The organism is Microbacterium lacusdiani, assembly GCF_054779895.1.
The window spans coordinates 1-56,392 of sequence record NZ_BAAGXJ010000001.1; the positions used below are offsets into that span (position 1 = coordinate 1).

General features: G+C 72.5%; 49 protein-coding genes, 1 tRNA gene and 1 pseudogene (1 of these 51 cut by a window edge). 37 read left to right on the top strand and 14 right to left on the bottom strand.

Features of this window, described 5'->3' with window-relative positions; all coding sequences use genetic code 11:
* Nucleotides 1-40 precede the first annotated feature (40 nt).
* From ACYVGN_RS00005 to hrpA, 5 genes are all read right to left on the bottom strand, one after another.
* Nucleotides 41-877 (bottom strand): hypothetical protein, encoded by an 837-nt coding sequence (locus tag ACYVGN_RS00005; protein WP_460787970.1) that lies wholly within the window; start codon nt 875-877, stop codon nt 41-43.
* Between the two features lie 431 nt (nt 878-1,308).
* Nucleotides 1,309-2,079 carry an amino acid ABC transporter ATP-binding protein gene (locus ACYVGN_RS00010; RefSeq protein WP_134746565.1) on the bottom strand — a complete coding sequence of 257 codons (771 nt, stop codon included), beginning with the start codon at nt 2,077-2,079 and terminating at the stop codon, nt 1,309-1,311.
* On the bottom strand, nt 2,076-2,981 hold the full coding sequence (locus ACYVGN_RS00015; RefSeq protein ID WP_460787971.1) for an amino acid ABC transporter permease: 906 nt from the start codon (nt 2,979-2,981) through the stop codon (nt 2,076-2,078). Before ACYVGN_RS00015 ends, ACYVGN_RS00010 begins: the two co-directional genes overlap by 4 nt.
* On the bottom strand, nt 2,978-3,883 hold the full coding sequence (locus tag ACYVGN_RS00020) for an ABC transporter substrate-binding protein (RefSeq protein ID WP_460787973.1): 906 nt from the start codon (nt 3,881-3,883) through the stop codon (nt 2,978-2,980). The genes ACYVGN_RS00015 and ACYVGN_RS00020 overlap by 4 nt, the downstream gene beginning before the upstream one ends.
* Before the next feature lie 112 nt (nt 3,884-3,995).
* Complete coding sequence (gene hrpA / locus ACYVGN_RS00025) at nt 3,996-7,970, bottom strand: ATP-dependent RNA helicase HrpA (RefSeq protein WP_460787975.1); 3,975 nt, start codon at nt 7,968-7,970, stop codon at nt 3,996-3,998.
* Between the two features lie 124 nt (nt 7,971-8,094).
* Here hrpA and ACYVGN_RS00030 point away from each other — a divergent pair, with 124 nt between their 5' ends.
* From ACYVGN_RS00030 to ACYVGN_RS00040, 3 genes are all read left to right on the top strand, one after another.
* Nucleotides 8,095-8,436, top strand: a complete 342-nt coding sequence (locus tag ACYVGN_RS00030; RefSeq protein WP_460788308.1) for a DUF817 family protein — start codon at nt 8,095-8,097, stop codon at nt 8,434-8,436.
* 72 nt (nt 8,437-8,508) lie between these two features.
* On the top strand, nt 8,509-9,783 hold the full coding sequence (locus ACYVGN_RS00035; protein WP_460787976.1) for a glycosyltransferase: 1,275 nt from the start codon (nt 8,509-8,511) through the stop codon (nt 9,781-9,783).
* A 54-nt stretch (nt 9,784-9,837) separates the two neighbouring features.
* Nucleotides 9,838-10,674 (top strand): aldo/keto reductase, encoded by an 837-nt coding sequence (locus ACYVGN_RS00040; RefSeq protein WP_460787978.1) that lies wholly within the window; start codon nt 9,838-9,840, stop codon nt 10,672-10,674.
* Between the two features lie 54 nt (nt 10,675-10,728).
* On the opposite strand, the gene ACYVGN_RS00045 is transcribed toward ACYVGN_RS00040, so the two are convergent.
* On the bottom strand, nt 10,729-12,240 hold the full coding sequence (locus ACYVGN_RS00045) for a dolichyl-phosphate-mannose--protein mannosyltransferase (RefSeq protein WP_460787979.1): 1,512 nt from the start codon (nt 12,238-12,240) through the stop codon (nt 10,729-10,731).
* A gap of 198 nt (nt 12,241-12,438) precedes the next feature.
* Here ACYVGN_RS00045 and ACYVGN_RS00050 point away from each other — a divergent pair, with 198 nt between their 5' ends.
* Nucleotides 12,439-13,722: an HNH endonuclease signature motif containing protein gene (locus ACYVGN_RS00050; protein ID WP_460787980.1), complete on the top strand. Its 1,284-nt coding sequence runs from the start codon at nt 12,439-12,441 to the stop codon at nt 13,720-13,722.
* Between the two features lie 27 nt (nt 13,723-13,749).
* Here the strand turns inward: ACYVGN_RS00050 and ACYVGN_RS00055 are convergent, their stop codons facing one another.
* Nucleotides 13,750-14,298, bottom strand: coding sequence for an NADPH-dependent FMN reductase (locus ACYVGN_RS00055; protein WP_460787982.1), 549 nt, complete (start codon nt 14,296-14,298; stop codon nt 13,750-13,752).
* A gap of 84 nt (nt 14,299-14,382) precedes the next feature.
* Between ACYVGN_RS00055 and rsmI the strand changes: the two genes are divergently transcribed.
* Nucleotides 14,383-15,201, top strand: a complete 819-nt coding sequence (gene rsmI, locus ACYVGN_RS00060; protein ID WP_055990051.1) for a 16S rRNA (cytidine(1402)-2'-O)-methyltransferase — start codon at nt 14,383-14,385, stop codon at nt 15,199-15,201.
* A 13-nt stretch (nt 15,202-15,214) separates the two neighbouring features.
* Here rsmI and ACYVGN_RS00065 read toward each other — a convergent pair whose 3' ends face one another.
* Nucleotides 15,215-15,922, bottom strand: coding sequence for a FadR/GntR family transcriptional regulator (locus ACYVGN_RS00065; protein ID WP_055990045.1), 708 nt, complete (start codon nt 15,920-15,922; stop codon nt 15,215-15,217).
* A 137-nt stretch (nt 15,923-16,059) separates the two neighbouring features.
* Between ACYVGN_RS00065 and ACYVGN_RS00070 the strand changes: the two genes are divergently transcribed.
* The 20 genes from ACYVGN_RS00070 to ACYVGN_RS00165 all read left to right on the top strand — a co-directional run bounded on the left by ACYVGN_RS00070 (nt 16,060) and on the right by ACYVGN_RS00165 (nt 37,197).
* The gene (locus ACYVGN_RS00070) at nt 16,060-17,442 is read left to right on the top strand and encodes a GntP family permease (protein WP_055990041.1); all 1,383 of its coding nucleotides are present in this window, start codon (nt 16,060-16,062) and stop codon (nt 17,440-17,442) included.
* Nucleotides 17,443-17,458: 16 nt separating this feature from the next.
* The gene (locus ACYVGN_RS00075) at nt 17,459-18,229 is read left to right on the top strand and encodes an SDR family oxidoreductase (protein ID WP_460787984.1); all 771 of its coding nucleotides are present in this window, start codon (nt 17,459-17,461) and stop codon (nt 18,227-18,229) included.
* Nucleotides 18,230-18,243: 14 nt separating this feature from the next.
* On the top strand, nt 18,244-19,263 hold the full coding sequence (locus ACYVGN_RS00080) for a zinc-binding dehydrogenase (protein ID WP_460787986.1): 1,020 nt from the start codon (nt 18,244-18,246) through the stop codon (nt 19,261-19,263).
* A 14-nt stretch (nt 19,264-19,277) separates the two neighbouring features.
* Nucleotides 19,278-20,855: a gluconokinase gene (locus ACYVGN_RS00085; protein ID WP_460787987.1), complete on the top strand. Its 1,578-nt coding sequence runs from the start codon at nt 19,278-19,280 to the stop codon at nt 20,853-20,855.
* Nucleotides 20,852-22,429, top strand: coding sequence for a methionine--tRNA ligase (gene metG, locus ACYVGN_RS00090; RefSeq protein WP_460787989.1), 1,578 nt, complete (start codon nt 20,852-20,854; stop codon nt 22,427-22,429). Before ACYVGN_RS00085 ends, metG begins: the two co-directional genes overlap by 4 nt.
* Nucleotides 22,430-22,445: 16 nt before the next feature.
* Nucleotides 22,446-23,342 (top strand): TatD family hydrolase, encoded by an 897-nt coding sequence (locus ACYVGN_RS00095; RefSeq protein ID WP_460787990.1) that lies wholly within the window; start codon nt 22,446-22,448, stop codon nt 23,340-23,342.
* Between the two features lie 18 nt (nt 23,343-23,360).
* On the top strand, nt 23,361-24,236 hold the full coding sequence (gene rsmA / locus ACYVGN_RS00100) for a 16S rRNA (adenine(1518)-N(6)/adenine(1519)-N(6))-dimethyltransferase RsmA (protein WP_460787992.1): 876 nt from the start codon (nt 23,361-23,363) through the stop codon (nt 24,234-24,236).
* Between the two features lie 9 nt (nt 24,237-24,245).
* Nucleotides 24,246-25,319, top strand: coding sequence for an aldo/keto reductase (locus ACYVGN_RS00105; protein ID WP_460787993.1), 1,074 nt, complete (start codon nt 24,246-24,248; stop codon nt 25,317-25,319).
* Nucleotides 25,316-26,248: a 4-(cytidine 5'-diphospho)-2-C-methyl-D-erythritol kinase gene (locus tag ACYVGN_RS00110; protein ID WP_460787995.1), complete on the top strand. Its 933-nt coding sequence runs from the start codon at nt 25,316-25,318 to the stop codon at nt 26,246-26,248. Before ACYVGN_RS00105 ends, ACYVGN_RS00110 begins: the two co-directional genes overlap by 4 nt.
* Before the next feature lie 40 nt (nt 26,249-26,288).
* Nucleotides 26,289-26,603 (top strand): DUF427 domain-containing protein, encoded by a 315-nt coding sequence (locus ACYVGN_RS00115; RefSeq protein WP_134745614.1) that lies wholly within the window; start codon nt 26,289-26,291, stop codon nt 26,601-26,603.
* 91 nt (nt 26,604-26,694) lie between these two features.
* Complete coding sequence (locus ACYVGN_RS00120) at nt 26,695-27,534, top strand: ATP-binding cassette domain-containing protein (protein WP_460787996.1); 840 nt, start codon at nt 26,695-26,697, stop codon at nt 27,532-27,534.
* Nucleotides 27,531-28,202: an ABC transporter permease gene (locus ACYVGN_RS00125; protein WP_460787998.1), complete on the top strand. Its 672-nt coding sequence runs from the start codon at nt 27,531-27,533 to the stop codon at nt 28,200-28,202. The genes ACYVGN_RS00120 and ACYVGN_RS00125 overlap by 4 nt, the downstream gene beginning before the upstream one ends.
* The gene (locus tag ACYVGN_RS00130) at nt 28,199-28,912 is read left to right on the top strand and encodes an ABC transporter permease (RefSeq protein WP_460787999.1); all 714 of its coding nucleotides are present in this window, start codon (nt 28,199-28,201) and stop codon (nt 28,910-28,912) included. The genes ACYVGN_RS00125 and ACYVGN_RS00130 overlap by 4 nt, the downstream gene beginning before the upstream one ends.
* 64 nt (nt 28,913-28,976) lie before the next feature.
* Nucleotides 28,977-29,906 carry an ABC transporter substrate-binding protein gene (locus ACYVGN_RS00135; protein WP_460788000.1) on the top strand — a complete coding sequence of 310 codons (930 nt, stop codon included), beginning with the start codon at nt 28,977-28,979 and terminating at the stop codon, nt 29,904-29,906.
* Nucleotides 29,907-29,909: 3 nt separating this feature from the next.
* Nucleotides 29,910-30,899: a DUF2332 family protein gene (locus tag ACYVGN_RS00140; RefSeq protein WP_460788002.1), complete on the top strand. Its 990-nt coding sequence runs from the start codon at nt 29,910-29,912 to the stop codon at nt 30,897-30,899.
* Nucleotides 30,900-31,070: 171 nt separating this feature from the next.
* Nucleotides 31,071-32,096 (top strand): LacI family DNA-binding transcriptional regulator, encoded by a 1,026-nt coding sequence (locus tag ACYVGN_RS00145; protein WP_460788310.1) that lies wholly within the window; start codon nt 31,071-31,073, stop codon nt 32,094-32,096.
* Between the two features lie 148 nt (nt 32,097-32,244).
* Entirely contained in the window at nt 32,245-33,783 is a 1,539-nt protein-coding gene (mmsA, locus tag ACYVGN_RS00150; protein ID WP_055990621.1) for a multiple monosaccharide ABC transporter ATP-binding protein, read from the top strand.
* Entirely contained in the window at nt 33,780-35,138 is a 1,359-nt protein-coding gene (gene mmsB / locus ACYVGN_RS00155; protein ID WP_134745619.1) for a multiple monosaccharide ABC transporter permease, read from the top strand. The genes mmsA and mmsB overlap by 4 nt, the downstream gene beginning before the upstream one ends.
* Before the next feature lie 44 nt (nt 35,139-35,182).
* Nucleotides 35,183-36,298 (top strand): substrate-binding domain-containing protein, encoded by a 1,116-nt coding sequence (locus ACYVGN_RS00160; protein WP_055989994.1) that lies wholly within the window; start codon nt 35,183-35,185, stop codon nt 36,296-36,298.
* 83 nt (nt 36,299-36,381) lie between these two features.
* Nucleotides 36,382-37,197 (top strand): DNA/RNA non-specific endonuclease, encoded by an 816-nt coding sequence (locus ACYVGN_RS00165; protein WP_460788003.1) that lies wholly within the window; start codon nt 36,382-36,384, stop codon nt 37,195-37,197.
* Here ACYVGN_RS00165 and ACYVGN_RS00170 read toward each other — a convergent pair.
* Nucleotides 37,175-38,647 (bottom strand): sugar transferase, encoded by a 1,473-nt coding sequence (locus tag ACYVGN_RS00170; RefSeq protein WP_460788005.1) that lies wholly within the window; start codon nt 38,645-38,647, stop codon nt 37,175-37,177. The genes ACYVGN_RS00165 and ACYVGN_RS00170 overlap by 23 nt on opposite strands.
* A gap of 150 nt (nt 38,648-38,797) precedes the next feature.
* Here ACYVGN_RS00170 and ACYVGN_RS00175 point away from each other — a divergent pair, with 150 nt between their 5' ends.
* Nucleotides 38,798-40,594 carry an ABC-F family ATP-binding cassette domain-containing protein gene (locus tag ACYVGN_RS00175; protein WP_460788007.1) on the top strand — a complete coding sequence of 599 codons (1,797 nt, stop codon included), beginning with the start codon at nt 38,798-38,800 and terminating at the stop codon, nt 40,592-40,594.
* A 124-nt stretch (nt 40,595-40,718) separates the two neighbouring features.
* On the opposite strand, the gene ACYVGN_RS00180 is transcribed toward ACYVGN_RS00175, so the two are convergent.
* Nucleotides 40,719-41,228: a MarR family winged helix-turn-helix transcriptional regulator gene (locus tag ACYVGN_RS00180; protein WP_055989981.1), complete on the bottom strand. Its 510-nt coding sequence runs from the start codon at nt 41,226-41,228 to the stop codon at nt 40,719-40,721.
* Nucleotides 41,229-41,285: 57 nt separating this feature from the next.
* Between ACYVGN_RS00180 and ACYVGN_RS00185 the strand changes: the two genes are divergently transcribed.
* The 6 genes from ACYVGN_RS00185 (at nt 41,286) to ACYVGN_RS00210 (ending at nt 46,822) form a co-directional block, all read left to right on the top strand.
* Nucleotides 41,286-41,357 (top strand) — tRNA-Gln (locus tag ACYVGN_RS00185).
* Between the two features lies 1 nt (nt 41,358).
* Nucleotides 41,359-42,837, top strand: coding sequence for a bifunctional UDP-N-acetylglucosamine diphosphorylase/glucosamine-1-phosphate N-acetyltransferase GlmU (gene glmU, locus ACYVGN_RS00190; protein WP_134745623.1), 1,479 nt, complete (start codon nt 41,359-41,361; stop codon nt 42,835-42,837).
* Nucleotides 42,809-43,846: a ribose-phosphate diphosphokinase gene (locus ACYVGN_RS00195; RefSeq protein ID WP_460788009.1), complete on the top strand. Its 1,038-nt coding sequence runs from the start codon at nt 42,809-42,811 to the stop codon at nt 43,844-43,846. Before glmU ends, ACYVGN_RS00195 begins: the two co-directional genes overlap by 29 nt.
* Before the next feature lie 121 nt (nt 43,847-43,967).
* On the top strand, nt 43,968-44,423 hold the full coding sequence (locus tag ACYVGN_RS00200) for an FMN-binding protein (protein ID WP_460788010.1): 456 nt from the start codon (nt 43,968-43,970) through the stop codon (nt 44,421-44,423).
* A gap of 15 nt (nt 44,424-44,438) precedes the next feature.
* A complete protein-coding gene (locus ACYVGN_RS00205) occupies nt 44,439-45,278 on the top strand; it encodes an FAD:protein FMN transferase (protein WP_460788011.1) in 840 nt (279 codons plus the stop codon).
* A complete protein-coding gene (locus ACYVGN_RS00210; RefSeq protein WP_460788013.1) occupies nt 45,275-46,822 on the top strand; it encodes an FAD-dependent oxidoreductase in 1,548 nt (515 codons plus the stop codon). The genes ACYVGN_RS00205 and ACYVGN_RS00210 overlap by 4 nt, the downstream gene beginning before the upstream one ends.
* Nucleotides 46,823-46,826: 4 nt before the next feature.
* On the opposite strand, the gene ACYVGN_RS00215 is transcribed toward ACYVGN_RS00210, so the two are convergent.
* Both ACYVGN_RS00215 and ACYVGN_RS00220 read right to left on the bottom strand, forming a co-directional pair.
* A complete protein-coding gene (locus tag ACYVGN_RS00215; protein ID WP_460788014.1) occupies nt 46,827-48,299 on the bottom strand; it encodes a sensor histidine kinase in 1,473 nt (490 codons plus the stop codon).
* Nucleotides 48,296-49,030: a response regulator transcription factor gene (locus tag ACYVGN_RS00220; protein WP_460788016.1), complete on the bottom strand. Its 735-nt coding sequence runs from the start codon at nt 49,028-49,030 to the stop codon at nt 48,296-48,298. The genes ACYVGN_RS00215 and ACYVGN_RS00220 overlap by 4 nt, the downstream gene beginning before the upstream one ends.
* A 238-nt stretch (nt 49,031-49,268) precedes the next feature.
* On the opposite strand from ACYVGN_RS00220, the pseudogene ACYVGN_RS00225 reads away from it, so the two are divergent.
* Nucleotides 49,269-49,589, top strand: a pseudogene (locus ACYVGN_RS00225) (FAD-binding protein); the annotation flags it as partial.
* Between the two features lie 86 nt (nt 49,590-49,675).
* Entirely contained in the window at nt 49,676-49,915 is a 240-nt protein-coding gene (locus ACYVGN_RS00230) for a BBE domain-containing protein (RefSeq protein ID WP_460788312.1), read from the top strand.
* Between the two features lie 65 nt (nt 49,916-49,980).
* Here ACYVGN_RS00230 and gndA read toward each other — a convergent pair whose 3' ends face one another.
* Nucleotides 49,981-51,444 carry an NADP-dependent phosphogluconate dehydrogenase gene (gndA, locus tag ACYVGN_RS00235; RefSeq protein WP_460788017.1) on the bottom strand — a complete coding sequence of 488 codons (1,464 nt, stop codon included), beginning with the start codon at nt 51,442-51,444 and terminating at the stop codon, nt 49,981-49,983.
* Nucleotides 51,445-51,938: 494 nt separating this feature from the next.
* Here gndA and ACYVGN_RS00240 point away from each other — a divergent pair, with 494 nt between their 5' ends.
* Together ACYVGN_RS00240 and pth are read left to right on the top strand one after the other, a co-directional pair.
* The gene (locus ACYVGN_RS00240; RefSeq protein ID WP_460788019.1) at nt 51,939-52,565 is read left to right on the top strand and encodes a 50S ribosomal protein L25/general stress protein Ctc; all 627 of its coding nucleotides are present in this window, start codon (nt 51,939-51,941) and stop codon (nt 52,563-52,565) included.
* A gap of 112 nt (nt 52,566-52,677) precedes the next feature.
* Entirely contained in the window at nt 52,678-53,262 is a 585-nt protein-coding gene (gene pth / locus ACYVGN_RS00245; RefSeq protein WP_460788021.1) for an aminoacyl-tRNA hydrolase, read from the top strand.
* A 7-nt stretch (nt 53,263-53,269) separates the two neighbouring features.
* Here pth and ACYVGN_RS00250 read toward each other — a convergent pair whose 3' ends face one another.
* The gene (locus ACYVGN_RS00250) at nt 53,270-53,779 is read right to left on the bottom strand and encodes a hypothetical protein (protein ID WP_460788023.1); all 510 of its coding nucleotides are present in this window, start codon (nt 53,777-53,779) and stop codon (nt 53,270-53,272) included.
* A gap of 60 nt (nt 53,780-53,839) precedes the next feature.
* Here ACYVGN_RS00250 and mfd point away from each other — a divergent pair, with 60 nt between their 5' ends.
* A protein-coding gene (mfd, locus tag ACYVGN_RS00255) for a transcription-repair coupling factor (protein ID WP_460788024.1) crosses the window boundary here: on the top strand, nt 53,840-56,392 show its 5' portion. It continues 1,071 nt past the right edge of the window; the window shows 2,553 of its 3,624 coding nt (coding positions 1-2,553); it begins with the start codon at nt 53,840-53,842; its stop codon lies off the right edge, out of view.

Genomic DNA, 56,392 nt, shown 5'->3' on the forward strand with positions numbered 1-56,392 from the left:
CCACACCGCGATCGGGAAGCTCCCGCCCATCAGCCGGATCTCAAACAACCTGGCTGGGCAGTACACCTAGGCCGGCGTGCGCGTGACGTTCACCGGCTCGCCCGCCCAGTTCTTCGGCCTCGACGCGGCGAGCGGCTGGCACGAGGTGGCCACGCGCCTGAAGGTGCCGGCGGGAGCCACCAACGTGCGCATCGAGCCGATGGTCGACTACATGAAGGGCGCCATGCGCCTCGACGACGTCGACATCGAGATCAACGGCGCGTTCACCGACCTCGCCGGGCAACAACGCCGTGTCGATCACGACCGACACCACGACGAGCCGTCTCGCGCTCACGCAGGACATCACGCTGCCCGCGGGCGGCGGCACGTACGTGGTCGACTTCGCGTCCAAGATCGACGCGATCAGCGGCGGCGGCAAGGCCGGCTTCCGGATCGACGTGCTCGACGGATCCAAGGGGACGTTCTTCTTCGGGACGAACGTGCCCACCAACAGCTGGGAGCGCACGCGCGGCGCGTTCGTCGTGCCGGCCGACTCCACGAAGATCCGCGTGCATGTCTTCAATGACCAGGTCAAGGCGACCGCGCTGTACGACGACGTGATCGTGCACGCCTCGTCCGCCGCCATGGAGCTCATGACGTCCAAGACCGCGTCGGGGGACATCGCGCTGAGCTGGCTGAAGCCCGCGGCGTGTTCTTCGAGTCGGTCAAGCACCCGAACGTCGTCGGGCCCGACAAGGCGAGCAACTGGGTCGCCGTGATCCGCGGCGCCGAGCTCGCCCAGCACCTCGCCCTGCGCGGCGAGGGCACGTACGGCTTCCGCGACGCGCGCATGGGCCGGATCATCGACCAGCTGCGCCAGCACCTCGACGCCGCGCACACCGACGGCGGGTGGTTCCAGGAGGGCCTGGACTACCTCGACTACACCAACATGATCTCGGTGCCGGGCATCACGGGGAGCTTCGACGCCGGCATCGACGCGCTGCGCTCGGCGTGGGCCGCGCCCGGCACGGCGGGCATGCTGCTGCACACCGCGTCGTTCCGCGAGCCGAACCACAAGCTCCAGTGGGGCGTGGGCGGCGACGCGGGCACGGTGTCGTGGCGTCGACGGCGCCGGCAACGTGGGGGTCCAGACGGCGACCCGCGAGGCCGTCGTCGACATGGCCGACCGCGGCGACGTCGACACGATCGTCGCGATCCGCGACACGTTCGGCGACTCGGCGTCGCACGAATGGAAGTGGCAGCTGGCGCCACAGGCGGGCGTCACGCTACAGATGGCGGGCCGCGCGCGGCGGCCCGCCATCGCTCGCGTCAGCGGGACATCCGGGCCAGGAACGTCCGGGTGCGCTCGTGCTGCGGGGCGTCGATCACCTGCGCAGGCGGGCCCTGCTCGACCACGACGCCGTCGGCCATGAAGACCACGCGGTCGCAGACCTCGCGCGCGAAGCCGATCTCGTGCGTGACGACGATCATCGTCATGCCCTCGTCGGCCAGGCGGCGCATGACGCCCAGCACCTCGCCGACCAGCTCCGGGTCGAGCGCGCTCGTCGGCTCGTCGAACAGCATGACCTTGGGCTTCATGGCCAGGGCGCGGGCGATCGCCACGCGCTGCTGCTGCCCGCCGGAAAGCTGCGACGGGTACGCGTCGGCGCGGTGCGCGAGGCCCACGCTGTCGAGCAGCTCCATGGCCTCCGCGCGCACCTCGGCGCGGGGGCGCCGCCGCACGCGCAGCGGGGCCTCGATCACGTTCTCCAGCACGGTCATGTGCCCGAACAGGTTGAACCGCTGGAACACCATGCCGATGTCCTGGCGCCGCTCGGCGACCTCGCGGGCGCGCAGCTCGTACAGGCGGCCGCGGTGCTCGCGGTAGCCGACCAGGACGCCGTCGACGCGGATCTCGCCGCGGTCGACCTCCTCGAGGTGGTTGATGCAGCGCAGCAGCGTGGACTTGCCCGAGCCGGACGGGCCCAGGATGCCCACGACCTCGCCCGCGCGCACCTCGAGGCTGACGCCCTTGAGCACCTCGTTGTGGCCGTACGACTTCTCGACGTCCTGGATGGTCACCAGCGCGTCCGACGTCATGCCGCCACCTCCTTGCGCTCGCCGCGGAGCGGGAGCAGCCGGGCGAGCAGGCCCGACGGCGCCCGGTCCTTGTCGAAGCGGCGCTCGATGACCGCCTGGATCACGCTCGCCACGCTCGTCAGGATGAGGTACCACGCGCTCGCGACGAGGAACATCTCCATCTGCGTGAAGTCCCCGGTGCCCATCTGGCGCGAGCGGAACAGCAGGTCGCCGGCGCCGATGATCGAGACCAGCGACGTCTCCTTCAGCAGCGTGACCAGCTCGTTGCCCGTCGGCGGCAGGATCGACCGCATGGCCTGCGGCAGCACGATGCGGCGCATGGTCTGGCCGGGCGTCATGCCGAGCGCGCCGGCGGCCTCCGCCTGGCCCTTGTCGACCGACAGGATGCCGCCGCGGACGATCTCGGCCATGTACGCGGCCTCGTTGAGCGCGAGCGCCAGGATCGCCGCGGTGAAGGGCTGGATTATCGCGTTCGTCTCGACCGTCGTGAAGCCGAGATCGATGCGCGGCAGGAAGAGCGACAGGTTGAACCAGATCAGCACCTGCACGAGCAGCGGCGTGCCGCGGAACAGCCACACGAACCCGAACGCGAAGGCGGCCAGCAGGCGGTTGCTCGACAGGCGCATGATCGCGATGCCGACGCCGAGCGCGGCGCCGAGCACCATGCTGACGATCGTCAGCACCACGGTCATGCCGAGGCCCTCGAGCACCGCCTGCGCGCCGAAGCGCGAGAACACGACATCCCAGCGCACCGCGCTGTGCGCGGCGATGTCGGCGACCAGCTTGACCGCGAGCGCCACCAGGATGGCGACCACGACCCACTGGCCCCAGTGCCGCACCGGGACGACGCGCGCCCCGGCGGCCGCGCGGGCGTCGGAGCTCAGGGGGCCGGCGGAGGTCACTCGTCCGCGCCGTTGACGGTGATCTCGTCGAGGCCCGACGACTCGAGCTCGTACGACGCGAGGATCTCGCCGTAGGTGCCGTCGTCGACCAGCGACTGCAGGCCGGCCTGGAACGCCGCCACCAGCTCGTCGTCGCCCTTCTTGAAGACGTAGCCCAGCGGCGACGGGTCGATCGACTCCGTGTTGGCGACCTCGAACGCCTGTCCGCCGCCGATCTGCGCGGCGTTGTAGCGACCGGTCGCCTCCTGCGTCAGCATCGCGACCGTGCGGCCCTGCTGCACCTGCAGCAGCGCGTCCGAGTCGGTCGGCTGGGTGAGGATCTCGATCGGCTCGTCGCACTCGGCGCTCTGCGCCTCGAGGATGCCCTGCTGCGTCGAGTCGACCAGCACCGAGACCGGGTGGCCGCACAGATCGGCGAGCGTGCCGATGCCCTCCGGGTTGCCGGCCGCCACGATGATCGCCTGGTCCGCCATGAAGTAGTCGACGAAGTCGTAGTTCGCCTGGCGCTCGACCGTGTCGGTCATGCCGGCGACGACGAGGTCGAAGCGCTCGGCGTCGAGCGACGGGAGCAGCGTGTCGAACGCGACGTTCTCGAGCGTGTACTCGATGCCCAGGCGAGCCGTGACGGCGTCGAGCAGGTCGATGTCGAGGCCGATGATCGTCGATCCGTCCGTGTCCATGTACTCGTACGGGGCGTAGCCGGCCTCGGTCCCGACCACGACGGAGCCCGACTCCTGCACGTCGGCGGGCAGCATCGCGTGCAGCTCCTCGTCTGCGCTGACCGCGGTCTCGGGCGCCTCCGACTCGGTCGAGGCGCCGCCGGCGCAGCCCGCGAGCAGCAGGCCCGAGAGGGCGAGAGCGGCGGCCGCGGCGATCGGACGTGCGGGGAGAGTCGAGGACATCATGCTCCTATCGATGCCGCGCGGGTGTGCGGGCGGCGGTGCGAGTGCGAGGGGATGCTCCATTCTAAATCGGCGGCGTTTCGCCCCCGTTTCGGCCCGGCGGCGTCGGATCTCAGCCGCGCAGGGCCTTCTGGATGCGCTGCACCGAGACCTGCTCGGCGGTGCCGAGGCGCTGTGCGAACAGGCCCACGCGCAGCTCCTCGAGCATCCAGCGCACGCGCACGAGGCGCTCGGGCGTCTCGGCGGGAAGCGGGATCGTGCCGCCGGCCTCGGCGAAGGCGGCCGTCGCGCGCTCGAGCTCCGTCATCCAGGCGCGGTCGCGCCCCGGGTTGTCGGGCAGCGCCTCGAGGCGCAGTCGCGCGCCCTCGAGGTAGCGGGGCAGGTGCTGCAGGCGCGCGAGCCCGGTCGCCGAGACGAAGCCCGGGTGGATGAGGCCCGCGAGCTGACCGCGGATGTCCCCGAGCGGACCGAGGAGGGCCATCGAGTTCGACTTCTTGAGACCGCGCTCCACCTCGCGCGCGGCGGTCAGGATGCGGGCGACGAGCGACACGCACGCGAACACGTCGTCCACGGATCCGCGCGTGGCCTCGGCGCGGAGCGCGTCGAACGCCGCGCGGGTGCGGGGGAGCGCGCCTGCGCGGTCTATCACGGCGTCGGCGACGGCGGCGCGGCAGTCCTCGATCAGCGCCTTGGCGGACGGGTACGGCGAGGCGGCCAGCGCGAGCTTCTCGTTCGCGGTGAGGTGCTCCTGCACGTACGAAGTCGGGGAGGGCACCTGCAGCAGCAGGAGCCGCCGCACGCCGCGCCGCGTCTCGGAAGCGGCGCGCTCGGGCGTGGCCTCGACGCGCATCGCCACGGAGGAGCCCTCGTCGACCAGCGCCGGATAGCCGCGCACGACGCCGCCGGCCACCTTGGTGTCGACCACCTCGGGCAGATCGCCGATCGCCCAGTCGGTGAGGCCCTTGCGCTCCAGCACGGGGGCCGATGCGGTCGCGGCGACGGCTGCGGGGTCGGCCTTGCGCGCGTCGGCCTGCTGGGAGGCCCGGTCGAGCGACCGCGCGACGCTCTGCCGCGCGCGCCCCGCGAGCCGCTCCTGGAGCGCCCGCAGGTCCCGATCCGACCCGAGGGCACGCCCGCGCTCGTCCACGGCGCGGAACGACATGGTCAGGTGGGCGGGCACGCGCTCCATCTCGAAGTCCGCGTCGGTGACGGGCTGGTTCGCGACGCGCTGGATGCGACGGGCGAGCGCCTCGCGCAGGGTCTGCGGCGGCCGGCCGGCGTGGTCCTCGGGGCCCGCGCCCTCGAGCTCGGCGGCGAGCTTGTCGGCCCAGTCCGCCGCGGGAACGACGTGCCGGCGGATCGCCTTGGGCAGCGCGCGCAGCAGCGCCGTGATGAGCTCCGACCGCATGCCCGGCACCTGCCAGTCGAAGCCGACCGGCTCGAGCGACGCCAGCAGGGCGAGCGGCACGACCACCGTCACGCCGTCATCCGGCGCGCCCGGCTCGAACCGGTACGCGAGGTTGAGCGTCTGATCGCCCTGCGTCCACCGCGTGGGGAAGTCGCGCGCATCGGCCGTCGCCTGGCCCTCGACCAGGTCGGACTCGCGCATCGTCAGCAGCTTCGGCGTGCGCGTCAGCGCGTCCCGCCACCAGGCCTCGAATGACCGCACGTCGAACACGTCGGCGGGGATGCGGGCGTCGTAGAACGAGAAGACCGCCTCGTCGCCGGCCAGGATGTCGCGGCGCCGCTCGCGCTCCTCGAGCTTCTCGAGGCGGCGGCGCAGCTCGTGGTTCTGGCGGAGGAACGCCGTGACGTTCTGCGGCAGGCGGGACGGATCCCACTCGCCCTCGACGAGCGCGTGCCGCACGAACAGCTCGCGCGCCGCCGCGCGGTCCACGCGCGCGAACTGGATGCGCCGGCGCGGCACGATCTCGACGCCGTACAGCGTGACCTTCTCGTACGCGACCGCGGCCCCCGCGTCCTTCGACCAGTGCGGCTCGGTGACCTGCCGCTTGGCCAGGTCGCCCGCGAGCGCCTCCGCCCACGCCGGGTCGATCTGCGCGACCGTCCGGGCGAACAGCCGCGAGGTCTCGACCAGCTCGCCGGCCATGACCGCCTTCGGTCGCCGCTTGCGCAGAACCGAACCCGGGAAGATCGAGAACCGGATGCCGCGCGCACCGCGGTACTCGGCTCCCTTGCGCGGGTCCTTCGACTTCTCGCGCTCGTCGAGCAACCCGATCTGCGACAGGAGACCGGCGAGGAGGGCCTGGTGGATCAGATCGGCCTGATGCCCCGGCTGGTCTCCTCCGTTTCGACTCCGCTCGCTGGCGCTCGCTCCGCTCAACGACCGGGAAGCGCTCGCAGATCGGTTGCGCTTCCCGCTGTCGCGGGGTCCCAGCCCCGAGGCCAGTCCCCGGAGCTGGCGGTGGACGTCGAACCACTCCCGCACGCGCACGTAGTTCAGGAACTCCGCGCGGCACAGGCGGCGGAACGCGCTCGAGCCGAGCTCGTCCTGCTTCTCCTGCAGGTGGTTCCAGAGGTTGAGCAGCGTCAGGAAGTCGCTGGTCGGATCCGCGAACCGGGCGTGCGCCTGATCCGCCTGCTCGCGCTGCTCTTCGGGGCGCTCGCGGACGTCCTGGATCGACAGGCCCGACACGATCGCGAGCACCTCGGGAACGGTCCCGTTGCGGTGCGCCTCGACGAGCATCCGGGCGAAGCGGGGGTCGATCGGCAGGCGCGCGATGTCGCGGCCCACGCGCGTCAGCCGCGGCGAGCCGTCCCGCGTCAGCACGACGGCGCCGAGCTCGACCAGCAGATCCAGGGCGGCCTTGACGCCGCGCGAGTCGGGCGGCGTCAGGAACGGGAAGTCCTGGATGTCGCCGAAGTCCAGGGCGAGCGCCTGCAGGATGACCGACGCCAGGCTCGTGCGCAGGATCTCGGGCTCGGTGAACTCGGGGCGGCGCGCGAAGTCGTCCTCGCCGTACAGCCGGATCGCGATGCCGGCGCTGGTGCGGCCCGCGCGACCGGACCGCTGCTGCGCCGACGCCTGCGAGATCGCCTCGATCGGCAGGCGCTGCACCTTGGCGCGGTTGCTGTATCGCGAGATGCGGGCCGTGCCCGTGTCGATCACGTACTTGATGCCCGGCACGGTCAGAGACGTCTCGGCCACGTTGGTCGCGAGCACCACTCGGCGCTTGAGGCCCGCGACGGTCGACCGCTCGAACACGCGGTGCTGCTCGGCCGCGCTCAGCCGGCCGTACAGCGGCAGCACCTCGGTGGGCGCGCGCTGGTCGCGGAACGCGCCGCGCACGGCGTCGGCCGCGTCGCGGATCTCGGCCTCGCCCGGCAGGAACACCAGCACGTCGCCCGGCGCCTCGCGGTCGAGCTCGCGCAGCGCCGCGACGATCGCCGACACCTCGTCCTCGACCTCGTAGCCCTCGTCGGGCGCGTCCTCGGCCGCGGCGTCCGCCACCAGGGGCCGGTACCGGATCTCCACGGGGAACGTGCGCCCCGAGACCTCGATGATCGGTGCGGGCGTGCCGTCCGCGGCCGCGAAGTGCTTCGCGAAGGACTCCGGGTCGATCGTGGCCGAGGTGATGATCACCTTGAGGTCCGGACGCTGGGGGAGCAGCTGCTTGAGGTAGCCGAGCAGGAAGTCGACGTTGAGCGAGCGCTCGTGCGCCTCGTCCACGATGATCGTGTCGTAGCGCGACAGCCTCCGGTCGCGGTGGATCTCGTTAAGCAGGATGCCGTCGGTCATCAGCGCGATGCGCGTGGAGTCCGAGACCTTGTCGGTGAAGCGCACCTTGTAGCCCACGAGCCCGCCGAGCGGAACCTCGAGCTCCTCGGCCACGCGCTCCGCGATCGTGCGCGCCGCGAGGCGCCGCGGCTGGGTGTGCGCGATGCGCTCCCGGCCGAGCTCGAGCGCGATCTTCGGCAGCTGCGTGGTCTTGCCCGATCCCGTCGCGCCCGCGACGATCACGACCTGGTGATCCCGGATCGCGCGCGCGATCTCGTCCCGCGCGGCGCTGACGGGCAGCTCGGGCGGGTAGGCGATCCGCCAGGGCGCGGTCGGGTCCTCGGGCATAGCCTCCCAGTCTACGAGTCCCGGGCGGCTCCCCGGCGGCGGCCCTAGGATCGCGCCATGTCGCCCGCGTCGCAGCAGTCTGAGAGCCGCCGGGCGTTCACGCCCGTCGAGCAGCGCATGGGTCCTGCTCGCGCTGGTGCTGGTCGTCTACGCGCGCTGCACCCTGCACTTCCGCAACCACCGCACGCGGGCGTGGCGCCGCATGCCGATCCTGGTCGCGTTCACGGGCGTGGCGTTCTTCATCTGGATCGCCGAGAACATCGGCACGGCGGCAGGGGCCTGGATCTACCCGGATCAGGCGGACGGCTGGCAGATCGTGTCGATCTCGAAGCTGGTGTCGTGGCTGCTGCTCATGATCATCTCGGTCGTGCTGGTGACGTTCGTCTACCGGCCGCAGGCGACGGACCCGGTGGAGGGCGCCGGGAGGGGAGCGGTGCCCGCGTTTCCGGATCGGGCATCCGTCTGACACATCCGTGGCGTACCATGCCCGGAATCGCGGCAGCGAGCCGCATCTGCGCCCCCGAGCAGAGGAGCCGACATGTCCCGCCGACTCGTCATCGTCGTCCGTGCCGATCCCGTGATCTGCGGTCACTCCGGCGAAGCCCGCAACCTGGCGGAGGCGGCGCGGCGGCGCGGCTTCGACGAGGTGCGGATCGTCACGTGGCCCATCGAGCGCCTGGAGGCCGCGGGCCTGCCGCTCAAGCCGCTCGACACCGTGCTGCCGTACAGCGACGGCATCCTGGTCGAGCGCCCCGAGCCGGTCGGCGACTACAAGGTCGTCGACGGCCGGTACATCCAGGGCCTGGTCGGACGGCTCGTCGAGCTGTTCACCGACGGCGTGCCCACGGTCGCGATGTCGCTGTACCTCAGCCCGCACACCACGGCCGTGACCGACGCGGTCGAGGTCGCGCGCCGGACCGGCCTGCCGGTGAACGTCGTGACGATCGCCGAGGCGGTCGGATCCGATGTCACCAACGTCGTCCGCCAGTGCGTGACCGAGGGGCGCTTCGGCGCCGCCGCGCACGTGCTGGAGTCGTACCTGGCGAGCGACGTGTGCGTCGCGGTGTCGCAGTACACGAAGGACCTCATCGTCGAGGAGGCGGGCCTGCTCGACCGGATGCACGGCACCCGCTACGCCGAGCGCTGCGCCGAGAAGATCGCGATCTCGTACCCCGCGATCGATTCCTCGCTCTTCCTGGGTCTCGATCCCTCCGAGGTCGATCGGCACCTGGCGGCGCGCGGTCTGGAGCGCGACGGCTACGTGTTCTACCTGTCGCGCCTGGCGCGGGCCAAGGGGGTAGAGGACCTGATCGCGGGTTTCGCCGCGTCCGAGTCCGCGGCGGGGAAGCAGCTGATCATCGCCGGGCGCGGGCCCGAGGAGCAGGAGCTGCGCGGCATCGCGGCGGCCTCGCCCGCGGCGGACCGCATCGGGTTCCTGACCGATGTCGACGACGCCGAGAAGCCGTTCCTGTTCGCCGGATCGGCCGCCTACGTCCTGCCGACCAAGCCGCGGCCGGAGTTCATCGAGACGTTCGGCATCGCGCTCGCCGAGAAGGCGCTGTCGGGCGGCGGCCCCGCGATCACGACCCTGACGGGCGGCGTGGGGGAGGCTGTGGGCGACACCGCGATGGTCATCGACGTCGACGCGCCGGATCAGATCGCCGCGAGCATCGACCGGGCGCTCGCGATGGGCACGGAGGAGCGCCTGGTGTGGGAGGAGCGGGCGCGCGCCCACGCGCTGCAGTTCGACCGGATGAGCGTGTTCGACCGGCTCTTCGACCGCGTCGCGGCGCTCGACCCCGTGTTCGTCTGACGGATTTGTCGCCAGTCGCCCCTAATGGCCTCTGGCGCTTCTAGGCTCGAGATCATGAGCGTACCCACCATCACCCTCAACTCCGGTTTCGAGATTCCCCAGCTGGGCTTCGGCGTCTTCCTGGTGCCCCCGGCCGAGGCCGAGGCGGCCGTCACCGCGGCCCTCGAGGCCGGATACCGCCACATCGACACGGCGGCGATCTACAAGAACGAGGAGGGCGTCGGCGCCGCGATCGCCAAGAGCGGCATCCCGCGCGACGAGCTGTTCATCACCACCAAGCTCTGGAACGACCGCCAGGACGGCGACGACCCGAAGGCCGCCATCGCCGAGAGCCTCGAGAAGCTGGGCCTGGACTACGTCGACCTGTACCTGACGCACTGGCCCGCCCCCGAGCGCGGCACGTTCGTGAACGCGTGGCAGAAGCTCGTCGAGATCCGCGACGCCGGTCAGGCGCGCAGCATCGGCGTCTCGAACCACCTGGTCGAGCACCTCGAGGCCGTCGTCGAGGCGACCGGCGTGACCCCCGCGGTCAACCAGATCGAGCTGCACCCGGCGTACCAGCAGCGCGAGATCACGCAGTGGGCCGCCGACCACGGGATGTTCATCGAGTCCTGGGGCCCGCTGGGCCAGGGCAAGTACGACCTCTTCGGCGAGAAGGCGGTGGCCGATGCCGCCGCCGCGCACGGCAAGACGCCCGCGCAGGTCGTCATCCGCTGGCACCTCGAGAAGGGCTTCATCGTCTTCCCGAAGTCGGTGCGCCCGGAGCGCATGGCCGAGAACTTCGACGTGTTCGACTTCGAGTTGACCGACGCCGAGGTCGCCGCGATCGACGCGTTGGACCCGCTGGACGGCTCGGGCCGCGTGGGCGCCCACCCGCTCGAGCTCAACTGACGCTCGCTGAGCCGTCGAGGCCCCGGATCCGGACGTCGGATCCGGGGCCTCGTGCTAGACCCAGCCGGGCAGCCAGTTGTGGAGCTGCCAGAGCGGGTATGGCTCGAGGAAGCCGGTCGACAACGGCAGGAAGAACACCGCGATGAGCACGGCGATCGCGACGAACGCGATCGCGAACACCCGCCACGCGCGCGTCTCGGCCGCCGCGACCTCCTCGGCCGACACGACCTCGGCCGGGCTCGGGTCGCGCGGCGTGACGGGATCGCGCGGACGCGTCAGCCATCCGAGCGCCAGGGCCAGCGCGATGACCAGGAACGGCAGCATCGTCACGGTATAGAACTGGAAGATCGTGCGCGACGGGTACAGCAGCCAGGGCAGGTAGGTCGCCGCGAGGCCGGTGAGCGCGAAGCCGAAGCCCGGCGCGAGGGCGCCCGCGCGCCGGCGGATGAGCAGCACGACCGCCAGGATGACCGCCGCCCACGCGGCGTACCACGTCACGGGGTTGGGGTGGCTGCCGATCACGCCGATGCAGTCGTCGCTCCAGCCGCACCACTCCTCGCCCGCCTCGGGGCGAGCCAGCCACATCGCGGTGGGCCGCAGCAGCAGCGGCCACTGCCAGGCCGGGCTGGCGTAGGGGTGACTGCTGGAGAGCCCCACGTGGAACGCGTACATCGACGAGTGGTAGTTGAGGAGCGCGACGAGGGGGTTCGCATCCGAGGCCCGGTCGTAGCCGCCCGATGTGACGAGCCATCCGGTCCACGACGCGAGGTAGACCGCGGCGGCGACCGGGACCAGCAGCACGAACGCGATCGCCCCCTGCAGCACCGAGCCGGCGAACCACTCCTCCTTGCGCGCGCGGTGCCGCACGATGGCGTCGTGGACGACGATCCAGATGCCGACCGCGGCGAGCACGTACAGGCCCGACCACTTGACGGCGCACGCCGCGCCGAGCGCGAGCCCGGCGGCGACGATCCACGGGCGGCGCCACAGCAAGGGGCCCGCGATGCCCTCGGACGACAGGATGCGCTCGTCCGTGCGATCGCGGTCGAGCAGGACGAACCAGAACGCGAGCGTCACGAAGAACGCCAGGAACCCGTCGAGCAGGCTCACCCGGCTGAGCGCGATCGCGAGTCCGTCGACCGCGAGCAGGCCGCCCGCGACCGCGCCGATCGCGATGGAGCCCGAGAGGCGCCGCGCGATCTCGTAGACGAGCGGCACCAGCAGCGTGCCGATCAGCGCGGCCGAGAAGCGCCATCCGAAGCCGGAGTCGGCCCCGAACAGCAGCATGCCGACCGCGATCAGCCACTTGCCCAGCGGCGGATGCACGACGTACGCGGCGTCGGTGGAGTACACGTCGGTGTCGCCCGACGTGAAGCTCTCGTTCGCGTCGTCGGGCCACGCGCCCTCGTATCCGAGGTGCAGCAGGGTCCACGCGTCCTTGACGTAGTAGGTTTCGTCGAACACCAGGTCCTGCGGATGCCACAGCCCGATGAAGCGCAGCGCGGCGGCGAGCAGCGTGAGCCCGAGCGGCACCAGCCAGCGGGCGGTCCGGGGCGCGAGAGTCACCCGGTCAGCCTACGGCGGGCGCTGGCCGGCCCTGGGCGCCGAGCGAGGGAGCGCCGCCCCGCCGTGTTCGTTGAGCGGAGCGAGCGCCAGCGAGCGGAGTCGAAACGGCTGAAGCCGCCCGCGGCGCAGCCCTCCGACTTCTCCACAACCTCTCCCGACCTTCGAACAAATGTCCGAGGGTGGTGGGAGAATGGGGGCATGCCACGCTTCACGGATGCGGACAGCTCGGGGTGGGAGTTCACCCCGGGTGAGTTGGCGCGGACGCGTGCCGGGGTGGAGCGGTTGAAGGAGATCAGGGCTCAGCGGGCGGCGCTGGATGCGGCGGAGGCTGCGGAACTCGCGGCGCTGATGGGCATCGCGATCGATCAGATCGGGCGGATGCCGGATGCGAGCGTGTATGAGTTCCCGGTGCGGTCCATGGCCGCGGAGGTGGCGCTGGCGACGAGGGAGTCGCCGCGGGCGGTGCAGGGGCGGATGGACCGCGCGCACACGCTGGTGACCCGGTTCCCGGCGACGCACGCGGCGCTCGGGGAGGGGCGGATCACCTCCCGGCACGCGCAGGTCATCGCCGAGGCCGGTGCGGACCTCGATGAGGATGACGCCCGGGCGGCGTTCGAGTCGGAGATCCTCCCGCTGGCGGAGAAGGCGACCCCGTATCGCACCAAGGCGCTGGCTGCGCGGGTGGCGGAGAAGCATCAGCCGGTGTCGGCGACGGTGCGGCATGAGGAGGCGCGGGAGCGGCGGGGCACGTGGGTGGAGGACCAACCGGACGGGCAGGCGGTGCTGTGCATCAGCGGCCCGGCGTACATGATCCACGCCGCCCATGATCGGCTGACCGCGCAGGCCCGGGTGGTGAAGCGCGCCCGCGGCGCCTCCGATGACCCCGCGGTCGCGGCGGACGAGCGCGACCTGGGCCGGCTGCGGGCGGACCTCGCACTGGATCTGCTGCTGTCGGGCATGCCGTCCGGTCACCCGGTCGAGCAGCACATCAACGCGAGCATCGAAGTCACCATCCCCGTCACCACCCTCGCCGGTCTCGACGACGAGACGGCCCTTTTGGCCGGGTACGGGCCGATCGATGCGGACACCGCCCGCCGCCTCGCGGCCGGCGCGGTGGGGTGGGAGCGGCTGTTCCTCCACCCCGACACCGGGGCCCTCCTCACGGTCGATCACCGCACCCCGACCGCGGCGCAGCGGCGGTACCTGCTGGCGCGGGATGGGACGTGCCGGGTCCCGGGGTGCGCCACGAAGGCGAAGCACTGCGACATCGACCACACGATCCCGTGGTCCAACGACGGCCCCACCGGCGTCGAGAACCTCGCCACGATCTGCGAGCCCCACCACATGATGAAGCACCACTCGCCCTGGGACGTCGACCAGGTCGGCCGCGGCATCCTCCGATACCGCAGCCCGGCCGGGTACGAGTACTACGACACCCCGTACCGCATCGAATACGTCGGTGGCGGCGCACCACCCTTCTGAGGTCGAGCGCGGAAGCGGCGTCCCGGGCTAGAGTCGCTCGGCGATCGCGTCCAGCAGCGCTGCGGCCGACGTGTCCATGATCTCGGTGGGCTGCAGTGCGCCGTCGTCGTCCACCAGGGAGTGGACGTTCGGGATCATCACGATGTCCGGCATGGTCTTCATCGACAGCGACGAGCCGACCTGCTTGAGCTGCTGTGCCGCGCGGAGGCCGCCCGAGACGCCGCCGTAGCTCACGACGCCGAGGGGCTTTCCTGCCCACTCGTGGAACAGGTAGTCGATTGCGTTCTTGGTCGCCGAGTTGAGCGCGTAGTTGTACTCCGGGATGACCCACACCACCGCGTCGCCGCGGTCGATGGTCTCGCTCCAGCGCTTCGTGTGCTCCTGCGTGTACCGGCGCTTGCGCGGGTGGTTCGGCTCGTCGAGCATCGGCAGGTTCACCTCGCCGAGATCGATCAGCTCGATGTCGAACCGCTCGTCTGCTTCGGCGTGCGCCGTGAACCACTCCGCGACGGTGCGTCCGATGCGTCCGGGGCGCGTGCTTCCGATGATGATCTGGATGAGCGGCGTGTCGGCCATGGCTGGCTCCTCTCGGCGTCGGACCCCCAGTCTGGGCGCCGGCCGCGCCCGGGCCAAGGGGGTGGACGCGGCTACGCTGAGGCGGTGATCATCCTCGCGGCGACCCCGATCGGCAACCTCGGCGACGCCTCGCGGCGCCTGATCGAGGTGCTCGAGGAGGCCCCCCTGGTGGCGGCCGAGGACACCCGGACGGCGCAGCGGCTGTTCGCCGCGCTCGGGATCTCGAACCGCCCGCGGCTGATCGCGATGCACGACCACAACGAGCGGCAGAGGGCCGGGGAGCTGGTCGAGCTGGCGCGCGAGCAGGATCTGGTCGTCCTCACCGACGCGGGCATGCCCACCGTCAGCGACCCGGGCTACGGGCTCGTATCGGCGGCGGCCGAGGCCGGCGTCCTGGTCACGGCCATCCCCGGTCCCAGCGCGGTCCTCACCGCGCTGGCGGTGTCGGGCCTGCCGACCGACCGCTTCGCGTTCGAGGGCTTCGTCGCCCGCAAGCCCGGGGAGCGGCGCCGGGAGCTGACGGCCCTCGCGGCGGAGTCGCGCACCCTCGTCTTCTTCGAGGCGCCGACCCGCGTCGCGCAGACCCTGGCCGACATGGCGTCCGCGTTCGGCGCCGACCGGCGCGCGGCCGTCTGCCGCGAGCTCACGAAGCTGCACGAGGAGGTCGCGCGCGGCACGCTCGCCGAGCTGGTCGCGTGGGCCGAGGCGGGCGTGCGCGGCGAGCTCGTGATCGTGGTCGAGGGCGCGACCGCGGGCGAGACCCCGCTCGAGGACGCGCTCGCCCAGGTGCAGAGCCTGGTCGCGTCGGGGACGCGCCTCAAGGATGCCGCCGCCGAGGTCGCCGCGCACACGGGGCACTCGTCGCGCGACCTGTATCAGGCCGCGCTCGCGGCCCGCGGCTGAGCACGGGCTCGCGTCAGCCCCAGGCCGACGCGTCGCCGGCCACCTCGCCCCACACGGTGTGCATGTGCCCGCGCGAGTGCCGCTCGGCCTCATCCGCGTCGCCGGCGACGATCGCGAGCGCGAGGCGCAGGTGGTCCTCGAGCGTCCCCGCGACTGGGATCGAGGGAGTGAGGCCCAGGCGTGTGCGGCCCTCCAGCACGGCGTGCACCGGGCGCTCGAGCGCCGCCAGCAGCGGGTTGCCGGATGCTGCGAGAAGCGTCGCGTGGAACGCCAGGTCGATCTCGAGATAGGGGTCTGAGGCGCCCAGGCCGCGATGGCCCAGGTCGTTGAGCTCCTCTGCGAGACGCTTGAGCTCGGCGCGCTGGGCCGGCGTCGCCCGCTCCGCCGCGAGGCGCGCGGCCATCGGCTCGACCGCGACGCGCAGCTCCATGAGCGCCTCGAGCTGCTGCTGCCGGAACGGTCCCTCCAGGTTCCAGCCGATCAGGAGGGGATCGAACGCGTCCCACCGCTCGCGGGGGAGCACCGTGATCCCGACCCGGCGGCGGGACTCGACCATCCCGAGGCTCTCGAGCACCCGGACCGCCTCGCGCACGACGGTGCGCGACGCCCCCTGCTCGGCCTCGATGCCCGCCAGGGTGAGCACGGCGCCGGGCGGGATCTCGCCCGCCGCGATGCGCCGCCCCAGCTCGCCGAGCACGTCCGAGTGCACTCCACCGGCCATCTCGCTCCCTTGCCATCCGGAATGGTGCTACCTTACCTGCTGAATAAGTAGTACCTTTGAGCGGTCTCGACTTTCCCGAGCCGCGACGCGCGGAGCGCCACGACGGCGCGATCCCTCGATTTCAACGGAGAAACCACATGGAAGATTGGACCCAGACCCTCGGGGCCGGTCCGCTGCTCGGCATCGCCGCGGCGGCCGTCGCCCTGATCCTGTTCCTGGTCATCAAGGTGCGCCTGCACGCGTTCCTCGTGCTGATCGTCGTCTCGCTGCTCACGGCCATCGCCACCGGGCTGCCGATGGGCGTGCTGGTCAACGAGGTGCTCGTCTCGGGCTTCGGATCGACGCTCGGATCGGTCGCGCTGCTGATCGGCCTGGGCGCCATCATCGGCCGCCTGATCGAGTCCAGCGGCGGCGCCAAGGTCATCGCCGAGCGGATGGTCGCGATCTTCGGCGAGAAGCGCGCGGCGTTCGCGCTCGGTCTCACGTCGCTGATCCTCGGCTTCCCGATCTTCTTCGACGCGGGCCTCGTGGTCATGCTGCCGATCATCTTCGCCGTCGCGCGCCGCATCGGCGGCAAGAACCTGCTGCTCTACGGCTTCAGCGGCGCCGCGGCGTTCTCGGTCATGCACGTCTTCCTGCCGCCGCACCCGGGCCCCGTCTCGGCCACCGAGCTGTTCGGCGCCGACCTGGGCGTCGTGATGCTGATCGGCCTCGTGATCGCGTTCCCGGCGTGGTACCTGTCGGGCTACCTGTGGGGCAAGTTCGTCAACAAGCGCTACCCGATGATCGTCCCCGCACTGTTCGGCACGACCGACCCCGACCAGCCGGTGAACCCGCCCAAGGCGGGCACGGTCGTCGCGATCCTGCTGCTGCCGATCCTCCTGATCTTCATGAACACGGGCCTGAACGCGCTGGGCTCGGTGGGCGCGGTCAACCGCGACGACACCTGGGTGCAGGCGCTCATGCTGATCGGCACGTCGCCGGTCGCGCTGCTCATCACCGCGCTGGTCGCGCTGCTGGTGCTCGGCAAGTTCCGCGGCGAGACCGGATCGGCGCTCGAGAAGCTGATCGAGAACACGCTCGGCACGGTCGCGTCGGTCATCCTGATCACGGGCGCGGGCGGCATGTTCGGCGGCGTCCTGCGCGCGTCGGGGATCGGCGCGGCGCTCTCGGAGTCGCTCGACGACCTCGGCCTGCCGCTCATCTTCGCGGCATACCTGATCGCGGTCGCGCTGCGCGTCGCGCAGGGCTCGGCCACGGTCGCGCTCGTCACCACGGCGGGCCTGCTCGCCCCGGCCGTCACGGCCGGCGGCTTCGGCGTCGTCGACACCGCGGCCATCACGCTCGCGGCGGCGGCCGGCTCGGTGTTCGCCAGCCACGTGAACGACTCGGGCTTCTGGCTGGTCGGCCGCCTCATGAACATGGATGTGAAGACCACGCTGAAGACGTGGACAGTGCAGCAGGCGCTGGAGTCGCTCGTCGGCTTCGCGATCGTGCTCGCCGTCTACGCGATCTTCTGATCCGGCGGCCGGGACCATGACGAACGACATCTTCGACATCACGGGCCGCCTGGCCCTGGTGACGGGCTCGTCGCGCGGCCTCGGCCGGTCGCTCGCCCTGGCGCTCGCGGAGGCGGGCGCCAGGGTGGTGCTCCACGGCCGGGACCAGGGCGCCCTGCGCGACGCGAGCGACCAGCTCGAGCGCGCGAGCGGCTTCCGCCCCGCGAGCGTCGGGTTCGACGTGACGGACGCCGCAGCGGTCGAGGACGGGATCGGCGGCCTGATCGCCGAGCACGGCGTGCCCGACATCCTCGTCAACAACGCGGGCGTGCAGCGCCGCGCGCCGTTCACCGAGTTCCCGGTGGGGGACTGGGACACGGTCATCGCCGCGAACCTGTCGAGCGTGTTCTACGTGTCGCGGTTCGTCACGCCGGGCATGGCCGAGCGCGGCTCGGGCAAGGTGATCAATGTCGGCTCGGTGCAGTCGAAGCTGGCGCGCCAGACGATCGCGCCGTACTCGGCGTCGAAGGGCGGCGTCGCGCTGCTGACCCAGGGCATGGCGGCGGATCTCGCGCGCTTCGGCATCCAGGTCAACGCCATCTCGCCCGGCTACTTCGCCACCGAGATGAACCGCACCCTCGTGGAGGACGAGGCGTTCAACTCGTGGCTCGTGAACCGCACCCCGGCGCAGCGCTGGGGGGACTTCCGCGAGCTGTGGGGCACGCTGCTCTACCTCGCGTCGGACGCGTCGAGCTTCGTCTCGGGGCAGAACATCTTCGTCGACGGCGGCATGACCGCGGTCGTGTGAGCAGGAGGAACCACATGCGCGCGGTCTGGATCGACGGCAAGGAGGCGCTCGCGGTGCGCGAGACGCCGCAGCCCGAGCCCGGCGAGGGCGAGGTGCGGATCCGGATCGACTACGTCGGCATCTGCGGATCCGACCTGCACTACTGCTTCGAGGGCGCGAACGGCGAGTACGTCGTGCGGGAGCCCCTCGTGCCCGGCCACGAGCTGTCGGGACGGGTCGACCTCGACCCCACCGGCGTCCTCGCCCCGGGCACGCCGGTCACGGTGCACCCGGCGCGGTTCGGCACCGCCGTGCCCGGCACCGAGGACCAGCCGCACCTGTGGCCGGGTGGCTCCTACCTCGGCAGCGCCTCGACGTGGCCCCACACGCAGGGCGCGATGGCCGAGCTGCTCGTGGTGCGCGCCGACATGGTGCGCGTGCTGCCCGAGGGTCTGCCGGTGCGCCGGGCGGTCCTCGCCGAGCCCCTCGGCGTGGCCCTCCACGCCGCGACGCGGGCCGGGGACCTCGCTGGCGCGCGCGTGCTCGTGTCGGGAGCGGGTCCCATCGGCCTGCTGGCGCTCGCGGCCGCGCAGGCGCGCGGCGCGGCATCCGTCACCGTCAGCGACGTGCTCGCCGAGCCGCTCGAGCGCGCCACGACGCTTGGCGCCGACGCGGTCGTGCGCGTCACGGAGGAGTCGCTGCCGGTCGAGGCGTTCGACGTCGTGCTCGAGTGCTCGGGCGCTCCCGTCGCGATCAGCGCCGCGGGCGTGGCGGTGCGCCGCCGCGGCACCGTGGTGCAGGTCGGGATGCTGCCGAACGAGCCGCGGCCGATCAACCTCGCGCCGTTCATCTCGAAGGAGGTGGCGCTGCTGGGTGCGTTCCGGTTCCGCGACGAGATCGACGAGGCCGTCGCGCTGCTGGCCGCGCGCCCCGAGCTCGAGCAGGTCGTCACCGACGTGCTGCCCATCGACCGGGCGCTGGAGGCATTCGAGCTGGCGCGCGACTCGCGCCGATCCAGCAAAGTGGTGGTGTCGCTGGGCGAGCCGGCGGCCTGAGGAAGCGAGCGGACATGGGCACAGGCGCCGAGCCGCGGGGAGCGCGCGACGTCGTCATCGGAGTCGACATGGGCACGACGGCCACGAAGGTCGTCGCGTACACGCCCGACGGTCGCCGCGTGGCGACCGCCTCGAACGGCTACCCGCTGGAGGAGCCGCATCCCGGCCACGCCGTGCAGGACCCCGACCTCATCCTCGGCGCCGTGTACGCGGGCGTGCGCGAGGTCGTCGCCGAGGTGGGCGCGGGCCGGATCGCGGGCCTGTCGTACTCGTCGGCCATGCACAGCGTGATGGCGCTGGACGTCGAGCTGCAGCCCCTGACGCCGGTCGTGACGTGGGCCGACACGCGCGCCTCGGTGCAGGCCGAGCGTCTGCGCGCGTCGGCCGGGGGGCTGGCGCTGCACCGTCGGACGGGCACGCCCGTGCACCCCATGTCGCCGCTCACCAAGCTGATGTGGTTCCGCGAGCAGGAGCCGCGCATCCGGCAGAGCGCCGCGTTCTGGGTGGGAATCAAGGACTACGTCCTGCTCCGGATGACCGGCGCGCTCGTGGTCGACCACTCGCTCGCGTCGGCGTCGGGCCTGATGGACATCCACCGGCTCGCGTGGGACAAGGAGGCGCTGAGCCTCGCGGGCATCCGCGACGACCAGCTGGCCGAGCTCGTCTCGACCACGACCGTGCTGCCCGGCATGACCGAGGAGGCCGCGGCCGCAACCGGCCTGCCGCTCGCGACGCCCGTGGTGGTCGGGGCCGGCGACGGCCCCCTCGCCAACCTGGGCGTGGGCGCGGTGCGCCCCGGCGTCGCGGCCTGCTCGATCGGCACGAGCGGAGCGCTGCGCGTGGGCGTCGACAGGCCCGCGGTCGACCCCCGCGGGGGCGTGTTCTGCTACGCCCTGACCGAGGACCGCTGGGTGATCGGCGGCGCGATCAACAACGGCGGCGTGGTGCTCGACTGGGTGCGCTCCGAGATCGCCGGCGGCGAGGACGTGCCGACCGCGCAGCTGCTCGACGAGGCCGCGGAGGTCCCGGCCGGATCAGGCGGCCTGATGATGCTGCCGTACCTGCTCAGCGAGCGGGCGCCGCACTGGTCGAGCGTCGCGCGCGGCGCCTACGTCGGACTGACCCGCGGGCACCGGCGCGAGCACCTCGTCCGCGCGGCGGTCGAGGGCGTGGCCCTGCAGCTCTCGCTCGTGCTGCACTCGATGCGCGCGGCGGGGCTCGAGATCGACGAGATCCGCGCGACGGGCGGCGTCATGCAGCACCCGCTGTGGCAGCAGACGCTCGCCGACGCACTCGGCACGCCCATCGGCCTGCCCGAGGGGCAGGAGGGCTCCGGCTTCGGCGCCGCCCTGCTCGGCATGGAGGCCCTCGGCCTGATCGAGTCGATCGACGTGGCCGCCCAGATGATCCCCGTCAGCCGCGAGGTGCGCACGCGCCCCGCGGACGCGGCCGTCTACGCGACCCTCCGCCCCATGTTCGACGAGCTCTACGACGCCCTGCTGTCGACCAACGCGCGCCTGCAGAAGCTCGCCCCCTCGCTCCCGCTGGACCGCGAAACGCCGGGTGAAGGCGCATCTAGGATTGACGGGTGACTTCCGGCCGATCGTTCTACATCACCACGCCGATCTACTACCCGAGCGACGTGCCCCACATCGGGCACGGGTACACGACCGTGGCGGTGGATGCGCTCGCGCGCTGGCACCGCCAGGCGGGCGACGACGCGTGGATGCTCACGGGCACCGACGAGCACGGCCAGAAGATGATGCGGGCCGCGGCCGCCAACGGCGTTTCGCCGCAGGAGTGGGTCGACAAGCTCGTGTCCGAGTCGTGGCAGCCGCTGCTCGAGACCCTGGATGTCGCGAACGACGACTTCATCCGCACCACGCAGGAGCGGCACGAGACCAACGCGCAGAAGTTCTGGCAGGCCATCTACGACCGCGGCTACGTGTACGCGGGCGAGTACGAGGCGCTGTACTGCGTGGGCTGCGAGGAGTTCAAGCCCGAGAGCGAGATCGTCGACGGCACGGGCGCGTTCGAGGGACTGAAGGTCTGCGCGATCCACTCGAAGCCGCTCGAGCTGCTCCACGAGAAGAACTACTTCTTCAAGCTCAGCGAGTTCCAGGACCGCCTGCTCGCCCTCTACCGCGACCGTCCCGACTTCGTGCAGCCCGAGTCGGCACGCAACGAGGTCGTCGCGTTCGTGCAGCAGGGACTCAAGGACCTGTCGATCTCGCGCTCCGCGTTCGACTGGGGCATCCCGATCCCGTGGGACTCCTCGCACGTGCTCTACGTGTGGATCGACGCGCTCCTGAACTACGCGACCGGCATCGGCTACGGCGCCGACCCCGAGTCCTTCGACCGCCGCTGGCCCGGCTACCACGTGGTCGGCAAGGACATCCTGCGCTTCCACGCCGTGATCTGGCCCGCCATGCTGATGGCCGCGGGTCTCGAGGTGCCCAAGGGCGTCTTCGCGCACGGCTGGCTGCTCGTGGGCGGCGAGAAGATGTCGAAGTCGAAGCTCACCGGCATCGCTCCCGACGCGATCACCGACGTGTTCGGCTCGGACGCCTACCGCTTCTACTTCCTGTCGGCGATCGCGTTCGGCCAGGACGGCTCGTTCTCCTGGGAGGACCTCTCCGCCCGCTACCAGGCCGAGCTCGCGAACGGCTTCGGCAACCTCGCGTCGCGCACCATCGCGATGATCGGCAAGTACTTCGACGGCGTCGTCCCGCAGCCGGGGGAGTACTCGGAGGCCGACGGGGCGATCCAGCGGGTCGTGGCCGACGCGGCGAGCGAGGCCGACGCGGCGATCGAGAAGTTCCGGATCGACGAGGCGATCGCGCGCATCTGGACGATCGTGGACGAGCTGAACGGCTACATCACCGAGAACGAGCCCTGGGCGCTCGCGAAGGACGAGTCGAAGCGCGAGCGTCTCGCGACCGTGCTCTACACGTGCGCCGAGGGCCTGCGCGCCCTCGCGGTGCTGCTCTCGCCCGTCATGCCGCAGGCCACCGGAAAGCTGTGGACCGCTCTGGGCGCCGAGGGTGCGCTGGGCGGCCTCGCCGCGCAGCCGATCCGCAAGGCCGGCGCCTGGGGGCAGCTGCCCGCCGGCACCGCGACGCAGGCGCTCGCGCCGCTGTTCCCGCGGATCGAGCAGGCCGACTGACCGGGGCCGCCGCCGCATGACCCCGCTCGAGACCCCGGACGACCCGAGCCGCTACGTCCGCCAGCGCGACGCCGACGGCCGCAAGGATCTCCGGCATCCGCCCGTGCCCGAGCCGCTCGCGGTGCCGGTCTACGACAACCACTGCCACCTCGAGATCGAGGACGGCGAGCAGCCCCTGAGCCTCGAGGAGCAGCTCGACCGCGCGCTCGACGCGGGCATCGCGGGCGTGGTGCAGGCCTCGGGCGACATCGAGTCGTCGCGCTGGGCCGTCGCCGCCGCGGAGGCGCACCCGCGCGTGCTGGCCGCCGTCGCGATCCACCCGAACGACGCGCCGCACTACGCCGAGGCCGGGCGCCTGGACGAGGCCCTCGCGGTCATGGACGAGCTCGCCGCGCACCCGCGCGTGCGCGCGATCGGCGAGACCGGGCTGGACTACTTCCGCACGGACGAGCCTGGCCTGCCGGCGCAGCACGCGTCTTTCGAGGCGCACATCGCGCTCGCCAAGAAGCACGGCATCGCGATGCAGATCCACGACCGCGAGGCGCACCGCGACGTGCTCGACACGCTCGCGCGCGTGGGCGCCCCCGAGCGCACCGTGTTCCACTGCTTCTCGGGCGACGCCGACATGGCCCGCGAATGCGCGGACGCCGGCTACTACCTGTCGTTCGCGGGCAACATCACGTTCAAGAACGCGCAGAACCTGCGCGACGCGCTCGCCGTGACGCCGCGCGAGCGCATCCTGGTCGAGACGGACGCGCCGTTCCTCACGCCCGTGCCGCACCGAGGCCGCCCCAACGCGCCGTACCTGGTGCCCGTGACGATGCGGTTCATGGCCACGGAGCTCGGCGCCGACCTCGACGAGCTGTGCGCGCAGGTCGCGGCCAACACGCTCGCGGTGTACGGGGAGTTCTGAGCGACCGGCGACAATAGGGTGATGGTCACTCTCCTCGGTCCCACCGAGATCCGCTCGCTCGCCGCGCGCCTCGACGTCACGCCCACCAAGAAGCTCGGGCAGAACTTCGTGGTCGACGCCAACACGGTCCGCAAGATCGTGCAGGTGGCGCGCGTCACGGCGGACGACCGGGTCGTCGAGGTCGGGCCGGGGCTCGGATCCCTCACGCTCGCGATCCTGGAGACCGGCGCGCGCGTGACCGCGGTCGAGATCGATCACCGCCTGGCCGCCGAGCTGGCGGCCACGGCGGCGGCGCACGGCGTCCCGGAGGGCGCGCTGACCGTCGTCGACGCGGACGCGCTGCGCGTGACGGAGCTGCCGGGGGAGCCGACGGTGCTGGTCGCGAACCTGCCGTACAACGTGTCGGTGCCCGTGCTGCTGCACTTCATGGAGACGTTCCCGGCCCTGGAGCGCGGCGTCGTGATGGTGCAGGCCGAGGTGGGGGAGCGGCTCGCCGCCCCGCCCGGCAGCAAGGTGTACGGCGCGCCGAGCGTCAAGGCCGCCTGGTACGGTCCGTGGCGCCTGGCCGGCACCGTGTCGCGCCAGGTGTTCTGGCCGGTGCCGAACGTCGACAGCGTGCTGGTCGGCTTCCACCGCGACGCCGAGCCGCGCGGCACCGAGGCCGAGCGCGAGCTGACGTTCCGGATCGTCGACGCCGCGTTCCAGCAGCGGCGCAAGATGCTGCGCCAGGCGCTCGCGGGCGTCCTGGGCGGCTCGGCCGCGGGCGCGACCGAGGTGCTCGAGCGCGCGGGCGTCGCCCCCACCGCCCGGGGCGAGGAGCTCGCGATCGACGACTTCGTCCGGATCGCCCGCGCGGTCCGACCCGGGGCGGCCCCGGCGGCCGTCGACGGATAGCCTGGGGGCGTGACCCACGCTCCGCGCTTCCACTCGCGCCCCGTCGCCGACATCCACCGTCCCTACACCGCGGCGGACGACCGCTACGCGCGGCTCGGCGACTTCCGCCAGGTGGGCGCGTCGGGCCTGTACCTGCCGCCCCTGTCGCTCGGCCTGTGGTGGAACTTCGGCGACAACATCCCGATGGACCGCCAGCGCGCCCTGCTGCGCCACGCCTTCGACCGCGGCATCACGCACTTCGACCTCGCCAACAACTACGGCCCGCCGTACGGCTCGGCCGAGAAGAACTTCGGCCGGATCTACGCGGAGGACCTCAAGCCGTACCGCGACGAGTTGATCATCTCGTCGAAGGCCGGCTACGACATGTGGCCCGGCCCGTACGGCGATCACGGCTCGCGCAAGTACATCCTGCGCAGCGCCGAGCAGTCGCTCACCCGCATGGGCCTCGACCACGTCGACATCTTCTACTCCCACCGCGTCGACGCGGTCACGCCCGTGGAGGAGACGATCGGCGCGCTCGACACGCTCGTGCGCCAGGGCAAGGCGCTCTACGTGGGCATCTCGTCGTACGGGGCCGAGGAGACCGCGCGGGCGCAGGAGGTCGCGCGCTCGCTCGGGACGCCGCTGGTCATCCACCAGCCGTCGTACTCGATCGTGAACCGCTGGATCGAGGACGGCCTCACCGACGTGCTGCGCCAGGAGGGCATGGGCGCCATCGCGTTCGTGCCGCTCGCGCAGGGCCTGCTCACGTCGAAGTACCTCGGCGACGGCACGGCCGAGCGCGCGCAGCAGCGCTCGTCGCTGCCGGGGCGCCGGCTGCCGGAGGCGACGCTCGCGATCCTGCGGGAGCTGGACGCGGTCGCGTCCGGCCGGGGCCAGACCCTCGCGCAGCTCGCGATCCAGTGGGTGCTGCGCGACCCGGTGGTCGCGTCGGCGCTGATCGGGGCGTCGCGGCCCGAGCAGCTGGACGAGAACCTCGCCGCACTGGAGGCCCCGGCGCTCGACGCGGACGAGCTCGCCCGGATCGACGAGATCGCCTCGCGCGCCCCCGCGGACCTCTGGGCGGATCCCGAGGGCGCATGACGATCGCCGAGGAGTTCCCGTCCGTGCGCGTCCGCGCGCCCGGCAAGATCAACGTCTACCTCGAGGTGGGCGCGCTGCAGGACGACGGCTACCACGAGCTCGCCACGGCGTTCCAGGCCGTCTCGCTGTGCGAGGAGATCGTCGCCACCCACTCCGACGGCTTCACGATGGCCGTCACGGGCACGGTCGATCTCGACGGCGTCCCGGTCGACGACCGCAACCTGGCGCTGCGGGCCGCGCGGCTGCTGGCGGCCGAGACCGGCTACGAGGGCGGCGTGCACCTCGAGGTGCACAAGCAGGTCCCCGTCGCGGGGGGCATGGGCGGCGGATCGGCCGACGCCGCGGCGGCGCTGGTGGCGTGCGACGCGCTGTGGGACACGCGCCTGTCGCACCCGGAGCTGCACCGGCTCGCCGCGCGGCTCGGCGCCGACGTGCCGTTCGCGCTGAAGGGCGGCACGGCGATCGGCACGGGCCGCGGAGACGTCCTCAACCCGGCCCTCGCGCGCGGACGCTTCGACTGGGTGCTCGTCACGAGCGAGGAGGGTGTCTCGACGCCCAAGGTCTACGGCGAGCTCGACGCGCACCGCGAGCGGCACCGGGTCGACATCGGCCCGATCGCGACGCGCCCGTCGGTCGACGCCGAGGTGCTGCACGCGCTGCGCGCCGGCGACCCCGCGATGCTCGCGGCCGCGCTGCGCAACGACCTGCAGGTCGCGACGCTGCGGCTGCGCCCCGACCTGGCGTCGATCCTCGAGTACGGCGAGGCGTCGGGCGCGCTCGCGGGCATCGTCTCGGGCTCCGGCCCCACGCTGGCGTTCCTGTGCGCCACGCCCGAGCACGCCGCCGAGCTGCGCGCGCTGCTGGGGGCGGACGGCCACACGGCGCTGCACGTGCACGGCCCGGTGCCCGGCGCGCGGGTCATCGGCTGAGCGGGTTCCGGCGCGCGGCGCGCGGGGCTACCCTCGCAGCATGCGCGCACTGTGGCGCGACCACGTGGTCGCCGAATCCCCGGACGAGCGGATCATCGAGATCGAGGGCAACCGGTACTTCCCACCCGACACGATCGACCGGTCGCTGTTCCACGCGAGCCCCACGCCGTACACGTGCCCGTGGAAGGGCGAGTGCCAGTACTGGACGCTGCGGCACAGCCAGGGCGACACGCAGGACGAGGCGGTCGACGCCGCCTGGAGCTACCCCACGCCGCAGCACAGCGCGATCGAGCGCGTGGGCGCGGACTTCTCGGGGTACGTCGCGTTCGGCGCCGAGGTGACCGTCCTGCCCTGACGCGCCCGCGCGCGGCCCCCGCGTCCCCGGCCGCCGGTAGAGTCCGAGGGAGTCCGACAGGGACGCCCGTCCGACCGACGTCAGGAGTGCCGTGATCGAGTTCCGATCCGTCCGGAAGACCTACCCTGACGGCGCGGGCGAGTCCGTCGCCGTCGACGACGTCAGCCTGATCGTGCCGTCCCACCGCACGGTGGTGCTGGTGGGCTCCTCCGGCTCGGGCAAGACCACGCTGCTGCGCATGGTGAACCGGATGGTGGAGCCCACCTCGGGCGCCGTGCTGATCGACGACGACGACGTCCGCCACCGGGATCCCGTGGCGCTCAGACGCGGCATCGGGTACGTCATGCAGCAGGCGGGCCTGCTGCCGCATGTGCGCGTGATCGACAACATCGCGACCGTGCCGGTGCTCAACGGCGTGCCGCGGCGCGAGGCGCGCGAGCGCGCCCGCGCGCTGATGGACACCGTGGGGCTCGACGGGCGCCTGGCCGACCGGTACCCGGGCCGGCTGTCGGGAGGCCAGCAGCAGCGCGTCGGAGTGGCGCGGGCCCTTGCGGGAGACCCGAACATCCTGCTGATGGACGAGCCGTTCGGCGCGGTGGACCCGATCGTGCGGCGCGAGCTGCAGCAGGAGCTGCTGCGGCTGCAGCAGACGCTGGGCAAGACCATCCTGTTCGTCACGCACGACGTGGACGAGGCGTTCCTGCTCGGCGACGAGGTCGTGATCCTGGCCGCCGGCGGCCGCATCGCCCAGAAGGGCACGCCCGAGGAGATCCTCGCGGCGCCGGCCGACGACTTCGTCGCGGAGTTCGTGGGCATCGCCGGCGGCGACCGCGAGCTGACGCTGCGCCGCTCGGACGGCGCCACGGTGATCGTCGACGCGGCCGGCCGCGTGCACGGCGTGCTGCGCGAGGAGGGGGCGCCGCGCGGATGAGCTGGGTGGCCGACAACGCGGGACTGATCGCGGCGCTCACGCTGGAGCACCTGCGCCACAGCGTGCTGCCGATCGTGTGGGGCCTCGCGGTGTCGCTGCCGCTCGGCTGGATCGCGCACCGCTGGCGGCTGGTGCGCGGCCCGCTGATCGTCGCGACGGGCCTGCTGTACACGCTGCCCTCGCTCGCGCTCCTGCCGCTGCTGCCGGTCGTGTTCGGGATCAGCGCCCTCAGCGAGCTGAACCTGCTGCTGGCCCTCACGATCTACGCGGTCGCGATCCTCGTGCGCGCGGTCGCCGACGGGTTCGACTCGGTTGACCCGGACGTGCGCCGCGCCGCGGTCGCCGTGGGGTACGGCCCGGCGCGCCGCTTCTGGGGCGTCGAGCTGCCGCTCGCGGGTCCCGTGATCCTCGCGGGCGTGCGGGTCGCGGCCGTGAGCACGATCGCGCTCGCGACGGTCGGCATCCTGATCGGCGTGACCAACCTCGGGTACCTGTTCACGAACGGCTTCCAGCGCCGCATCGTCGAGGAGATCCTGGCGGGCGTGGTCGCGGTGGCGCTCGTCGCGCTGGCGGTCGACCTGCTGCTGCAGCTCGCGGGCCGCGCCCTCATGCCCTGGACGCGCGCGCACGCCGCGGGCGCAGGCCGCGCGGCGGGAGCCCTCGCATGAACCTGCTGCTCGAGGCGCTCGCCTGGCTGCTCTCGCCCGAGCGGCTCGAGGGATCCGGCTCCCTTCCCCGCGCCGTCCTGGTGCACCTGGCGTACACGTTCGCGGCGGTCGCGATCGCCGCGGCGATCGCGGTCCCGGCGGGATGGGCCATCGGCCACACCGGGCGCGGCCGCGAGATCGCCGTGGGTCTCGCCGGCGCCGCACGCGCCATCCCGTCCTTCGGGCTCATCCTGCTGCTCGTGCTGCTGCTGGGCGTGACCAACAAGCCCGAGGCGGCGCTGATCGCGTTCGTGCTGCTGGCGATCCCGTCGATCCTCGCCGGCGCGTACGCGGGACTGCAGGCCGTGGACCGCGCGACGATCGACGCGGCGCGCGCGCAGGGCATGACCGGATGGCAGGTGCTGTGGCGCGTGGAGGCGCCCCTCGGACTGCCGCTGCTGGTCGCGGGCATCCGCTCGGCCGTGCTGCAGGTCGTCGCGACCGTGACGCTCGCGGCCTACGTGAACCTCGGCGGGCTCGGCTTCGACATCCTCCAGGGGCTGCAGCTGCGCCGGTTCGAGCAGGTGCTGGGCGGAGCGATCGCCGTGGCGGCCCTCGCCCTCCTGCTGGACGCGGTGTTCGCGCTGCTGCAGCGCGCCGCCGCGCCCGGCCATCTCCGCCGGGCCGGGCGCGGCCCGGCGTCCCGCCCCCTTGTCGGCGCCCCGGCGTAGGCTCGGATCGACCGCGACACACACTCACACGGCCGGTGGACGGCCAGGCAGGAAGGCGGCAGGCATGATCGGCACTCGACACTCACGCGCCACGCGCGCGGCCATCGCGGGCGTCCTCGGCGCGGGGCTCGCGCTCGTCCTGGCGGGCTGCGGCTCGAGCGACCCGCTCGCGGAGCCCTCGGGCGACGCCTCCGCCCCGGCGGGCGACGAGGCGATCGTGGTGGGCTCGCAGGCGTACCCGTCCAACGAGGTCATCGCGGAGATCTACGCGCAGGCGCTCGAGGCCGAGGGCTACACGGTCGAGCGGCGCTTCAACATCGGGCAGCGCGACGCGTACCTCCCGTCGCTCGAGAGCGGCGAGATCGACCTGTTCCCCGAGTACACCGGCAACCTGCTGCAGTTCTACGACGAGGACACCGAGGCCCGCACGGCCGACGACGTGTACGCCGCGCTCGGCGACGCGCTGCCGGAGGGGCTGACCCCGCTCGCGATGTCCAGCGCGACCGATCAGGACTCCTACACCGTGACCCGGGCATTCGCGGACGAGCATGGACTGGAGACGATCGGGGACCTCGCGGACGTCGAGGGGCCCCTCACGCTCGGCGGTCCGCCCGAGCTCGAGGAGCGCCCGTACGGCCCCGACGGGGCGGCCGAGGTCTATGGGGTGGAGCTCGAGTTCTCGGCGACGGGCGACACCACGGTCGAGGACCTGCTCGCCGGCACGATCGACGTCGCCAACGTGTTCACGGCCGACCCGCGCATCGAGACCGAGGACCTCGTGCCGCTCGCCGACCCCGAGGGGCTGTTCCTCGCGTCGAACGTCGTGCCGATCGCCTCCGGCGACGTCGCCGACGAGATCGCGCCGGTCATCGACCCCGTGAGCGAGGCGCTCACGCCCGAGGGCCTGGTGGCGCTCAACGTCCAGAACACGGTCGAGCAGCGGTCGGCGGCGGACATCGCGGCGGAGTGGCTCGCCGAGCACGGCCTGGACTGAGCCATGCGGCTCGACGGCGACGTCCCCGCGATGTACGCGGAGTTCGCGGACTACGCCGACGGGTCGTCGCCGAGTTTCGCGAGGTGGGCGCGCCGCGTCGCTGCGGACGCCGACGTGGTGGCCTGGCTCGAGAGCCTTCCGCCGGTCAAGCGGCAGCCGAATCTGGTCTTCGCCGCGGCACGGCGGCATGGCGTCCCCGCGCCCGGGCCCTATGAGGGCCTGCGGCGCGCCCTGCTGGCCGACGACGGCTCGATCCGTGCGACCATCCTGAGCCACGCGACGCAGACGAACGAGGCGGGGCGGATGGCGACCCTGGTGCCGGCGTTCGCGGCGGTGGCGGGGGACCGCCCGCTCGCGCTGATCGAGGTCGGTCCCTCGGCGGGGCTGTGCCTGGTTCCCGACCGGTGGGGCTACGCCTGGCGCACGCCGGCGGGTGAGAAGCGCATTCCGCCGCCCGACGGCGGCGGGGTGCTCTCGTGCGACGTGACCGGCTCCGCGCCCCTCCCGGACCGCGTGCCGACCGTGGCATGGCGCACCGGGCTCGACCTCAACCCGCTCGACGTGCGGGACGACGAGCAGATGGCCTGGCTGGAGACGCTCGTGTGGCCGGAGGAGGACGATCGCCGGGCGCAGCTGCGCACGGCGATCCGGCTGACGCGCGTGGACCCGCCGCCGCTCGTGCGCGGCGACCTGCTCGTCGACCTCGACGATCTGATCGACCGGGCGGGCGCGGAGGCTCCGGACGCAGTCGTCGTCGTGTTCCACACGGTGGTCGCCATGTACCTGTCGGCCGACGACCGCGCGGCCTTCGCGGACGCCATGCGCGCGCGGGTCGCCGCGGGCCGGTGCCACTGGGTGTCGAGCGAGGTCCCGGGCGTCGTCCCCGGCGTCGCGGGGGAGGGCGTGACGGCGGGCCGCCTGGTGCTCGCGATCGACGGCGCGCCGGCCGCCGCGGCGCACCAGCACGGTCGCACCCTCGACTGGTTCCGCTGAGCGTCTCGATCGCTCGGCGGCTCCCGGGGTGCGGCCCTCGCGGGATCCTGGCATGATGATCGGGACCGTGTGTGAACGTACACATGAGTGCCGTGGGCGATCCACGGCGACGGCAGGCGAGCAGCGAGCGCTCGCGCAGCACTGAGGCTGGTGGGGACTGTGGAGCAGGCGATGGAGCGCACGCCGGGCCGGCGTTCCGCCGTGCCGAGCATCCGCGACGTGGCGCGCCTCGCCGGCGTCTCGCATCAGACGGTCTCGCGCGTGCTCAACGACCACCCGAGCATCCGCCCCGAGACCAAGCAGCGGGTGCTCGACGCGATCGCGGTGCTCGACTACCGGCCGAACCTCGCGGCCCGCGCGCTCGTCACGAGCCGCTCGAACGTCATCGGGGTGATGTCGGCGACCATCGGCGAGTTCGGTCCCGCGTCGTCGATCGCGACGATCGAGGAGGCCGCCCGCGTCGAGGGGTACTCGGTCACCACCGTGAACCTGCCCGACACGACGCCCGAGGCGATCGGCGCCGCCGTGCGCCAGCTCCTGCGCGAGCAGATCGCCGGCATCGTGGTGCTCGCGCCGCAGGTGCGGGTGTTCCACGTGCTGCGCGGCATGGCGATCGACGTCCCCTTCGTGAGCCTCCAGACCGCCTCCGGGGCCACGGGGGAGAGTCTCGCGGCGGACCAGGTGGAGGGCGCCCGGCTCGCGACCGCCCACCTGATCGAGCTGGGCCACCGCGACATCGTCCACCTCGCCGGACCGCAGGACTGGATCGAGGCCGAGTCGCGCATGCGCGGCTACCTGGACGCGCTGCTCGACGCCGATCTGCCGACGATCGCGCCCATCCGGGGCGACTGGACCGCGGACTTCGGCCACTTCGCCGGGGTCGAGCTGGCGCGGCGCGGCGACTTCACGGCCGTGTTCGCCGCCAACGACCTCATGGCGATCGGCCTCATGCACGGGTTCCGCGACGCCGGGCTCGACGTTCCCGGCCACGTGAGCGTGGTCGGGTTCGACGACATCCCGGTCGCGAAGCACGTGTGGCCTCCGCTCACCACGGTGCACCAGGACTTCGCGGAGCTCGGCCGCCGCGCGGTCGAGCTGCTGCTGGCGGGCATCCGCGGCGAGGAGCCGCCCCGTTTCGGGCAGCTCCAGCCCGAGCTGCTCGTGCGCGCCTCGTCCGCGGCGCCCTGGCGCAGCTGACTTCTCGCCCCGTGCTTGACATGGCCGGGCGGCCGGTGCACGATGTACTGCGATGTGAACGGTCACACGGAGCGCGTGTGACACAGACAGCGAGGTCGATGTGAGCAATACGGCAGCCGTGCCGACGGTGTCCCCGCCCATCCTGGAGATGCGGGACATCTCGAAGGAGTTCCCGGGCGTCAAGGCGCTCGCGCACGTGAGCCTGACCGTCAAGGCCGGCGAGATCCACGCGATCTGCGGCGAGAACGGCGCGGGCAAGTCCACGCTCATGAAGGTGCTCTCGGGCGTGTACCCCTACGGCACGTACACGGGCGACATCCTGCTGCGCGGCGAGGAGATGCGCTTCCGCGACATCCGCGCGAGCGAGGCGGCGGGCATCGCGATCATCCACCAGGAGCTCGCGCTGATCCCCGAGCTGTCGATCACCGAGAACATCTTCCTCGGCAACGAGGTGCGCGCGGGCATCGCGATCGACTGGCGCGCGGCGCGGTCGCGCGCGGTCGAGCTGCTGGCGCGCGTGGGCCTCGAGGAGGACCCCGACACCGCGATCAAGCACCTCGGCGTCGGCAAGCAGCAGCTGGTCGAGATCGCCAAGGCGCTCAACAAGGACGTCAAGCTGCTGATCCTCGACGAGCCGACCGCGGCGCTCAACGAGGACGACTCGCAGCACCTGCTCGACCTCATCCTCGGGCTCAAGGGCCGCGGCATCTCGTCGATCATCATCAGCCACAAGCTCAACGAGATCGAGCAGATCGCCGACGAGATCACGATCATCCGCGACGGCCGCAAGGTCGAGACGCTCGACATCACCAAGGGCGAGATCAACGAGGACCGCATCATCCGCGGCATGGTGGGCCGCTCGCTCGAGAGCCGGTACCCGGACCGCGAGTCGCACATCGGCGAGGTCTTCTTCGAGGTCCGCGACTGGGTGGTCCGCCACCCGACCGTGTCGGAGCGCTTCGTGGTCAAGGGCTCCAGCATCGAGGTGCGCCGGGGCGAGGTCGTCGGCATCGCGGGCCTCATGGGCGCCGGGCGGACCGAGTTCGCGATGAGCATCTTCGGCCGCTCGTACGGCGAGTACGTCTCCGGCACGATCGTCAAGGACGGCCGGGAGATCACGCTCCCGGACGTCCCCTCGGCCATCCGTCACGGCCTCGCCTATGTGAGCGAGGACCGCAAGGTGCTCGGGCTGAACCTCCTGGACACGATCAAGCGCTCGACCGTCGCGGCCAAGCTGTCGAAGATCTCCCGCCGCGGCGTCGTCGACGAGCGGCTCGAGCACACGGTGGCCGAGGAGTACCGCAAGGCGCTGCGCATCAAGACCCCGAGCGTCGACGTCGGCGTCGCGACGCTGTCGGGCGGAAACCAGCAGAAGGTCGTCCTGGCCAAGTGGATGTTCACCGACCCGGACCTGCTGATCCTCGACGAGCCGACCCGCGGCATCGACGTGGGAGCCAAGTACGAGATCTACACGATCATCAACGAGCTCGCGGCCAGCGGGAAGGGCGTGATCGTGATCTCGAGCGAGCTGCCCGAGCTGCTCGGCATCAGCGACCGCATCTACACGGTGTTCGAGGGGCGGGTCACCGACTGCCTCGACGCCAGAGACGCCACACCCGAGGCGCTCATGCGCAGCATGACCTCGCTCCGTCCCCTGAACGACCCCGCATCGAAGGCGAACGCATGACCGACACCGCCAGCACCCCGTCCGCCAAGCGCGGCTTCCACCTCAGCGACATCCGCGCGATGTTCGGCGGCGGCGGCCAGTCCACGCTGCGCCAGTTCGGCATCCTGGGCAGCCTGATCGTGATCATCCTGCTGTTCCAGGTGCTCACGCTCGTGTTCAAGGGCGCCGGCCTGACGCTCTCGAGCGGCAACCTGATCAACGTCGTCAACCAGTACTCGTACATCCTGATCCTGGCGATCGGCATGGTGATGGTGATCATCATGGGTCACATCGACCTGTCGGTCGGCTCGGTCGCGGCGTTCACGGGCATCATCGTCGCCAAGGCCATGGCGGACTGGAGCCTGCCCTGGCCGCTCGCGATCGTGCTGGGCCTCGGCGTGGGCGTGCTGGTCGGAGCGTGGCACGGTTTCTGGGTCGCGTACGTGGGCGTTCCGGCGTTCATCGTGACGCTGGCGGGCATGCTGTTCTTCCGCGGCGCCAACCAGTGGATCGGCCAGTCGACGACGGTCTCGGTCCCGGCCGACTTCAAGTACATCGGCGCGGGCTACCTGCCCGAGCTCGCGGTGCCCCTCAACTTCAACGTGCTCACGATGGTGCTGGCCCTCGCGGGCGTCGCCTGGATCGTGTTCAACGAGGTGCGCCTGCGCCGCATCCAGACGAAGATGGGCGCCGCCAAGGCGCCCCTCTGGGTCAGCGTCGTCAAGACCGTCGCGCTGTCCGCGGCGATCCTGTGGGCCGGATGGATGTTCGCCAACGGACGCCCCGGCACGAGCTTCCCGATCGCCGGCATCATCCTGCTGGTCCTGGTGATCGTGTACTCGTTCCTCACGAACAGCACCGTGTTCGGCCGCCACATCTACGCGGTCGGCGGCAACCGCCAGGCCGCGCGCCTGTCGGGCGTGAAGGACCGGTGGGTCGACTTCTTCGTGATGATGAACATGTCGGTGCTGGCCTCGATCGCGGGCATGATCTACGTCGCCCGCGCGGGCGCCTCGGGCCCGCAGGACGGCAACGGCTGGGAGCTCGACGCGATCGCATCGGTCTTCATCGGCGGCGCGGCCGTCTCGGGCGGCATCGGCACCGTGATCGGCTCCATCATCGGAGGCCTGGTCATGGCCTTCCTCAACAACGGCCTCCTGCTGCTCGGCGTCCAGGCCGACATGGTGTCGATGATCAAGGGCCTCGTGCTGCTGGTCGCGGTCGGCGTCGACGTCTGGAACAAGCAGCAGGGCCGTCCCTCGGTCATCGGCTTCCTCATGAACCGACGCAAGGCCGTCGCCGACTTCTCCGGCGACATCAAGACCCCCGCCGCCGCGGACGCGGCCGGGAAGAAGGAGAACGCGACTCGCAGCTGAGCCGCGCTCTCCGTCCCGCACACACAGAAAGTGACACGAATCGCATGAAGAAGATCGCTCTCACCGCCACGGCGGCGGTCGCAGCGCTGGCGCTGGGCCTGACGGGGTGCTCCTCGGAGCGCGGCGGCGGCGCCGCCCCCGGCGAGACCGAGGCCCCCGCGGGCTTCGAGGCCGGCGCCACGATCGGCGTGGCGCTGCCCGACAAGACCAGCGAGAACTGGGTGCTCGCGGGCGACCTGTTCACCGAGGGCCTCGAGGAGGCCGGCTTCCAGGCCGACGTCCAGTACGCCCCGGCGAGCAACACGGTCGCCGAGCAGCAGAACCAGATCCAGGCCATGGTCACGTCGGGCGCGAAGGTCATCGTGGTCGGCGCGAAGGACGGCAAGCAGCTGGGCACCCAGCTCGAGGCCGCCAAGGACGCCGGCGTCACGGTGATCGCGTACGACCGCCTGATCGAGAACACCGAGGCCGTCGACTACTACGTCGCCTTCGACAACTTCAAGGTCGGCGAGCTGCAGGGCCAGGCGCTGCTCGAGGGCCTCGAGGCCAAGGCCGGCCACGACGCCCCGTACAACGTCGAGCTGTTCTCGGGCTCGCCCGACGACGCGAACTCGGCCGTCTTCTTCGACGGCGCCATGAGCGTGCTGCAGCCGAAGATCGACGACGGCACGCTGGTGGTCGCCTCGGGCCAGACCGACATCGCGCAGACCGCGACCCAGGGCTGGCTCGCCGAGAACGCGCAGGAGCGCATGGACAGCCTGCTCACGTCGACCTACAGCGGCGACACCGAGCTCGACGGCGTGCTCTCGCCGAACGACACGCTGGCCCGCGCCATCCTGACCTCGGTCGAGCAGGCGGGCAAGAAGCAGCCGGTCGTGACCGGTCAGGACTCGGAGGCCGAGTCGGTGCGCTGGATCATGGAGGACCGCCAGTACTCCACGATCAACAAGGACACGACGCTCCTGGTCGAGCAGACCATCAAGATGATCGGTCAGCTGCAGGCCGGCGAGGAGGTCGACGTCAACGACACCGAGCAGTACGACAACGGCGTGAAGGTCGTCCCCGCGTACCTGCTCGAGCCGGTCATCGTCACGAAGGAGAACGCCGCCGAGGCGTACGCCAACGTGCCGAGCCTGCTGGAGATCGTCGAGTCGTACTGACCCGGACGCGCGCGATCACAGGGGCCGCCGGGTGTTCACCCGGCGGCCCCCGTCGTGTCGGACGGTGCCGATAGCGTCGGGGCATGGCCGAGGGTTACGACGACGGGTTCCTGGACGCGCCGCTGCCGCTGCCGGAGGCGGCGGACGCCGTGCGGCTCGACTACACGCACTTCACGGTGCTCCTCGACCGCGATCGGCGCCTCGCGCGGCTCACCGCCGTGAACGTCGCGGGAGCGGAGCTCGTCGACGTGCCGCGCGGCGATGACTGGCGGCTCGACGACCGGATCCCCGCGGAGTGGCAGGCGGGCCCGGAGGTGTATGCCCGCAACGACCTCGACCGCGGTCACCTGGTGCGCCGCCGCGACCCGGTGTGGGGCCCGGACGCCCGCCGCGCGGACAGCGACACGTTCCACTACACGAACGCCGCGCCGCAGGCCTCCGGCTTCAACCAGTCCCAGGAGCTGTGGGTGGGGCTCGAGGACCACGTGCTCGAGTACGCCGACGCGAACGACCTGCGGATCTCGGTGCTCACGGCACCCGTGCTGGGCGAGCGCGACATCCCGTACCGCGGCATCCGCATCCCGCTGCGGTTCTTCAAGATCGCCGCGTGGTGCCGGGGCGCCGAATTGCGCGCCGCCGGGTTCGTGCTCGACCAGTCGCCCGTGCTCGATCGCGACGACCTCGACCGCGGCGTCGCGGCGGACCGGACGCCCGACCTCGGGCCGTTCCGCACCTTCCAGGTGCCGATCGCCGACCTCGCGGGCCTGGCCCGGCTCGATCTCGGACCGCTGATCGCGGCGGACGTCGTGCCGCCCGCCGCGCGCGCCGAGCCCTGGCGCGAGCTGCGCGCGCCCGGCGACATCCGCCTCCAGGGCGTCAGAAGGCGCCGCGCGCCGTGAGGACCGCCGTGACCGTGCGGAACAGCAGCGCGACGTCGCCGGGGATCGACCGGTTCTCGGTGTAGCCGAGGTCCAGGCGGATCCCGTCTTCCCAGCTCAGGGTGCTGCGCCCGCCGACCTGCCACGGGCCCGAGATCCCGGGCCGCACGTACAGCCGGCGCCGCTCGTCCTCGGTGTACTGCGCGACCTCGCGGGGCAGCGCGGGACGGGGCCCGATCACGCTCATGTCGCCGCGCAGCACATTCCAGAACTGCGGCAGCTCGTCGAGCGAGCAGCGCCGCAGGACGCGGCCGACGCGCGTCACGCGCGGGTCCTCGCGCACCTTGAACAGGGGGCCGGCGGCGTCGTTGAGCGCCATCAGCGCGGCCGAGCGCCGGTCGGCGTCGACGCTCATGGAGCGGAACTTCAGCATGCGGAACGGCCGCCCGCCCTCGCCGATGCGCTCCTGCCGGTAGAGGACGGGGCCGGGGGAGTCGAGCCGGATGGCGATCGCGATCGGCACCGCGAGCAGGCCGACCGGGATGAGCGCGAGCGACGCGACGACCACGTCGAACACCCGCTGCGCGGCGCGGCGCGGACCGTCGTACCGGGCGACGCGCAGGCGCAGCATCGGGAGCGCACCGGATGCCGAGACGGACAGCCGCGCGGCGGCGACGTCGGTCAACCCGCTCCATGACAGCACGTCGGCCGCCCGGCCCTCCACGGCCCAGGCGAGCCGTCGCAGGAACGCCGGGACTCCATCCGGCGTTCCTGCGACGAGCACGGTGTCCGCCGACACGCGGTCGACCGCGTCGGCGACCGTCCCGACGACGGCGTCGCCCGCGTCGTCGGCATCGAACACGACCGCTCCGCACACCCGCACGGGCGACGCCGCGATGCGGGCGATCTCGTGCTCGACGGTCGCGACGTCGGCCGCGCGTCCGACCACGACGGCCCGCGCCGGGCTGGATCCGCGCAGCGAGCGCCACGCGATCCTGCCGGTCGCGATCGCGACGGCACCGATGGGCGCGCCCACGGCGAGGACCACGCGCGCCGCATCGAGCGGCAGGACGCCGGCCACGGCCGCGACCGCGATCAGGCCGAGGGCAGCGGCGGTCGCCGCCGCCACGCGCGCCAGCTCGCCGCGGGGCGTGAGCCAGGGGTCGTGCGACCGCGCCAGCACCAGGCAGGCGCACCAGAGCGCGGCGGTCGCGGCGGCGGGTGCCGCGAGGGCCGGAGACGCGAGCGCGACCGCCGCGCAGGCTCCGGATGCCATGGCCGCGTCGGTGACGAGCAGGCGGCGGCGGTGCGACGCGTCCCTCGCGCGCCGTCGCGACAGCGAGGCGCGCGCGACGGGCACGGGCGCGTCGAACGCCGGGAGGGCGTCGTCGGCCGGGGCGGAGGCCGGGTGGGCGCCCAGGACGGGGGGAGCGGGCAGGAGTCGCGCGGCGGCGATGCCGACCGTGGTCATGCGGGCACGCTCACGTCGAAGCTCATGCGTCCTCCTCGGGATGGCAGATCGCGTCGTGGATGCGGGAGGGCTGGGGCCCGGTCCCGACGGGTGTCAGGAGAGGGCGCCCCGCGGTCTGATACACCGCGGCTCGCCTACGCTGGAGGGGATATGGCGCATCTTCTCGGGGCTGAGGCCCTGCACCTCGAATACCCGACCAAGGTGGTCTTCGACTCGGTCTCGCTCGGCGTGAACGAGGGCGACCGCATCGGCATCGTCGGCCGCAACGGCGACGGCAAGTCCAGCCTGCTGGCGATGCTCGCGGGCCGCCGGGAGCCCGACGCCGGCCGGGTCACGGTGCGCGGCGGCGTGCGGATCGGCGTCCTGGACCAGGCAGACACGCTCGACGACGACGACACGATCGGCGGCGCCGTCGTGGGCGACACCCCCGAGCACGAGTGGGCCGGGGACCCGAAGGTCCGCGACGTGATCGCGGGGCTGCTCGGCGACCTGCCCTGGGACGCCCGACTCGGCACGCTCTCGGGCGGGCAGCGGCGCCGGGTCGCGCTCGCGAAGCTGCTCGCGGGGGACTGGGACGTGCTCGCGCTCGACGAGCCCACCAACCACCTCGACGTCGAGGCGATCGCCTGGCTCGCCGAGCACCTCAAGCGGCGCTGGGCGCCGAACGCGGGCGGGCTGCTGACCGTGACCCACGACCGCTGGTTCCTGGACGAGGTGTGCACGGCCACGTGGGAGGTCCACGACCGCATCGTCGAGCCGTTCGAGGGCGGCTATGCCGCGTACATCCTGCAGCGCGTCGAGCGCGACCGTCAGGCCGCGGCGATCGAGCAGCGGCGCCAGAACCTCGCGCGCAAGGAGCTCGCGTGGCTGCGCCGCGGGGCTCCCGCGCGAACCTCGAAGCCGAAGTTCCGGATCGACGCGGCCAACCAGCTGATCGAGGACGTGCCCGAGATCCGGAACAGGACCGAGCTCCAGTCGCTCGCCGTCTCGCGCCTCGGCAAGGACGTCGTCGACCTGCTCGACGTGTCGGTGTCCTACGGCGAGCGGGAGGTGCTGCACCGGGTCGAGTGGCGGCTCGCGCCCGGTGAGCGCACGGGCATCCTGGGGGTGAACGGCGCCGGCAAGTCGACCCTGCTGGGCCTGATCTCCGGCGCGGTCGCGCCCACCGACGGCCGCGTGAAGCGCGGCAAGACCGTCAAGGTCGCCACGCTCACGCAGCGCCTGGACGAGCTGGAGGAGCACCTCGACGAGCCGGTCCGGGTGGTGATCTCGCGCCTGCGCACGACGTACACGTTCGGCTCCGGCTCCAAGGCGCAGGAGCTCTCGCCCGGCCAGCTGCTGGAGCGGATGGGCTTCTCGAGCGCGCAGCTGTCGACGCCGGTCAAGGATCTCTCGGGCGGGCAGAAGCGCCGCCTGCAGCTGCTGCTCATCCTGCTCGATCAGCCCAACGTGCTGATCCTGGACGAGCCCACCAACGACCTCGACACCGACATGCTCGCGGCCATGGAGGATCTGCTCGACTCATGGCCGGGCACGCTCATCGTCGTCTCGCACGACCGGTACTTCCTGGAGCGCGTCACCGACCAGCAGTACGCGATCCTCGGCCACCGGCTGCGTCACCTCCCCGGCGGCGTGGACGAGTACCTGCGCCTGCGGCAGCTCGAGCAGGCGGCGCCGGCGGCGAAGCCCGCCGCCGCGACGGCCGCTGCCGTGGAGCCCGCCCTCAGCGGCGCCGAGCTCCGCGCCGCGCAGAAGGAGATCGCGGCGCTCGAGCGCCGCATCGGCCGGCTCACGGAGCAGATCGACGCCGCCCGCACGGCGCTGGCCGAGCACGACCAGTCCGACTACGCGGGCCTCGCGCGCGAGATGGAGGCGATCGGCGCCCTCCAGGACGAGGTCGCCCAGCTCGAGGAGCGCTGGTTCGAGCTCACAGAGCAGACGGGCTGAGGGCAGACGGGCTGAGGCTCTGCCACCCTCGCGAGACAGCATCGCACCGCCGAGACTGCATCGCACCGCCGAGACAGCGGTGGTCCACAGCGGTCTCGGCGGGGGATTGCAGTCTCGGGCGGGATCAGGCCTCGGGTGCCGTGTCGAAGCCGAGCGAGAGGCGGCGCAGCAGCGCGGCGAGCCGGTCGCGGTCGGCGGCGCTGAGGCGGCGCAGCAGCTCGGCCTCGGCGTCCATCAGCCGCGTGATCGCGGCGTCCACCCGCACCCGGCCGTCCTCCGTCAGGGTCACGAGCACGCTGCGGCCGTCGTCCGGATCCGCCTCGCGGCGCACGAACCGGCGTCCGACGAGCCGGTCGATCCGGTTGGTCATGGTGCCGCTCGAGACCAGCGTCTGCTGCAGCAGCTGCTTCGGGCTGAGCTGGTACGGCGCCCCCGCACGCCGCAGCGCGGAGAGGACGTCCCACTCCCACGGCTCGATGTCGGTGCGGCGGAACGCCTCGCGGCGCGCCCGGTCGAGGTGCCGCGACAGGCGGTCCACGCGCGAGAGCACCTCCATGGGCGAGAAGTCGAGGTCGGGGCGCTGGTGCGTCCACGCGTCGACGATGCGGTCGACCTCGTCCGTCTCGGATGCCATCCCTCAAGAATGGCAGACTTGACCGAGCGGCCCCGGGACCTCCGGATCATGCCGCGGTCCGCCATGGTGTAACGGCAGCACGACAGCCTTTGGAGCTGTGAGGACCAGGTTCGAATCCTGGTGGCGGAGCATGAGCAACAGCGAAGCGACGACTCAGAGCCTGGCGATCGTCATCCTGGCGGCGGGGCAGGGCACCCGGATGCGCTCGCGCACACCCAAGGTGCTGCACCCCATCGGCGGGCGCACGCTGCTGGGGCATGTGCTCCACACCGCACAGCAGCTTCCCGCCTCGGTCGTGCGGGTGGTGGTGCGGCACGAGCGCGACCGCGTCGTGCAGGAGCTCGAGGACATCCCGGGCGTCGAGGTCGTGGACCAGGACGACATCCCGGGAACCGGGCGCGCGGTGCAGCTCGCGGTCGAGGGCCTGCCGGCGGACTTCGACGGCGACGTGCTCGTGCTGAGCGGCGACGTGCCGCTGCTCGAGACGGACGCGCTCGCCGCGCTGATCGAGGAGCACCGCGCCGCCGCGGCCGAGGCCACGCTGCTGAGCGCCACGCTCGACGACCCCAGCGGGTACGGCCGCGTCATCCGCGACGCCGACGGCTCGGTGCTGCGGATCGTCGAGCAGAAGGACGCGACCGAGGATGAGGCGGCGGTCGCCGAGATCAACGCGGGCGTGTACGTGTTCCGGGCGCGGACGCTGCGCGAGAGCCTCGCGCAGGTCGGCACCGCGAACGCGCAGGGCGAGATGTACCTGACCGACGTCATCCGCCTGCTGCGCGAGGCGGGCCGCCAGGTCGCGGCGCGCGCGGCCGAGGACGCGCGCGTCGCGCTCGGCGTGAACGACCGCGTGCAGCTGTCGGAGGCGGCGGCCATCCTGAACGCCCGGATCGTGCGCCGCTGGCAGCGCGAGGGCGTCACGATCCAGGACCCCGCGACCACGTGGATCGACGACACCGCCACGCTGGCGCCGGACGTCACGATCCTGCCGAACACCCACATCCTCGGCGCGACCACCATCGCGGAGGGCGCCACGATCGGCCCCGACACGTCGCTGGTCGACTGCGAGGTCGGCGAGGACGCGGTCGTGCGGCGCGCCGACGCGACGCTCGCCGTGATCGGGCCGCGCGCGAACGTCGGGCCCTTCGCCTACCTGCGGGCGGGCGCCGAGCTCGCCGCCGGGGCCAAGGTCGGCACGTACGTCGAGGTGAAGAACTCCCAGATCGGCGAGGGCAGCAAGGTGCCGCACCTGTCGTACGTCGGCGACACGACGATCGGCCGCGGCGTGAACCTCGGCGCGGGCGCGATCACCGCGAACTACGACGACATCGCCAAGCACCGCACCGTGATCGGCGACGAGGTCCACACCGGCTCGCACAACGTGTTCGTGGCGCCGGTTAGGATTGAGGCCGGCGCCAAGACGGGGGCCGGAGCCGTGATCCGCAAGGATGTCCCGGCCGGTGCCCTGGCCTTGAGCGTCGCCCCTCAGCGCAACATCGAGGGGTGGGTGGAGAAGAACCGAGCGGGCACCGCCGCGGCCGACGCCGCGGCGCGCGCCCGGAGCGCAGAGAAGGCGGCCGATGGCGCGCAAGAGCAAGACGACCACTGACGACGAGCGCCAGCGGGGCATCGCCCCGGGGATCGTCACCAAGACCAAGAAGCGTCTGGTGGTCGTCTCGGGGGGATCCCACCCGGAGCTGGCGGACGCGATCGCGCACCAGCTCGGCATCGAGGTCGCGCCCACCGAGCGCCGCACCTTCGCCTCGGGCGAGATCTACACGCGCTTCGAGACGTCGATGCGCGGCTGCGACGTGTTCGTGGTCCAGACGTTCGGCCAGCCGGTCAACGAGTGGATCATGGAGATGCTGATCATGCTCGACGCGCTCAAGCGCGCGTCGGCCAAGCGGATCACCGTGGTCGCGCCGTACTACCCGTACTCGCGTCAGGACAAGAAGGGCCGCGGCCGCGAGCCGATCTCGGCGCGCCTCGTCACCGACCTGATCGCGACCGCCGGCGCGGACCGCATCATGAGCGTCGACCTGCACGCCGCGCAGATCCAGGGCTTCTTCGACGGCCCGGTCGACCACCTGTTCGCCAAGCCGATCCTCGCGCGCTACTTCGAGGAGTCGCTGCAGGGCGAGGACCGCGAGACCCTGACGGTCGTGTCGCCCGACATGGGCCGCGTGCGCGTCGCCGACACGTGGGCCGACGAGTTCGGCGCGCCGCTCGCCATCATCCACAAGCGCCGCGACCCCAAGGTCGCCAACCAGGTCACCGTGCACGACATCGTCGGCGAGGTCGAGGGCCGCACGTGCCTGCTGGTCGACGACATGATCGACACCGGCGGCACGATCGTGAAGGCCGCCCAGGCCCTCAAGGCCAACGGCGCCCGCAAGGTCATCGTCGCCGCGACGCACGCGATCTTCAGCCCCCCGGCCGCCGAGCGCCTGCAGGACGCCGCGATCGACGAGGTCGTGGTGACCGACACCCTGCCGCTGTCGCCCGAGCAGCGCTTCGACAAGCTCACGGTCCTGTCGGCCGCGCCGCTGCTCGCCCGCGCCATCCGCGAGGTCTTCGACGACGGCTCGGTCACGAGCATGTTCGACGGCGCGGCCTGACAGTCCGCCCCCGGCGCGCGAGCGCAGAGGGGATTCATAACCGGTGCCGATCCGGTGCCGGGAGACGTCGGCCAGGATGGAGTCACGGCCGCGGAGGCGGCACCGACGACAGGGGACCGACATGAACCGATCCGCACGCACCGGCGCCGCTCTCGCAGGAGTCGCGGGCGTCATCGCGCTCGCCGGCTGCGGCGCCGTGACCGTGGGCGCCTCGACTGACGACGAGCCGCCCGCCGAGAGCACGGGCACCGAGACGTCGGAGACCGCCTCGGCCGAGCCCGCATACGCCGACGGCACCTACACCGCCGAGGGCAGCTATCAGACGCCCGAGACGATCGAGACCGTCTCCGTCACGGTCACGCTCGAGGACGACATCGTCACGGCGGTCGAGGTCACGGGCGATCCGCAGGCGCGCGAGAGCCGGCAGTACCAGGGCCAGTTCATCGCGGGCATCGCGGACGAGGTCGTGGGCGTCGACATCGACGAGCTGGCCGTCGACCGGGTGGCTGGCTCCTCGCTCACGAGCGGCGGCTTCAACGAGGCGATCAAGCGGATCAAGCAGGACGCGGCGGCCTGAGATGGCCGCGTCCCGATGACGGCGACGTGGCGCTTCGACGCCATCGGCACCGGCTGGCGGATCGACACCCCGGAGCCGCTGCCTGACGACGTCCGCGACGGCGTGAGCGGCCTCATCGCGGCCTTCGACGCCGCATGGTCGAGGTTCCGCGGCGACTCGCTCGTCGCCCGGCTGGCGCCCGGGGGAGAGGTCCCCGCTCCTCCCGACGCGGCCGCCATGCTCGACGCATACGCCGAGCTCGGCCGCGCGACCGGCGGCGCCGTGAACCCGCTCGTCGGAGCCTCGCTCGAGAGGCTCGGCTACGACGCCGCGTACTCGCTGCGCGCCCAGGACCCCGTCGCGGCGCCGGCGGACTGGCGCGACGGGACGCTGCGCCTCCGCGGCCGCGCCACGATCGATGTCGGCGCGCTCGGCAAGGGGCGCCTGATCGACCGGGTCGCCGAGCTCATCCCCGGTCCCGCGGTCGTCGACGCGAGCGGCGACCTGCGCGTGTGCGGCATGCCGCAGCGCGTCGCGCTCGAGCACCCGTACGACCCGCGCCGCGCGATCGGCGTGATCACGGTCGCGGACGGCGCGCTGTGCGCATCCGCCGCCAATCGTCGCGCGTGGGGCGACGGCCTGCATCACGTGCTGAACGCCCGCACCGGGGCTCCCGTGCGCACGGTCGCCGCGACCTGGGCGCTGGCCGAGACGGCCATGAGCGCGGACGCCGCCGCGACCGCGCTGTTCTTCGAGGCCGGGCCGGAGTACGCGCACGCCCACGGCGTGGACTGGGTGCGGATGCTGACCGACGGCCGCGCAGAATGGTCGCTGGGATCGCGCATCGAGCGGGGAGAAGCGGAGCTGTTCACATGATCGGACGCCTGACGGCCGTCTACCAGCGCGGCATGCGGCAGCTGGGGCGCCTGTCCATGTACCGGCTGGTGCTGCTCGCGCTGGGCGTGCTCACGCTGGTCGCGCTCGCGCTGTCGTTCTTCGGGCTCGTCCTGCCGTCGCCCGCCGAGCTGCTGGCGACGGCCGCCGTGCTGGTCGCGGTGGGCGCCGCGGTCGACGTGGTCGCTCACCGCATCCTGCGGCTCGTCTGGCGCCCCGAGTCGACGCTCATCACCGCCGCCATCCTGGTGTTCGTGGTGCGGCCCGGCCTGGACGTCGCGACGCTGGCGGGAGCCGCGATCGCGGCCGCCGCGGCGTCGCTGTCGAAGTACCTGATCGTCTGGCGCGGCCGGCACATCCTGAACCCGGCGGCGGTCGGCGCGACCGCGGCCACCCTGTCCACGCTGGGAGGCTCGGCGTGGTGGGTCGGTACGCCCGCGCTGTTCGCGCCGCTGCTCCTCGTGAGCGTCCTCGTGCTGTGGCGCACCGAGAAGCTGCGGGTCGTCGCCCTGTTCTACGGCGTCGCGGTGGTGGTCGCGGCCGGCCGGACGATCGCGCAGCTCTACGCGGCCGGCGCCGCGATGCCGCTCGAGACGCTGCTGCAGGCGGTGCTCGTGCAGTCGCCGTACCTGTTCCTCGGCGCGTTCATGCTCTCGGAGCCGCTCACCCTGCCGCCGCGCCGGTGGCAGCAGTACCTCGTGGCGGTCGCGGTCGGCGCCCTCGCCGGATGGCCGATCCCGCTCGGCGTCATCACGCTCGGCCAGGAGCGGGCGCTGCTGATCGGCAACCTGATCGCCTTCGCGTTCGCGGCGCGCGGCGCGGTCCGCCTCACGCTGCGGCGCCGCACGGCGCTGACGCCGACCGTGCAGGAGCTGGCCTTCACCGCCAAGCGCCCCGTGCGGTTCGAGCCGGGGCAGTACCTCGAGCTGGATGTGCCGCACCGCCATCCGGACGCGCGGGGCACGCGCCGCGAGTTCTCGATCTCGTCGGCGCCCGAGGACCTGCCGGAGATCCGGATCGCGTTCCGCGAGAGCCGGACGGGGACCGCCTCGAGCTACAAGCGGGCGCTCGCCGCCGCCCGGCCGGGCGACGTGCTGGCCGTGACCGGCGTGTGGGGCGACTTCACGCTGCCGCGGTCGCCGCGCACGCCGGTGCTCATGGTCGCCGCCGGCATCGGGGTCACCCCGTTCGTCTCGCAGCTGCGCCACCTGCGCCTGGCCGGGGAGACCCGCGACGTCGTGCTGATCTACGTCGCCTCGAGCTCCGACGAGCTGGCCTACCGCGCGGACCTCGAGGCCACCGGCGTGCGCACGGTCGTGTACACCCGCGACGAGCCGGCCGGCCTCCCCGCCCACTGGACCTGGGCCGGGGGAGAGCGGCTGACCGCCGAGGGCCTGCACCGCGCGGTACCCGACCTGTCGCGGCGCCACGCGTACGTCTCCGGACCGCCCGCGCTGATCGCGGACCTCGCGCCCGCCCTCGGCCGCGCCCACGGCCTGACCACGGACGCCTTCGCCGGATACTGAGGTTTCAGGCCGGATCGACGGGCTTGGCGGGCAGCGCCACCTCGAACGTCGTGTCCCCGGGGCGGCTGGTCACCCGGATCTCGCCGTGGTGCGCGTCGACGATGGCCTTCACGATCGCCAGCCCCAGACCCGTGCCGCCGGTGGACCGGGCGCGCGACCGGTCGCCGCGGGCGAAGCGCGTGAACAGCTCGCCCTGCAGCGCGGGATCGATCCCGGGGCCGTCGTCGTGGACCCGCAGGATCGCGCGCGTCGCGCTGCCCGTGCCGTCGAGCGTCAGCGACGCCGTCACCGTGGTCCCCGCCGGCGTGTGGGTGCGCGCGTTGGCCAGCAGGTTCGCGATCACCTGGCTCAGCCGTGCGGCGTCGCCCGCCACGATCACCGGCGCCTCGTCGACCTCGACCCGCCACACGTGCTCGGGCCCGGCGACGCGCTGATCGGCGACCGCCTCGAGCGTGAGCCGGGTGAGGTCCACCGCGCCGTAGACGAGCTCCTGCCCCTCGTCCAGGCGGGCGAGCAGAAGCAGATCCTCCACGAGGCCCGTCATCCGCACGGACTGCGCCTGGATGCGCTCGAGCGACTGCCCGGTCGTCTCGCTCAGGGACGGATCGCGCAGCGACAGCTCGGAGTACCCCCGGATCGACGCGAGCGGCGTGCGCAGCTCGTGGCTGGCGTCCGCGACGAAGGTGCGCATCCTCTCCTCGTTGCGCTGCCGCGCGGTCAGGGACGCATCGACGTGGTCGAGCAGGGTGTTCAGCGCCGCGCCCACCTGCCCGATCTCGGTGCGCGCATCCGCCTGCTCGGCCGGCACGCGCTCCTCGATCGACACCGCGCCCTGGTCGAGCGGCTGCCGCGCGACGCGCTGGGCCGTCTCGGCGACCGCGCGCAGGGGCTTGAGGCCCTGACGGATCACGACCGTGATCGCGAGGCCGAGCACGGCCAGCCCCGCCGCGGTCGCGAACGTGATCGTCGTGAGCAGCTCGCCGATCGTGGCGCGCACCTCCTGGGTCGACATGCCCATGACCACCACCCCGCCGGGCACCTCGCCGGCCTGCACCCGGAACTCCCCGAGCCCGCGCACGGTCATGGTGCGCACCTGCTCCTGGCCCTCGGGGCGGTCCAGCTTGAGCCCGGAGAGCTGCGCGGCCGTCAGGGTCTCGACCTGGAAGTGGTCGTCGACGTAGGCGCCGCTCCGATCGCCGTCCGCCGTCTCGAGCACGAGCACGGTGCCGGGCGGCACCTGGAGGCCGTCGAGCACCCGCGGGGCGTCCTCGGCGCCCGATCCGACGAGCCACGGGCCGGCCTCCGTCACGAGGCTGCGCACCTGCTGGCTCAGGCGCTCCTCGAGCACCGAGTTCAGCATCACGCTCGTGACGGCCGCGACGATCACGAAGATGAGCGAGACGAAGCCGAACACCGTCAGCATCAGCCGCGCCTGGAACGACAGCGGCAGCCTCCGGATCCGGCCGAGGGGCGTCACTGGGGCGCCTTGATCATGTACCCGACGCCGCGGACCGTGTGGATGAGCGGCTCCCGCCCGGCGTCGATCTTCTTGCGCAGGTAGGAGATGTAGAGCTCGACGACGCTCGAGCGCCCGCCGAAGTCGTAGCTCCAGACGCGGTCGAGGATCTGGGCCTTGGACACGACCCGGCGCTCGTTGCGCATCAGGAAGCGCAGCAGCTCGAACTCGGTCGCCGTGAGCTCGATCTCGGTGCCGTCGCGCTCCACCTCGTGGCTGTCCTCGTTCAGCGTCAGATCGCCCACGCGCAGGATGGGGGCGTCCTCGGCGGCGTGCGCCGTGCCGGAGCGCCGCATGAGGGCGCGCAGCCGGGCCACGACCTCCTCGAGGCTGAACGGCTTGGTGACGTAGTCGTCGCCGCCCGCGGTCAGGCCGGCGACGCGGTCGGACACGGCGTCCTTGGCGGTGAGGAAGAGGACGGGCACGTCGTCGCCCGCCTGCCGCAGCCGCTGCAGCACGGTCATGCCGTCCAGGTCGGGCATCATGATGTCGAGCACGAGCGCGTCGGGCTTGAACTCCTTGGCGGCCTGCAGCGCCTCGAAGCCGTTGCCGGCGGTGCGCACCTGCCAGCCCTCCATCTTGAGCGCCATCGACAGCAGGTCGGTCAGCATCTGCTCGTCGTCGACGACCAGGATGCGGACGGGCGTGCCGTCGGCGCGCAGCAGGGCGGGGGAGGCGTGCGGGGTGCTCATGGGACCCATTGTGTCCGCGAACCTATGAGCTTTCTATGGAGCCGGCTATGCGCCGCGTGTGATTGTCGACGCTCTCGAGGGCGGCCGGGCGGAGGAGGGACTGTCCGATGTCGGAGGGCCCGGCTATGGTGCGGCCGAGCTCACTGCCGCGTTCGGCGGCACCGCGATCCTCCCGGGCGACCCCGACTGGGACGCCGCCCGACGCTTCCACTCCGGCATCGGAGAGCCCGACGCCATCGTGCGCGCGACGTCGCTCGACGACGTCCGCCGGGCGGTCCGCGGAGCGACCGCGGCCGGACTCGACGTCATGGTCCGCAGCGGCGGCCACAGCGCCTGGGGCTCCGTTCCCGGCGGCCTCACCCTCGATCTCACCGCCCTCGACGCCGTGACGGTCGAGGGCACGCGCGTCGGCGTCGGCGGCGGCGCGCACTGGGGCGCGGTCGCCCGCGCCCTGGCCGACCGCGGCCTCGGCCTGAGCTCCGGCGACACGGCGTCGGTCGGCGTGGGCGGGCTCACGCTCGGCGGAGGCATCGGTCTGATGGTGCGCGCCTGGGGCCTGGCGTGCGATCAGCTCACCGGCGTCCAGCTCGTCACGGCGGCGGGCGACGTCGTCGAGGCGACCGACGAGACCCATCCGGAGCTCCTGTGGGCGCTGCGGGGCGGCGGCGGGAACTTCTGCGGCGTGACCCGATTCGACTTCCGGGCGCGGCCGCTCGACGGCGTCGTGGCGGCCGAGCTGGGAATCGACGGCGATCCGCGGCCGATGCTCCGTGCCCTGCGCGACCTCATGGCGGATGCGCCGCGCGAGCGCGACTGGCCGCCGTCAAGCGCGAGTGGGATCCGCGCAACGTGTTCTCGCGCAACCACAACGTGCGGCCGGCGTGAGCCGGAGACGCCGCGTCCCCCTGCCCGGGGCGGGCAGGGGGACGCGGCGTCGGATCAGCGCGAGGTCAGTGGGTGTCCTCGGCCTCGATCTCGGTGCGGTCGCCGGACCACAGCGTGTGGAAGGTGCCCGGCTTGTCGATGCGCTTGTACGTGTGCGCGCCGAAGAAGTCGCGCTGGCCCTGGATGAGCGCGGCGGGCAGGCGCTCGGCGCGGATGCCGTCGTAGTACGCCAGCGACGAGGAGAACGCGGGCGAGGGGATGCCCGCCTGGGTCGCGGCGATCACGACGCGGCGCCACGCGGCCTGACCGCGCGTGAGCGCGTCGGCGAAGTACGGCGCGGACATGAGCAGCGGCAGGTCCGGGGTCTCCGCGTAGGCGTCGGCGATGCGGTTGAGGAACTGGGCGCGGATGATGCAGCCCGCGCGCCAGATCTTCGAGATCGCGCCGAGGTCGATCTTCCAGCCGTACTCTGCCGCGCCGGCGCGGATCTCGTCGAAGCCCTGCGAGTACGCCACGATCTTCGAGGCGAACAGCGCCTGGCGGACGTCCTCGATGAACGCGTCGGCGTCGGCGACCTCGAAGGTCTCGTCCGGGCCGGGCAGGGCCGCGGCGGCCTCGCGCTGCTCGGGGCGCGACGACAGCGAGCGCGCGAAGGTGGCCTCGGCGATGCCGGAGACGGGGACGCCGAGGGACAGGGCGGTCTGCACGGTCCACGCGCCGGTGCCCTTGGCGCCGGCCTGGTCGAGGATGACGTCGACCAGCGGCTTGCCGGTCTCCGCGTCGACCTGGCGCAGCACCTCGGCGGTGATCTCGATCAGGTACGACTCGAGCTCGCCGGAGTTCCACTCGGCGAACACGTCGGCGATCTCGGCGGGGGTCTTGCCCGTGCCGCGGCGGATCAGGTCGTACGCCTCCGCGATCAGCTGCATGTCGGCGTACTCGATGCCGTTGTGCACCATCTTCACGAAGTGGCCGGCGCCGTCGGTGCCCACGTGCGTGACGCAGGGCTCGCCCTCGGCGACCGCGGCGATCGACTTCAGGATCGGGCCGAGCGTGACCCACGACTCCTCCGGACCGCCGGGCATGATCGACGGGCCCGTGAGCGCGCCCTCCTCGCCGCCGGAGATGCCCGCGCCGACGAAGTTGATGCCGGTCTCACGGACGGCCTTCTCGCGGCGGATCGTGTCGGTGAACAGGGCGTTGCCGCCGTCGACGATGATGTCGCCCGGCTCGAACACCTCGGTCAGCGCCTGGATCACCGCGTCGGTGCCGGCGCCGGCCTTCACCATGATGATCGCCGTGCGCGGCTTGGCCAGCGACGCCGCGAACTCCTCGTACGAGTACGCCGGGATGAAGCCGGCCTCGGGGTGCTCGGCGACGAGCTGGTCGGTCTTGGCGCGGCTGCGGTTGAACACGGCGACCGTGTTCCCCTCGCGGCTGGCCAGGTTGCGAGCCAGGTTCGAGCCCATCACGGCGAGGCCCACGACCCCGATGTTGGCGACGGCGGTTGTGGTGGAAGCGTCGGTCACGCGATCTCCTTGCACACGGATCACAGGGGGAGACGAGCGGGTGCCGGAATCGGCCTCGTCGGGTCCAGGCTAGTGGGGCGGGCGCTCACATGCGTCCGCGTGACGCCGTGAGGCGGCGTCAGTCCTTGCGGTAGCCCGAGCGGCCGAGCGAGAAGAACGCGCCGACCAGCAGGACCGTGGCGGTGAGGGACATGACGGCGATGACGCCGGCGACGACGTGCGAGGGATCGATCACGGGGGCTCCTGGCGTGCGGCGACGCCCGCGGAATCGCGGTCGTCGGGCGGTTCTGCGCGCGGACAAAGCGCGTCACCACCGTACCCGTTCGTCGGGTACCATGGAAAACGACCTCGGCGAGGGCGAGCCGCGCATGCGCGTGCTCAGCCGTTATCGACGCGGGTGAGCCTCGGGGCTCTCCTCACGCGTTGCGTTCGAGTCGAGCAGCCACAGACCCCCGCGACATCGAACGGATGGCGCGGCCACGAGGAGACACATCATGTCGGAGCAGACCACGCTCACCACCGAGGTGCGCACCCAGTTCGGCAAGGGCTTCGCCCGCCGCTTGCGCGCCGCGCACAAGATCCCCGCCGTCCTGTACGGCCACGGCACCGAGCCCGTGCACCTGGCCCTGCCGGGTCACGAGACGCTCCTGCTCGTGCGTCACGCCAACGCGATCGTCGAGCTCGACATCGAGGGCACCAAGCAGCTCGCCCTGGTCAAGGACGTGCAGCGCGACCCGGTGCGCCAGGTCATCGAGCACGTGGACCTCGTCGTCCTGCGCAAGGGCGAGAAGGTCACGGTCGACGTCCCCGTCGTGGTGACGGGTGAGCCCTTCGCCGGCACGATCGCCAACCTCGACGCCATGACGCTGTCGATCGAGGTCGAGGCGACCCACATCCCGGAGCACCTCGAGGTCGACGTCGAGGGCCTGGAGGACGGCACCCACATCACGGCCGCCGAGGTGAAGCTCCCCGAGGGCGCGACCCTGGTCGCCGACCCCGAGACGCTCGTCGTCGCCATCTCGACCCCGCAGCTCGACACCACGAGCGACGCCGAGGCCGAGGCCGAGGCCGCAGAGGCTCCGGCTGCGGACGAGACCGCCTCGGAGGAGGCCGCCGAGTAACACCGGCACATCTTCGACGAGAGGGGGCGCGAGCGATCGCGTCCCCTCTCTCCGTCTGCGGCGGCTCGTCCGCGGCGGACTCTTGCGGCAGGATCGAGGACGAGGAGGAGTCATGGCCGACACGTGGCTGATCGTGGGGCTCGGCAACCCGGGACCCCGCTACGAGGCGACCCGTCACAACGTCGGGCAGATGGTGATCGACGAGCTCGCGGGCCGTCGCAGCGCGCCGTTCAAGCAGCACAAGGCCAACGCGCGCGTGGCCGAGACGTGGCTGCGCCCGGGCGCCGCCAAGCTCGTGCTCGCCAAGCCCAACTCCTTCATGAACGTCTCGGGCGGCCCCGTCGCGAACCTCGCCCGCTTCTACGGCATCGACGCCGGACGCGTGATCGTGGTGCACGACGAGCTGGACATCCCGTTCGACACGCTGCGCCTCAAGGCGGGCGGCGGTCACGGCGGTCACAACGGTGTGCGGGACGTCGCCAAGGCGCTCGGCACGCCGGACTTCGCCCGCGTGCGCGTCGGCATCGGGCGCCCGCCGGGCCGTCAGGACCCGGCCGACTGGGTGCTGGATCCGTTCGGCGCCACGGAGCGCCAGACGCTGCCCATCCTGATCGCCGACGCCGCCGACGCGGTCGAGCATCTGGTCGAGGTCGGGCTGGTCGACGCGCAGCAGCGCTTCCACGCCCCGAAGGCCTAGCCTCCGGTCAGACGGCGCCGGAGCCTGCGATGCCCGCCGCGGCGCCCGCCACGGCCGCGGCCCCGGCGACGACCGGGCCGAGGGCCGCGATCACGATCGCGGCGATTCCGGAGCGGCGTCCGCGGTCGCGGACGACCGCGACGATGCCCTGCACGAGGGCCCACACGCCGAGCGCGGTCCCGCCCCACGCGGCGACCTCCGCGAGGAGCACCCATTCGCGCACGGGGGAGAGGATCTCGAGCCCGGCGCTCGGCGACAGCGTCTGCAGCTGCGGACCGACCCCGGAGCCGATCGCCGCCGTCGCGACGGCAAGCAGGATGCTCGCGCCCACCGTCGCGCCGATCGCCAGCACCAGCGCGATGCGACCGAGCAGCGGCGACGCCGCGCGGCGTGGCGCCTGCAGCGCGGCCGCATAGCGCGCATCCTGCGGCGGAAGGTACGGCGCGGTGGGCGCGCCGGGCGCCGCGTGCCCGCCGGGGACGGGCGGCTGGGGGATCGGCGGCTGGGGTGCGCTCACGCTGTCATCCTAGGGAGCCGCCCCGGCCGCGGTGTCCGGGGCGCCGCATAGACTCTTGTGGTGACTGTTCAGGGGATCGTGCGCGCCCTCGAGACCGCCGAATCGTTCCGGGACGCTCTCACCGCATCGGCCGTGGACGCCGACCTCTCGATGGTCGACGGCCTCGACGCCCCGGCGCTCGCCGCGCTGCTCGAGCGCCGCGTGGCGGCCGGGCATCCCGCCGCGCTGCTCGCCGTCGCGCCGACGGGCCGCCGCGCGGAGGCGCTCGCCGGGGCGCTCGCGGCGGTCATGCCCGACGCCGAGGTGCTCGACTTCCCCGCCTGGGAGACCCTGCCGCACGAGCGGCTCAGCCCGAGCCCCGAGACCGTCGGCCGGCGCCTCGCGACGCTCCGCCGGCTCGCGACGTGGGATCGCGCGCGCCCGCTCGTGGTGACCTCGTCGATCCGCTCCGCCATCCAGCCGCTCGCGCCGGGCCTGGGCGAGGCCGAGCCCATCCGGCTCGCCGCCGGCGCGCGCGGCCACGACCTCGACGACATCGTGCGGCGCCTGGTCGAGCTCGCGTACGCGCGCGTCGACATGGTGTCGCGCCGCGGCGAGTTCGCGGTGCGCGGCGGCATCCTCGACGTGTTCCCGCCCGTGGCCGACCACCCCTACCGCATCGAGCTGTTCGGCGACGAGGTCGACCAGATCCGCGCCTTCTCGGTCGCCGACCAGCGCTCGCTGCCGGGCGAGGTGCCGGAGGTCGACCTCGTGCCGAGCCGCGAGCTGCTGCTGACGGCGGATGTGCGCGCCCGTGCGCGGCAGCTGCAGCACGAGTTCCCGGGCATCGCGCAGATGCTCGAGAAGATGTCCGAGGGCATCCCGGTGGAGGGGATGGAGTCCCTCACGCCGGTCGTCACGGACGAGCTCGTCTCGCTGGCCTCGTATCTTCCCGAGGGCGCCGCGGTCGCGCTCGTCGACCCCGAGCGCGCGGTCTCGCGCGCGCTCACGCTCGGCGAGACGAACCGCGAGTTCCTGGAGGCGGCGTGGAGCGCGGCCACGAGCGGCGCCCGCGCCCCCATCAACCTCGACTCGGGCGACTTCCTCACGATCTCCCGCCTCCACGACGACGTCCGCGAGCGCGGCGGCGTCTGGTGGACCCTCAGCCCGTTCGACTCCGGCGCCGCCGACACCGCGGCCGAGCTGGATGCGCTCGCGGACGACGGCGTGACGATCGCCCCGGATGCGGGCACCGCCATCCGGATCCGCGGCGCGGCTGTGCCGTCCTTCCAGGGCAGCATCGACGGCGCGGTCGACCACGTCGCCCGCCGCCTCGCCGAGGGCTGGCGCGTCGTGATCGCCGCGAACGGGGTCGGCCTCGTGGAGCGCGCGCGCGACGTGCTCGCCGACCGCGGCCTCGCCGCGCGCCTGGTCGAGAGCCTCGCGGACGTGCCGGAGCCCGGCGTCGCGACGCTCGCGGTCGCAGGCATCGAGCGCGGCTTCGAGTCGGACGAGGCGCGGCTCGCGGTGCTCACGGAGAGCGAGTTCTACGGCCGCACGATCGGCGGCGACGCCCGCGTCGTCAAGAAGCTGGCGTCGCGGCGGCGCAACGTCGTCGACCCTCTGCAGCTCAAGACGGGCGACTACGTCGTCCACGCCACGCACGGCATCGGCCGGTTCGTCGAGATGACGCAGCGCGTCGTCTCCAGCGGCGGACGCAACGCCACGAAGTCGACGCGCGACTACCTGGTCCTGGAGTACGCGCCGTCCAAGCGCGGCTATCCCGGCGACAAGCTGTTCGTGCCGACCGACCAGCTCGACCTGCTCTCGAAGTACGTGGGCGGCGAGGCGCCGACGCTGTCGAAGATGGGCGGCAGCGACTGGGCCCAGGCCAAGGGGCGCGCGCGCCGGGCGGTGCGCGACATCGCGGTCGAGCTGGTCAAGCTGTACTCCGCGCGCATGGCCGCCAAGGGCCACGCGTTCGGCCCCGACACGCCCTGGCAGCGCGAACTGGAGGAGGCGTTCCCGTTCGCCGAGACGCCGGATCAGCTGCAGACGATCGACGAGATCAAGCGCGACATGGAGCGTCCGGTTCCCATGGACCGCCTGCTGTCGGGAGACGTCGGCTTCGGCAAGACCGAGGTCGCGGTGCGCGCCGCGTTCAAGGCGATCCAGGACGGCAAGCAGGTCGCGATGCTCGTGCCGACCACCCTGCTGGTCAAGCAGCACCTCGAGACGTTCACCGAGCGCTTCGCCGGGTTCCCCGTGACGGTCAAGGCCCTCTCGCGCTTCCAGACCGACAAGGAGGCGCGCCAGGTCGTGCAGGGCCTCGCCGACGGCACGGTCGACATGGTGATCGGCACCCACCGGATCCTCACGGAGCAGGTGGCGTTCAAGGACCTCGGCCTCATGATCATCGACGAGGAGCAGCGCTTCGGCGTCGAGCACAAGGACCAGCTCAAGAAGCTCAAGACGAACGTGGACATCCTCGCGATGTCGGCCACGCCCATCCCGCGCACGCTCGAAATGGCGGTGACGGGCATCCGCGAGATGTCGACGCTCGCGACCCCGCCCGAGGACCGGCATCCGATCCTGTCGTATGTCGGCCCCCGCAACGACAAGCAGATCGCGGCC

What these genes read in the sequence shown, in the direction of transcription:
- ACYVGN_RS00050 (WP_460787980.1), top strand. Translation starts at nt 12,439, where the DNA reads ATGCCACGCTTCACGGATGCGGACAGCTCGGGGTGGGAGTTCACCCCG.
- ACYVGN_RS00020 (WP_460787973.1), bottom strand. Translation starts at nt 3,883, where the DNA reads ATGTCCTCGACTCTCCCCGCACGTCCGATCGCCGCGGCCGCCGCTCTC.
- ACYVGN_RS00140 (WP_460788002.1), top strand. Translation starts at nt 29,910, where the DNA reads ATGCGGCTCGACGGCGACGTCCCCGCGATGTACGCGGAGTTCGCGGAC.
- ACYVGN_RS00035 (WP_460787976.1), top strand. Translation starts at nt 8,509, where the DNA reads ATGTCCCGCCGACTCGTCATCGTCGTCCGTGCCGATCCCGTGATCTGC.
- ACYVGN_RS00180 (WP_055989981.1), bottom strand. Translation starts at nt 41,228, where the DNA reads ATGGCATCCGAGACGGACGAGGTCGACCGCATCGTCGACGCGTGGACG.
- ACYVGN_RS00130 (WP_460787999.1), top strand. Translation starts at nt 28,199, where the DNA reads ATGAACCTGCTGCTCGAGGCGCTCGCCTGGCTGCTCTCGCCCGAGCGG.
- ACYVGN_RS00220 (WP_460788016.1), bottom strand. Translation starts at nt 49,030, where the DNA reads ATGAGCACCCCGCACGCCTCCCCCGCCCTGCTGCGCGCCGACGGCACG.
- ACYVGN_RS00160 (WP_055989994.1), top strand. Translation starts at nt 35,183, where the DNA reads ATGAAGAAGATCGCTCTCACCGCCACGGCGGCGGTCGCAGCGCTGGCG.
- hrpA (WP_460787975.1), bottom strand. Translation starts at nt 7,970, where the DNA reads ATGCCCGAGGACCCGACCGCGCCCTGGCGGATCGCCTACCCGCCCGAG.
- ACYVGN_RS00170 (WP_460788005.1), bottom strand. Translation starts at nt 38,647, where the DNA reads ATGACCACGGTCGGCATCGCCGCCGCGCGACTCCTGCCCGCTCCCCCC.
- ACYVGN_RS00085 (WP_460787987.1), top strand. Translation starts at nt 19,278, where the DNA reads ATGGGCACAGGCGCCGAGCCGCGGGGAGCGCGCGACGTCGTCATCGGA.
- mmsA (WP_055990621.1), top strand. Translation starts at nt 32,245, where the DNA reads ATGCGGGACATCTCGAAGGAGTTCCCGGGCGTCAAGGCGCTCGCGCAC.
- ACYVGN_RS00110 (WP_460787995.1), top strand. Translation starts at nt 25,316, where the DNA reads ATGACGATCGCCGAGGAGTTCCCGTCCGTGCGCGTCCGCGCGCCCGGC.
- pth (WP_460788021.1), top strand. Translation starts at nt 52,678, where the DNA reads ATGGCCGACACGTGGCTGATCGTGGGGCTCGGCAACCCGGGACCCCGC.
- ACYVGN_RS00095 (WP_460787990.1), top strand. Translation starts at nt 22,446, where the DNA reads ATGACCCCGCTCGAGACCCCGGACGACCCGAGCCGCTACGTCCGCCAG.
- ACYVGN_RS00205 (WP_460788011.1), top strand. Translation starts at nt 44,439, where the DNA reads ATGACGGCGACGTGGCGCTTCGACGCCATCGGCACCGGCTGGCGGATC.
- glmU (WP_134745623.1), top strand. Translation starts at nt 41,359, where the DNA reads ATGAGCAACAGCGAAGCGACGACTCAGAGCCTGGCGATCGTCATCCTG.
- ACYVGN_RS00200 (WP_460788010.1), top strand. Translation starts at nt 43,968, where the DNA reads ATGAACCGATCCGCACGCACCGGCGCCGCTCTCGCAGGAGTCGCGGGC.
- ACYVGN_RS00010 (WP_134746565.1), bottom strand. Translation starts at nt 2,079, where the DNA reads ATGACGTCGGACGCGCTGGTGACCATCCAGGACGTCGAGAAGTCGTAC.
- ACYVGN_RS00240 (WP_460788019.1), top strand. Translation starts at nt 51,939, where the DNA reads ATGTCGGAGCAGACCACGCTCACCACCGAGGTGCGCACCCAGTTCGGC.
- ACYVGN_RS00080 (WP_460787986.1), top strand. Translation starts at nt 18,244, where the DNA reads ATGCGCGCGGTCTGGATCGACGGCAAGGAGGCGCTCGCGGTGCGCGAG.
- ACYVGN_RS00115 (WP_134745614.1), top strand. Translation starts at nt 26,289, where the DNA reads ATGCGCGCACTGTGGCGCGACCACGTGGTCGCCGAATCCCCGGACGAG.
- ACYVGN_RS00125 (WP_460787998.1), top strand. Translation starts at nt 27,531, where the DNA reads ATGAGCTGGGTGGCCGACAACGCGGGACTGATCGCGGCGCTCACGCTG.
- ACYVGN_RS00055 (WP_460787982.1), bottom strand. Translation starts at nt 14,298, where the DNA reads ATGGCCGACACGCCGCTCATCCAGATCATCATCGGAAGCACGCGCCCC.
- ACYVGN_RS00175 (WP_460788007.1), top strand. Translation starts at nt 38,798, where the DNA reads ATGGCGCATCTTCTCGGGGCTGAGGCCCTGCACCTCGAATACCCGACC.
- ACYVGN_RS00195 (WP_460788009.1), top strand. Translation starts at nt 42,809, where the DNA reads ATGGCGCGCAAGAGCAAGACGACCACTGACGACGAGCGCCAGCGGGGC.
- mmsB (WP_134745619.1), top strand. Translation starts at nt 33,780, where the DNA reads ATGACCGACACCGCCAGCACCCCGTCCGCCAAGCGCGGCTTCCACCTC.
- ACYVGN_RS00070 (WP_055990041.1), top strand. Translation starts at nt 16,060, where the DNA reads ATGGAAGATTGGACCCAGACCCTCGGGGCCGGTCCGCTGCTCGGCATC.
- ACYVGN_RS00210 (WP_460788013.1), top strand. Translation starts at nt 45,275, where the DNA reads ATGATCGGACGCCTGACGGCCGTCTACCAGCGCGGCATGCGGCAGCTG.
- ACYVGN_RS00165 (WP_460788003.1), top strand. Translation starts at nt 36,382, where the DNA reads ATGGCCGAGGGTTACGACGACGGGTTCCTGGACGCGCCGCTGCCGCTG.
- ACYVGN_RS00145 (WP_460788310.1), top strand. Translation starts at nt 31,071, where the DNA reads ATGGAGCGCACGCCGGGCCGGCGTTCCGCCGTGCCGAGCATCCGCGAC.
- ACYVGN_RS00065 (WP_055990045.1), bottom strand. Translation starts at nt 15,922, where the DNA reads ATGGCCGGTGGAGTGCACTCGGACGTGCTCGGCGAGCTGGGGCGGCGC.
- ACYVGN_RS00135 (WP_460788000.1), top strand. Translation starts at nt 28,977, where the DNA reads ATGATCGGCACTCGACACTCACGCGCCACGCGCGCGGCCATCGCGGGC.
- ACYVGN_RS00040 (WP_460787978.1), top strand. Translation starts at nt 9,838, where the DNA reads ATGAGCGTACCCACCATCACCCTCAACTCCGGTTTCGAGATTCCCCAG.
- ACYVGN_RS00075 (WP_460787984.1), top strand. Translation starts at nt 17,459, where the DNA reads ATGACGAACGACATCTTCGACATCACGGGCCGCCTGGCCCTGGTGACG.